The organism is Proteiniphilum sp. (genome assembly GCF_040307845.1).
In the GTDB taxonomy this organism is placed as follows: domain Bacteria; phylum Bacteroidota; class Bacteroidia; order Bacteroidales; family Dysgonomonadaceae; genus Proteiniphilum.
On record NZ_JAWRIS010000015.1, the window covers coordinates 1 to 57,671 of the forward strand.

The 57,671-nt window shown below is 42.4% G+C and carries 41 protein-coding genes, 2 pseudogenes and 1 riboswitch (1 of these 44 running past the window's edge); of the genes and pseudogenes, 26 read left to right on the forward strand and 17 right to left on the reverse strand.

Annotated features, from left to right (window positions below; translation table 11 throughout):
- A pseudogene (locus ABV001_RS02845) lies at positions 1-424 on the forward strand (alpha-galactosidase); the annotation flags it as partial.
- Between the two features lie 10 nt (positions 425-434).
- A complete protein-coding gene (gene gmhA, locus ABV001_RS02850) occupies positions 435-1,022 on the forward strand; it encodes a D-sedoheptulose 7-phosphate isomerase (protein ID WP_323423627.1) in 588 nt (195 codons plus the stop codon).
- 4 nt (positions 1,023-1,026) lie between these two features.
- Here gmhA and ABV001_RS02855 read toward each other — a convergent pair whose 3' ends face one another.
- From ABV001_RS02855 to ABV001_RS02915, 13 genes are all read right to left on the reverse strand, one after another.
- A complete protein-coding gene (locus tag ABV001_RS02855; RefSeq protein WP_352421424.1) occupies positions 1,027-1,833 on the reverse strand; it encodes an ABC transporter ATP-binding protein in 807 nt (268 codons plus the stop codon).
- A 176-nt stretch (positions 1,834-2,009) separates the two neighbouring features.
- On the reverse strand, positions 2,010-3,017 hold the full coding sequence (locus tag ABV001_RS02860; RefSeq protein WP_352421425.1) for a FecCD family ABC transporter permease: 1,008 nt from the start codon (positions 3,015-3,017) through the stop codon (positions 2,010-2,012).
- 41 nt (positions 3,018-3,058) lie between these two features.
- Positions 3,059-3,589, reverse strand: a complete 531-nt coding sequence (locus tag ABV001_RS02865; protein ID WP_352421426.1) for a cob(I)yrinic acid a,c-diamide adenosyltransferase — start codon at positions 3,587-3,589, stop codon at positions 3,059-3,061.
- A 49-nt stretch (positions 3,590-3,638) separates the two neighbouring features.
- Positions 3,639-4,484, reverse strand: coding sequence for an ABC transporter substrate-binding protein (locus ABV001_RS02870; protein WP_352421427.1), 846 nt, complete (start codon positions 4,482-4,484; stop codon positions 3,639-3,641).
- A 123-nt stretch (positions 4,485-4,607) separates the two neighbouring features.
- Positions 4,608-5,369, reverse strand: coding sequence for an ABC transporter ATP-binding protein (locus tag ABV001_RS02875; RefSeq protein WP_352421428.1), 762 nt, complete (start codon positions 5,367-5,369; stop codon positions 4,608-4,610).
- A 1-nt stretch (position 5,370) separates the two neighbouring features.
- Positions 5,371-6,381 (reverse strand): FecCD family ABC transporter permease, encoded by a 1,011-nt coding sequence (locus ABV001_RS02880; protein ID WP_352421429.1) that lies wholly within the window; start codon positions 6,379-6,381, stop codon positions 5,371-5,373.
- 14 nt (positions 6,382-6,395) lie between these two features.
- Complete coding sequence (locus ABV001_RS02885) at positions 6,396-7,535, reverse strand: ABC transporter substrate-binding protein (protein ID WP_352421480.1); 1,140 nt, start codon at positions 7,533-7,535, stop codon at positions 6,396-6,398.
- A 102-nt stretch (positions 7,536-7,637) separates the two neighbouring features.
- Positions 7,638-9,416 (reverse strand): DUF4465 domain-containing protein, encoded by a 1,779-nt coding sequence (locus tag ABV001_RS02890; protein WP_352421430.1) that lies wholly within the window; start codon positions 9,414-9,416, stop codon positions 7,638-7,640.
- A 31-nt stretch (positions 9,417-9,447) separates the two neighbouring features.
- Positions 9,448-9,600, reverse strand: coding sequence for a hypothetical protein (locus ABV001_RS02895; protein WP_323423618.1), 153 nt, complete (start codon positions 9,598-9,600; stop codon positions 9,448-9,450).
- 79 nt (positions 9,601-9,679) lie between these two features.
- A complete protein-coding gene (locus ABV001_RS02900; protein WP_502929829.1) occupies positions 9,680-11,017 on the reverse strand; it encodes a hypothetical protein in 1,338 nt (445 codons plus the stop codon).
- A 28-nt stretch (positions 11,018-11,045) separates the two neighbouring features.
- Positions 11,046-12,209: a YncE family protein gene (locus ABV001_RS02905; RefSeq protein ID WP_323423616.1), complete on the reverse strand. Its 1,164-nt coding sequence runs from the start codon at positions 12,207-12,209 to the stop codon at positions 11,046-11,048.
- Complete coding sequence (locus ABV001_RS02910; protein WP_352421431.1) at positions 12,206-14,257, reverse strand: TonB-dependent receptor; 2,052 nt, start codon at positions 14,255-14,257, stop codon at positions 12,206-12,208. Before ABV001_RS02910 ends, ABV001_RS02905 begins: the two co-directional genes overlap by 4 nt.
- A gap of 137 nt (positions 14,258-14,394) precedes the next feature.
- Positions 14,395-14,604, reverse strand: a riboswitch (cobalamin riboswitch).
- Positions 14,605-14,690: 86 nt separating this feature from the next.
- Positions 14,691-16,007: a cobyrinic acid a,c-diamide synthase CobB gene (locus tag ABV001_RS02915; RefSeq protein WP_352421482.1), complete on the reverse strand. Its 1,317-nt coding sequence runs from the start codon at positions 16,005-16,007 to the stop codon at positions 14,691-14,693.
- Between the two features lie 351 nt (positions 16,008-16,358).
- Here ABV001_RS02915 and ABV001_RS02920 point away from each other — a divergent pair, with 351 nt between their 5' ends.
- The 4 genes from ABV001_RS02920 to ABV001_RS02935 all read left to right on the forward strand — a co-directional run bounded on the left by ABV001_RS02920 (position 16,359) and on the right by ABV001_RS02935 (position 23,464).
- On the forward strand, positions 16,359-16,631 hold the full coding sequence (locus ABV001_RS02920; RefSeq protein ID WP_352421432.1) for a co-chaperone GroES: 273 nt from the start codon (positions 16,359-16,361) through the stop codon (positions 16,629-16,631).
- Between the two features lie 65 nt (positions 16,632-16,696).
- The gene (gene groL, locus ABV001_RS02925) at positions 16,697-18,331 is read left to right on the forward strand and encodes a chaperonin GroEL (protein WP_352421433.1); all 1,635 of its coding nucleotides are present in this window, start codon (positions 16,697-16,699) and stop codon (positions 18,329-18,331) included.
- Positions 18,332-18,643: 312 nt separating this feature from the next.
- On the forward strand, positions 18,644-21,910 hold the full coding sequence (locus tag ABV001_RS02930) for a TonB-dependent receptor (RefSeq protein ID WP_352421434.1): 3,267 nt from the start codon (positions 18,644-18,646) through the stop codon (positions 21,908-21,910).
- A 21-nt stretch (positions 21,911-21,931) separates the two neighbouring features.
- Positions 21,932-23,464, forward strand: a complete 1,533-nt coding sequence (locus tag ABV001_RS02935; protein WP_352421435.1) for a BACON domain-containing protein — start codon at positions 21,932-21,934, stop codon at positions 23,462-23,464.
- Positions 23,465-23,657: 193 nt separating this feature from the next.
- Here ABV001_RS02935 and fldA read toward each other — a convergent pair whose 3' ends face one another.
- Entirely contained in the window at positions 23,658-24,164 is a 507-nt protein-coding gene (gene fldA / locus ABV001_RS02940; protein WP_352421436.1) for a flavodoxin FldA, read from the reverse strand.
- Between the two features lie 567 nt (positions 24,165-24,731).
- Between fldA and ABV001_RS02945 the strand changes: the two genes are divergently transcribed.
- From ABV001_RS02945 to ABV001_RS03015, 15 genes are all read left to right on the forward strand, one after another.
- A complete protein-coding gene (locus ABV001_RS02945; protein ID WP_352421437.1) occupies positions 24,732-25,325 on the forward strand; it encodes an RNA polymerase sigma factor in 594 nt (197 codons plus the stop codon).
- 166 nt (positions 25,326-25,491) lie between these two features.
- The gene (locus ABV001_RS02950; RefSeq protein WP_352421438.1) at positions 25,492-26,658 is read left to right on the forward strand and encodes a FecR family protein; all 1,167 of its coding nucleotides are present in this window, start codon (positions 25,492-25,494) and stop codon (positions 26,656-26,658) included.
- A gap of 279 nt (positions 26,659-26,937) precedes the next feature.
- A complete protein-coding gene (locus ABV001_RS02955; protein WP_352421439.1) occupies positions 26,938-28,098 on the forward strand; it encodes a SusC/RagA family TonB-linked outer membrane protein in 1,161 nt (386 codons plus the stop codon).
- 15 nt (positions 28,099-28,113) lie between these two features.
- Positions 28,114-30,357: a SusC/RagA family TonB-linked outer membrane protein gene (locus tag ABV001_RS02960; protein ID WP_352421440.1), complete on the forward strand. Its 2,244-nt coding sequence runs from the start codon at positions 28,114-28,116 to the stop codon at positions 30,355-30,357.
- A gap of 12 nt (positions 30,358-30,369) precedes the next feature.
- Entirely contained in the window at positions 30,370-32,079 is a 1,710-nt protein-coding gene (locus ABV001_RS02965; protein WP_352421441.1) for a RagB/SusD family nutrient uptake outer membrane protein, read from the forward strand.
- A 118-nt stretch (positions 32,080-32,197) separates the two neighbouring features.
- Positions 32,198-32,944 (forward strand): hypothetical protein, encoded by a 747-nt coding sequence (locus tag ABV001_RS02970; RefSeq protein ID WP_352421442.1) that lies wholly within the window; start codon positions 32,198-32,200, stop codon positions 32,942-32,944.
- Positions 32,945-33,489: 545 nt separating this feature from the next.
- The gene (locus ABV001_RS02975) at positions 33,490-35,250 is read left to right on the forward strand and encodes an SGNH/GDSL hydrolase family protein (RefSeq protein WP_502929830.1); all 1,761 of its coding nucleotides are present in this window, start codon (positions 33,490-33,492) and stop codon (positions 35,248-35,250) included.
- Positions 35,251-35,319: 69 nt separating this feature from the next.
- Positions 35,320-35,967 carry a carbohydrate-binding family 9-like protein gene (locus tag ABV001_RS02980; protein WP_352421443.1) on the forward strand — a complete coding sequence of 216 codons (648 nt, stop codon included), beginning with the start codon at positions 35,320-35,322 and terminating at the stop codon, positions 35,965-35,967.
- 168 nt (positions 35,968-36,135) lie between these two features.
- Complete coding sequence (locus ABV001_RS02985) at positions 36,136-37,236, forward strand: phosphotransferase enzyme family protein (RefSeq protein ID WP_352421484.1); 1,101 nt, start codon at positions 36,136-36,138, stop codon at positions 37,234-37,236.
- Between the two features lie 9 nt (positions 37,237-37,245).
- Entirely contained in the window at positions 37,246-37,824 is a 579-nt protein-coding gene (locus ABV001_RS02990; protein ID WP_352421444.1) for a YceD family protein, read from the forward strand.
- Between the two features lie 31 nt (positions 37,825-37,855).
- Positions 37,856-38,041 (forward strand): 50S ribosomal protein L32, encoded by a 186-nt coding sequence (gene rpmF / locus ABV001_RS02995; RefSeq protein ID WP_294081570.1) that lies wholly within the window; start codon positions 37,856-37,858, stop codon positions 38,039-38,041.
- Between the two features lie 84 nt (positions 38,042-38,125).
- Positions 38,126-39,124, forward strand: coding sequence for a beta-ketoacyl-ACP synthase III (locus ABV001_RS03000; protein WP_352421445.1), 999 nt, complete (start codon positions 38,126-38,128; stop codon positions 39,122-39,124).
- Between the two features lie 79 nt (positions 39,125-39,203).
- The gene (era, locus tag ABV001_RS03005; RefSeq protein WP_352421446.1) at positions 39,204-40,097 is read left to right on the forward strand and encodes a GTPase Era; all 894 of its coding nucleotides are present in this window, start codon (positions 39,204-39,206) and stop codon (positions 40,095-40,097) included.
- 144 nt (positions 40,098-40,241) lie between these two features.
- Positions 40,242-41,555 carry a ribosome biogenesis GTPase Der gene (der, locus tag ABV001_RS03010; RefSeq protein WP_352421447.1) on the forward strand — a complete coding sequence of 438 codons (1,314 nt, stop codon included), beginning with the start codon at positions 40,242-40,244 and terminating at the stop codon, positions 41,553-41,555.
- A 437-nt stretch (positions 41,556-41,992) separates the two neighbouring features.
- Complete coding sequence (locus tag ABV001_RS03015) at positions 41,993-44,164, forward strand: DUF349 domain-containing protein (RefSeq protein ID WP_352421448.1); 2,172 nt, start codon at positions 41,993-41,995, stop codon at positions 44,162-44,164.
- A 233-nt stretch (positions 44,165-44,397) separates the two neighbouring features.
- On the opposite strand, the pseudogene ABV001_RS03020 reads toward ABV001_RS03015, so the two are convergent.
- From ABV001_RS03020 to ABV001_RS03030, 3 genes and pseudogenes are all read right to left on the reverse strand, one after another.
- Positions 44,398-44,535: pseudogene (locus ABV001_RS03020) on the reverse strand (cell filamentation protein Fic); the annotation flags it as partial.
- A gap of 71 nt (positions 44,536-44,606) precedes the next feature.
- The gene (locus ABV001_RS03025; RefSeq protein WP_352421449.1) at positions 44,607-46,292 is read right to left on the reverse strand and encodes an exo-alpha-sialidase; all 1,686 of its coding nucleotides are present in this window, start codon (positions 46,290-46,292) and stop codon (positions 44,607-44,609) included.
- 13 nt (positions 46,293-46,305) lie between these two features.
- Positions 46,306-47,277 (reverse strand): glycoside hydrolase family 43 protein, encoded by a 972-nt coding sequence (locus tag ABV001_RS03030; protein WP_352421450.1) that lies wholly within the window; start codon positions 47,275-47,277, stop codon positions 46,306-46,308.
- A gap of 432 nt (positions 47,278-47,709) precedes the next feature.
- Between ABV001_RS03030 and ABV001_RS03035 the strand changes: the two genes are divergently transcribed.
- The 5 genes from ABV001_RS03035 to ABV001_RS03055 all read left to right on the forward strand — a co-directional run.
- The gene (locus ABV001_RS03035; RefSeq protein WP_352421451.1) at positions 47,710-50,733 is read left to right on the forward strand and encodes a SusC/RagA family TonB-linked outer membrane protein; all 3,024 of its coding nucleotides are present in this window, start codon (positions 47,710-47,712) and stop codon (positions 50,731-50,733) included.
- A 20-nt stretch (positions 50,734-50,753) separates the two neighbouring features.
- Complete coding sequence (locus ABV001_RS03040; RefSeq protein ID WP_352421452.1) at positions 50,754-52,352, forward strand: RagB/SusD family nutrient uptake outer membrane protein; 1,599 nt, start codon at positions 50,754-50,756, stop codon at positions 52,350-52,352.
- Positions 52,353-52,408: 56 nt separating this feature from the next.
- A complete protein-coding gene (locus ABV001_RS03045) occupies positions 52,409-53,362 on the forward strand; it encodes a glycoside hydrolase family 43 protein (protein WP_502929831.1) in 954 nt (317 codons plus the stop codon).
- Positions 53,363-53,442: 80 nt separating this feature from the next.
- Entirely contained in the window at positions 53,443-57,471 is a 4,029-nt protein-coding gene (locus ABV001_RS03050) for a two-component regulator propeller domain-containing protein (RefSeq protein ID WP_352421453.1), read from the forward strand.
- Between the two features lie 115 nt (positions 57,472-57,586).
- A protein-coding gene (locus ABV001_RS03055; RefSeq protein WP_352421454.1) for a glycoside hydrolase family 2 protein crosses the window boundary here: on the forward strand, positions 57,587-57,671 show its 5' portion. 1,727 nt of this gene lie beyond the right edge of the window; the window shows 85 of its 1,812 coding nt (coding positions 1-85); the start codon lies at positions 57,587-57,589; its stop codon lies off the right edge, out of view.

Genomic DNA, 57,671 nt, shown 5'->3' on the forward strand with positions numbered 1-57,671 from the left:
ATTTACTTTCCGTTCGAGTTTAGGTACATCTGTCATTTTCAACTGGAAAATAACGGAAGCCTCCTCCTCTTTTACGGAGATGCAGAGATGTTTCAGGGAATTCATGGATGTACGACCTTATTTTTATGAAGACTATTATCCATTGACCTCTTATGAAGATATGACAACGGATGATATCTGGTTGGCATATCAATTACACAGACCTTCTGATGACACAGGCATAATAGTAGCTTTCAGAAGAGATCAAAGTCCGGATGAAACTATAATGGTCAAACTTTCGGCCGTTGATCCGGAGAAAACTTACACACTTACTGACAGAGATACCGGCGAGGACTTTGTCAAAACGGGGGATGAATTGAGAAAAGGCCTACAATTGACCTTAAGTGAACCCCGTAGTTCACTGATATTTGAATATGGAAAGTAACTATTTCAGAATGGACATGAACGATATGAATAAAATTATACATAGTTTGTCTGAGGCTTTGTCGACCTTGCAAAAGTTTATTGATAAGCCGGTTAATATAAAACTGATAGATCAGGCTGCGACAATTATGGCTGATTGTCTGGCTGGCGGCGGAAAGATAATATCATGTGGTAATGGCGGATCAATGTGCGATGCAGCACATTTTGCAGAAGAACTGACCGGACGATATAGAAATAATCGGAAACCCTATCCTGCAATTGCGATTAATGATCCGGCATATTTGACATGTGTAGGAAATGATTTTTCGTTTGATGAGGTTTTTTCGAGATTTGTCGAAGCGACAGGAAATAAAAATGATGTACTTTTGGCCATTAGCACCAGTGGAAACTCGGAGAACGTTGTCAGAGCGGCACGCAAGGCGAAAGACCTGGATATGAGAATTGTCTCTTTGACAAAGGAAGGAGGGAATAAACTTGAAAAAATCTCCGATGTTACGATTGCAAGCCCCGCCACACCTTTCTCGGACAGAATACAAGAGATACATATTAAGGTGATTCACATCTTGATCCAGCTTATTGAAGCGAAACTGGGATACTGAACCACTATTTCTTACCGTTCTTCAACCGTTGTTCGGATACGGGAAAGACCACCGGTTTGCCCGATACGGGATTGGTTTTTACGATCACCACCGTATCGTACACTTTTTCGATATGCTCATAGGTCATTACCTCTTCGGGTGTCCCCTGGCAAAAGGTTGTACCGTTTTTCATCATCAGCAGGAAATCACAATATTCAGCGGCGAGTGAGAGATCGTGTACGATCATCATCACGCTTAGTTTCATCTCTTCGTTCAGCCGCTGGATCAGATTCATAAACCGTATCTGATGGGTGATGTCGAGATGTGATGTAGGTTCATCGAGTAGTAACAGGCACGGGTGTTGCGACAGGGCACAGGCGATATTGGCCATTTGTCGCTCACCGCCGCTCAACTCTGTCATCGACTTATTACGCAGACGATAAGTGTTGGTCAGATGCATGTAGTGATGAGCTATTTCAATATCTTCTTTCCTGTCGAAGAACTGAAATTGTTGACGATAGGGGAGTCGCCCCATCAATACATATTCTTCTACCGACAGTTCTGCCATTTCTGAGAATTGTGAAACGATGGCGAGCTTTTGAGCTTTTTCCCTCCATGTAAGTTTCGACAGATCAGTTCCTTCAAGCAGGATGTATCCATCTTTTAGGGGTAACGTACCCGAGATTCCCCTGAACAGCGTGGTTTTCCCCGATCCGTTGGGCCCGATGATCCCGGCAAACGATCCTTCATTGAGCGACAAATTAATGTCGTGCACCCGAAAGCCGTTGCTATACCCGCAGGAGAGATTTTGTATGTCGAGGAAAGGAATCATGTTAAATTATAAATTACCAATTACTAATTACCAATTACTAATTACCAATTACCAATTATGAAAAATTAAAGTAAATCATCACTATTTGTCCCGATTTTCCGATAAATCGGGACAAGTGATCGGGATTAATCCCATTATCCCATTAGTCCCATTGACACATTATACACATTGGTACATTATCTAACTTTTTTCCGTCTTGAGTTACTCAATAAAACGATAAAGGCCACGCCTCCTACAATACCGGTGATCACCCCAATAGGAAGTTCATTGGGTGAAATAATGGTGCGTGCCATCACATCACACAGGATCAGGAATATGCTGCCACTCAGAAAGGATGAGATAAGCAGTATGCGGTAATCGGTACCCACCCACAGGCGTACGATGTGTGGGATAACCAGGCCCACGAAACCGATGATTCCCGCCACGGCAATACATGCCCCGGTAAGCAGCGATGTGACAATAAACAGGATACGGATCACACTGTTTGCGTTAAATCCCAGGTGTCTGGCTTTTTCCTCACCCAGTCGCAGTGCATTGAGGGGCATCACGAACAGATACGATACAACCAGACAGAACAGTGAAAGTACGATCATTACCGTGATCATGGTACTGTTCGATTCGTTGAGCGAACCCATGATCCAGAAAACAATGCCGTGAATGTTGTCTGTGGAAGTGACGGACATGAGAAACATCATCAGGGAAGAGGAGATAAAGCTGATCATGACGCCGATAAGCAACATCCGGTTGACACTGAGTCCGCCTCTTCCAAGGCTGAGGGTATATACAAGAAAGATGGTCGCGAAAGCGCCGATAAATCCTGCCAACGGCAGGAACAGGATATTGAGCAGATGTAGTCCTGCCACAATGGCAAAGGTGACTCCCAATGATGCGCCACCGGAAATGCCGAGTGTGTAGGGTTCTACCAACGGGTTCCGGTATATTCCCTGTAATATGGCACCGGCCAGACTAAGGCTTCCGCCGATAGCCAGTCCGAGCAATGTTCGGGGGATGCGGATATAGGCCAATACACCATACTCCATACTCTCTTTATCAGAAAAAAAATGCGGTAAATCCCCGAGCCGGATTGGGATTTCTCCCATCCCCAATGACAACATGGATGCAGCGAGTAATCCCACTAAAAGTAGCAGGACATATATACCCCATATCCATCCTTTTTGTCTCATCCTTTGGTTATTCGATAGCTCTTTCGGGAATTAAGCCGGTCTTAGTACTCAATCCCTTTCCGGCTTCTTACTTTTCGATCGTAGGGGTGTTTCAGTTTTTTGCAGAAGGTAACATAATCTGCCAGTTCCATTACCTTTTCCGTGGCAGCCCTACCGGTCATGACGAGCTCCGTGTCAGTTGGTTTGGATTGTATAAAATCGAGCAAAATCTGTTCGTCCAGGTATTGGTCGCGGACGGAAATAAGGATTTCGTCCAGAATAAGCAGGTCGTAATGTTGCGAAGCCAGCATCTCTTTTATGGTTTGTATGGCTTCCGGAACTTCTCTTTTGATCTGGTTCTCATCAATGCTTTTATCCAGATGCGGATGTCCTTTGGCAAAGTTCAATACCGTCGCGCCCAGTTTTTTGAGGCTTTCCATTTCGGCATAGCCGTATTTTTCCGGACGTTTGTGAAAAGAGCAGTAGCAGACCTTGAATCCACTTCCCAAGGCACGTACGGCCAGTCCCACGGCGGAAGTTGTCTTCCCTTTCCCGTCGCCGGTGTAGATATGTATTAATCCTAATTTCTTCATTTGATTATCAATTGGGCTACAATTTCTTTAATTATCTTGTCTTATTGTCTTATTGTCTTGGTTCTTGGTTCTTGGTTTTTGGTTCTTCCATCAACTGATTCATCAATACTATTGTCTGAACAAAAGTGACAGGTGTGGGTTGGCAGGCGATATCGGAATCAATGATATAAATTTGCTTCTTTCTGGTTGCTTTCAGACTGGAGTACCTGTTCCATGTTTTCAGTTCTTCTTCCCCCACAATCCCCATGGTGGCGATAAAGATGTAATCGGGATTGTTTGCGATGACAAATTCGCGTGTAACGGTACCTTGTGTCAGGTCTCCGGCAATGTTTTCGATCCCCAGCAATGTCATATAGTCGTTCATAAACGTATTGGGGATGACGGTAAACAGCGGATTTGCCCCGATCTGGAAGAACATTTTCCGGTTTGTATTATGTTTGTTCTTTTCTACTATTTCTTGAATTGTACGTTTGCTTTCGCCTACCAACGCATTGGCTTTTTCGGTTTTACCGACCAGTTCTCCTATCCGGATGAACTGATCGCAGATTTCCTGAAAAGATTTCGGGGAATAAATGACCTCTACTTTTATCCCGACCTTTTTCAGTAATTCCGTGTCTTTGGGATTGGTCAATCCGGATGCCAGTACCAGATCGGGTTTCAGGCTGATGATTTTTTCAACATTTGCCTTTACAGCAGAGGATACGATCTCTTTGTTGTCTCCTTTGGCTGCTTCGCAATAGCTTGTACATCCCACCAGATTATCCTGCGCTTCCAGATAATAGAGGCTTTGCGTGAATGAGGGCGCCAGCGACACGATACGTGTATAGGGTTGTCCTTGTACGGTAAATACCGTAAGAACCGTAAGAATAGATAAGAAAAGAAATATTTTTTTCATCAGTTATTGAGTTTACTTCTTGTCGTACATAAAAGACAAAGGTATAATAAATACTTTAAAGGCTATGCATTTGGGAGTGGTCGTCCATCAACCATATCTTATCTGCGATTAATTAAACTCATTTTATTTCTCTGTCATTTTCACACTACAATTGTGCGCATCGAAACCAACAGAAGAACTATTGAATAAACGTTCGATATGCCCACTCTCAACCATTTTCGAAACAGGAAGATAGTGTAGTTGGGGGGAATCGATCAGCGCAATTGCATCACACATTGTTACGGCAATATCCAATTCATGGGTCGAAAAAAAGATGCACATGCTTTCATCATGCGCAAGCCGCTTTAACAAAGAACAGAGTTCATACCTGTTAGGTAAATCAAGGAATGAGGTTGGCTCATCCAGAAGAATTATGGGAGTATCCTGTGCCAATGCACGGGCAATCATTATCCGTTGGCATTCTCCATCAGACATCTGATCCATAGTCCTGTCCATATAATTCTGCATGTTTACCAACTCAAGTGATTTCATTACAATCTTCCTGTCTCGTGATTGCATCCGGCCGATCCAGTTGGTATAGGGGGCACGTCCCAAGGCTACCACATCCTGGCAACGAAGATTTACAATCCGTACTCTCTCCGTGGTGACAAAAGAGACTGTGGTGGCAAGTTGATAGGTGGACATTGCCTCAAGGTTGTGACCATTAAGTAGGATTGTTCCCTGGCGTACTTCGCCTAATCCTGCTATCGCACGGAGAAGAGTGGACTTGCCGCTTCCGTTACGTCCAATCAGAGCGATCAGTTTTCCTGTTGGCATTGTTACAGAAACGTCCCTCAGTAGAATATTATCCTTATAACTTATGGTAATATTTTGCAAATGAATCATGTCAGAATATATTTTTCTTACGGATAATTACCCATATGATAATGGGAATTCCCATCAGGGCGGTAATCGAATTAATAGGGAGTGCCAGCATCTTGGATATAAGATCGCAAAGCAACATGATAATGGCACCCAATAGTGCTGTGGCAGGCATCATAATACGATGATCGGCATTCCTGAAAATAATACGTGCCACATGGGGTACCGCCAGCCCTATAAAACCGATAGGACCGCAGAATGCTGTTATTGTCCCGGCAAACAGTATGGTTGAAAGAAAGATCAATTGCCGCGTACGGCCAATATTTAATCCCATCGTACGGGCATAGTTCTCTCCCAGAAGCAATAAATTAAGCGGTTTGACGGCCGCGACAGATAAAACCAATCCGGCAATGACGGCGGGTAATAATAAAGCCAGTTGGGCAGTGGTGACATCTCCCAAAGATCCCATTGTCCATGTAACAAATGTTTTAAGCGCATTTTCATTACTCATGTATTGCAGTATCTGTACAATAGCGCTTATCCCTGAACCGAACATCATTCCCAGGATCAGGATAACCATGATATCCTTGATACGACGGCTGAGTGTCCAAATAATAAGTAATACGGCGGCTGCTCCGATCCATGCGGCTCCTGCCACACCCAGCGTTGAAAAGATTGAATTTGCGGCAGTGCCAAGCATTGGAGCACCAAGGAGGAATAGGGCAACACCCAGACTGGCACCGGAACTGATACCCAGCACATAGGGACCGGCCAAAGGGTTTTGAAACAGGGTTTGCATCTGAAGTCCGCTGACAGACAACCCGATCCCCGCTACAAGGGCTACTACCGCCTTGACCAGACGGATGTTCAGGATGATTTTCTTTGTGGTTTCCGGCAACTCGCCTCCGGTCAATGCAGCCCATACATCACTCAGTGGAATATTGACAGCACCTGCTGACAGGTCTACCGCGAAGAGCAACACCAGCAAGAGTGTTAAAATGATGAATAAGGTTCGACTGTGTGATGCCGTATACATGGAATTCCTCAAGATTATAGGAGTTTCTGGTAGTAGTAAAAATCTTCTGCAATAAGATCCGGATGAAAGATTTTGATCAAGTCTCTCAATACTATGTCCGGACTAATCACCCCTGATTCCCAGTAATCATTACCCCCCGATGCATTCATACGCTTAGTGGAATTATATACAGCACCATTCTGTACACAACGGGTATCGGCAAATTTAGGATACATCGATTTCAGTTCATGTAATGTGGTGGCTGCCCCCACGTTGATCCATACATCGGCCTGGGAAGTCAGTAAGTAGGCTTCTTCCATATCAATAGGCAAAGACCTGTTGGAACTGTTTTTTTTATACACATAGTCTCCTCCGGCGTCTGAGATGAGTTGGGCTAAATAGCTTTCGGATGAAGCCATAAACCATGAATCGCCATAAGGTGTGTTGATCATGACTTTAGGGTTTGCCGATGCGGTGTTGGCTATCTTTTCTTTTAGTTCATTGTAGCGAATGGGGATAGAAGAGAATAACTCTTCGCCCGTATTACGCCTGTCGATTATTTCAGAGATAGCCACTAACCATTCCGCTTTGCCAAGGGGTGATTCTTCAAGGTACTCTCCAATATAGGCAAATGGGATGTTCAACTCCTTTAGTTTGGGCTCCATGCCGCTGGCTCCGTTTACGCCGAATAACAGGATCAGGTCGGGATCGAGTGAGACCAGCAGCTCATAATTGATATTTCCGTCATAACCCACATCGCCAATTTTCGACTTATTGGTTGATATATGCGAGTTAGAAACAAAATCAATACCTGATACGCCTACAACCCGTTCTACTTCATTGAGCGTTTCCAGCATGGCAATGTGGGTGGAGGACATGCAAATGATTTTACTGGCATCACCATGAAGGATTTCTCCCCTGAATCCATCGGGTGCGGATTCACCATTACGGGCAATGAACAGCATCGTTTCCACATTTTCTGCACCTTGCCATGGATTCCTTACTTTAAGTATTGTACTCTGGCTGTTTTCTGATCCGATAATCTCAAATCCGGAAGCATAAGCGGGCTTGTAAATAACCCGGTTATATTCTTCCAGAGAACTGCTTTTATTTGTACAGCCTGAAAACAGGATGACAATTATGACAAAAAATATAGATTGCGGAAACCTATTCATCATTATTTAGTATGTAAAGTGTAAAAGTAGCCGGAGATCATCTCCGGCTACCTTTACAATTGGTATTTCTACTTTAAATCGTTACTAATCTATAGTTAATAATCACTCTTCCCATTCGATAGTAATGTCATCTACAGCATAATATGCAGGTAGGCTGAAACCGTAGCCATTATCAGTACCTCCAGTCATATTGATTCTTAACATTACAATGTCTCCTAACGATGACAAATCCCAGTATGTCCATTCAGTGACAGCTTTTTCGAAGGTAGCAAAAGTCATCTCCGTACTGCTTACTTCATTGTCATCTGCATCATAACCTGTAGCAATTAATTTTACATCTTCACCTTCACCTAAGGGTGGTGAGAGGGGATTTCCTGCAAGAGCTACAGCAATAAAGTAGTTTGTTGAATTTACATAAAGGCCTTTTATTGTACGTGCCTTATTGTCCTCAAATGATAAGATTGGCCGACCATCTCCATAGTCAAAATCTAAATCCATATATCCATACGTGACTAAAAAATTATCTGAGCCATTATTACCTCCTCCCGTAGTACTATCTTCTTCTCCATCAGGATTGTATACGTATAAGTCATGTGTAAAATAGCCAAATGTTCCGGTATCTAACGAGTTAGAGTTATAGGATGATACGAACCAAGGATATCCTTCCATAGTTCCTCCACCGACCATACTTGGACGTCTTGATACAGAAAGCTGTGTTACAGGATCTACCCAATCTGGATAGCGATTGCCGGACCAACCGGACCATTCAGTGGTTGATGTTACGCCAGAATAATTTTTATGAACTACAAAATCATCATAATATGAATCTTCAAAGGTTATAGTATAGCGAATTCTAACTTTCTCTATACTACTATCTGTCAATTCTGATACAAAATAATAACGCATCCCCGCTTCAAGTCCATTAGAGAGAAAAGCAAAATCACCACTATTAGAAATGGTTAATTTCTTTTTTTGCATATAACTTTTGCCATCTGCTCCTTTAAGGTTTATTTCTGCCACAAAACTATTGCCATTGGTAAAACCTTCTGACGGTAATACAGATAAATAGGCGTCAAATTTACCATTTTCCGCGATGGTTGCTTCGGTTCCGTTTTGCTCTATTTCCAAGGCCATCTCGTTGGATAAAGCGGAGCCTATATTGTCCCATTTGATTTCTGTTCCCGAATTCATCTCTATGGTAGCTTCATTGGCAAAAGCTGCAACGGATGCACCTTCACTATTTTCCACGCTGATAACAATTTTTTCTATGGTCATAGCCTGTGAAGTATTGTTCTCTAACGTAAAGCGTAACAATGAATTCAACTGTTTCAGGTTAAAATCGAGAGACTGGTTGCCGGTCAATGCCCCATTTACAATCTGTACACTCTGGATAGGTGAGGAGAGCATCGGCAATACAATCCCATTGGAGCTCTTCCCTGTCTGTGTCTGATTCTGCGGTAATAATCCTTTGAGTTGGGTTGAGGAAAGACTTGTCTGCTCTAAATCTTTGGCAGCATAGATATGGTACGTACCGTTCAGTCCATTGGGTATTGTTCCTGTGAAATCAGCGGTATTGCCGTTTACGTTTTCAGCCTCAAATAATGCATTGGGTATAACTTCTCCGCTACCTCCATCTTTTACAAAATAGAGACGAATCTCATCCCCCTCGCTCCAGTAGAACTCCTCACCACTCACGTAGTGGGTATTGCCTTCCACAATTCCGGCCCGGGTAGAAATCCCATCATCCACACTTACACTAATCGATATCTTTTGATTTTGTACTTGACCGTTGTCGATATTGCCCAACTCATCAATATCCGTACATGCTCCCAATAAAGCCAGTACGATGACCGTTACTAATAATCGAAATTTATTCATCATTTTATTTTTTTAATTGTTACTTGTTCTATGATTACCAAAGACCTCCGCCTCCATCACCAAAACCATCACCATCGCTACTCGCGCAGAGTATGCCTTCCATCTCCATTTCTATCACTTCAATTGTCGGCTTTTCGTAGATTTCATCTACTTCATTTGTTCTTTTAATCTGTTCTTTTGTCTCCATAATTTTCACATTTAATCATTACACTGAAATTGTTGTAGAATACTCATTGTTTGTAAATTATTTTTTTTCGTAAATACCCCTATTTACGTGTGTCTATATCTACTTGTAAGAGATGAAGATCTTCCACTCCTGAAAATTCGGTGGAATTTTCCCCCAGCCAGCCATTCTCCTGGTTCACGCCGGTATAGATCTTGATGAAATCCACTCCGGGAAGGCTTACTTTCTGCCCCTTTGCATTGATGGCCCAGTCAATATCTATGGCCGCATCATCTTTATTGTTTATTTCATTGTCCGCATAACCGTAATGGAATTTATACAAAACGAAATAATTGCCTTTTCCGCTTTCGTCCACGCCATTTTGCGGCAGGCATGTTCCACGGAACGTCAACTCATCGCCTGTCGCCCATTGGGGATAATAGGATTGTTGATGATAGATATTCTTTACTTTGTATCCTGTATTCCCCTGATTGTCTTTCCATTTAATATATTCTGCATCGGTTGCATACGCTTGGTCTGTGTCCTTCACCGGCTCTTTGTTTTCGTCCGGTTTGTAATAGGTGATCTCATAGTTGCGATACAGATTCACATTATTTCCGTTATTTTTTGCTTTTTCGTACCATAGTTCCTTTGTGGGGTCCTCATGGGCACTCCCCGCAATTTCATACCATTCATCGGCATCGGGTATTCCATTGTTGTTTTTGTCGTAGGCCACCATAATAATACCCGGCTCGCAACTCCCGCCATCCGGGGCTCCCGGATCCGGATTGGCATTCGCATAAAAAGCATTCCCCAATACCCTGAAATCTCGCTTTCCCTTGATATTCTGGATCGTGTGGTCGAAACCGACTACCACATATCCACCATACCCGCCTAAGGTGATCATACCCTTTTTGTTGTTCCCAATAGCAGCCAGCACCTTTTCATTCATTATTTCTTGCGTATCCCCTTCTTCATATTTGGGTAACTTATTCGTAAATTGTCCCACAGCAGGCATGTAATCAATTACCTTCGTAATATACGGAGAGGCCCCCTCTATCGGAGGGGGAGGAGTTCCTGAAAACACCGCTTTAACGGTGAAAGGATACTCGTACTGAAGCTCTCCTTGCCTGACAACCAGATTCAGGTCATATACGCCATTGGTGTCGAACATATACTCAAAAGTCTTGATCTTAGACACACTTTCTCCATCCATGAACCATTCATAGGTAAGGCCTTCGTCGGATACAGTCATCACTTCTATCTTGAAGAGCTGATCGATTTCAGCAATAAAACCTTCTGCAGGAACATTCACAGTAATATCTCCTTTCTGTAACAGATAAGGTTCAGGTGCATCATCACCACAGGAAGTGACTATACTCCCCATCACCAGAAAAATGATGAGGATAAACGTGGTTGATTTACTAAAATAGGATTTCATCGTTTATTATTTTTATTTATACATTCATCTATTGTTGCTTTGGCAAGAGGGCAAAATGCCCGGGAATATCTCCAGTACGTATGGCCCATTTTTTCTTTCCCTCATTGGTAAAGCAGTATAAGAGTCCCGGCGTGACATAATCTCCCGCATCTGTGATATATATATCCTTTGTTTCCGGATGTACCATAATCCCATAGGGCTTCTCAATCTTTTCATCGGTCCCATCGGTAATAATATTCTGCCTTACAATCTGGCGTGTACGCGTATCAACCACATAATAAGACATGGTCCATCCGTTCGTGATATAGCTGAACTCCGATCCATACACATAGAGTAGCTCATCATCGAGCCAGTAGTTGGATGCTGCCAGAGGAATGGTGTCTGTTACTATTTGCTTCCCTTTATCGATAAAAAACAGACGCGAGGGGAGGGTGTAGTAATCACCCCGGGAACTTACCCAGAGATTACCTCTTTTATCGGCTTTAATTCTTTCAAGATTATAGGCCACATCTATTCGCTTTTCCTCCTTAAAACTTCCTATATCGATGACCGAAACGGTTCGCTCATATCCGGATGTTTCTCCTGCTCCCATATATCCCCCGGAATTGGCCACATAAATCATGTTATCCACGATGGCCAGTTCATCCGGCTGGAAACCGACAAGGCATCTGTCTATCTCTTTGAGTGTAGCGGTATCCACCTTTGCTACAAAACCCAATTGTTCATAGTTGGGGTCAATCACTACAGGCCCGGCATAAGAGGTTATATAGGCATATTTCCCGTGGAATTGAATGAAACGACAATTTGGAATATCTATTTGCGTAATTCGCCTGGCCGTATTGGCCTCCATTACTTCTACCTTGTTCGAGGTGTTGATCACGGCATATAGCTTACTGCCGTATATGCCAATATCATTGCCTACGTCTCCCAATTCCTTGGGGACCGACGGATTAACTTCCGCGTAAATATTGCGTGTGTATTTTCCTGTCTCAAAATCGAAGAAGTCTAATGTGGATTTATTAGATCCCATATTGCCTTCATTAAGCAGATAAAATCCTTTATAATCTACTGACCCATGTGAATCTCCTGAGTCTTCTTCTTCCGACAGGAGCATTTCCACATCACCCCGGCAACCGTAGAGTCCGGATAACATGGATAGTAAACAGCCTATTATAAATATATACTTCTTCATAATTCTACTGTTAAAGAAATCTTATAGTTACGTTTTGGCATAGGATAATTAAGCACCACTTCGTAATCCTGGCTCAACAGGTTATTTACTTCTGCAGCCAGGCGCATATCTATATTCTGTACCTTGAAATTCCTGATTAGTGACATGTCATGGGTGTACCATGGCTGTTCATAATTTGCTTTGATGTTGGCGGAGTTATGATAACGCTCGCCCACATAGATAAAACTATAATTGAGATGCCACAATTTATATGATAAATTGGCTATAACAGAACCACTATGCCACGGTATGTAAGGAATTTGCCCTCCATAGGTTATCTTTTGCAATTCCTCACTACTGCGTTTTGTGAAATCCTGAGCTTTCTGATAAGTGTAGGAAAGCCTTATGTTAAGTAACAGGTCAAAAGGCAACTGATGGGCTGTCGTGGTGGACACATCCACTCCCCGTATTTCCACTTCTCCCAGGTTCATCATCATCCAACGATATTGTCCACTTCCTTTGGGTACCGCTACAATTTTGTTTGTTACTTTATTATAATAAGCATCTGCCTGTACCTGCAACTGATCGATAAACAAGTTCTGTAACTGTCTCCCATATTGGATCCCAAGATTGTATTGATGGGTGAATTCCGGTTTTAAAGCGATATTACCGATGTCGGTGTAATAAAGGTCATTGAATGTGGGCATCCTGAAGATATTCTTATAAAATGCCCTTATGTTCAGATCTTGGACACTAAATGGCTTATAAGAAATGAAAAAGGCAGGTGTAAACTCCTTTTTGCCAGGCGCCGATTTTACAGAACCAGTTTGGGCTGCGTTACCGGAATTGATTCTTTCCCGAACCAAAGTTGTCAAAAGGCTTCCCTGCATTTTTATTTTCCCTATTTCCAATGCCGATGCAAGAGCGATAAGCGTGGTAAGTCGTTTTGGAAAAACAAATCCATCCAAATCAGAACGCAAGGTATTATATTGCATATCGGCAGATAGGGCGATATCCCAATTGTTGGTAATAGCATATTTATTGGCGATGGAGATATATAACTCCTGTTGTTTAAAAGTATTGTCGATCAGCATGAGGGTTGTGTCGGGATTGACATAATTCATGTAATCATAGGCATATTTTACGTTGCCTCGTACCTCGTACTTGGGAGAAATACTTTGTTGAAATGAACCTTGTGCGAAGAAATTTCTATCCCTCTGACGTTGGGAATTTTTCCATACATTGTTCACAATTGCACCTGGAATTCCCTTGTTTGAATCGTAAAAGTATGTTTTAAATCTCCAATATCCATCAGAAGTAATACCATAGAGCCCGCCTTCCAATCTTGAGGAGTATACGTCCCCATTTTGTCTGACAGCTGTTGTATCATACATCACCTGATCAGAATTTGGATAGACTCTTTTGTAACGGTATTTGTATTTCCCCGAAGAATTAATAAGTTCTACGTTGAAAGATGTACTGATTTTATCGTTTAGCTTATGTTCGTACAATAGGGAAGGATTGATCAAATCGAAAGAACCGGTTTTGATGGTTGTTTTTAGATTAAAATCTTTCCCATCATTAAATGCGGGTGTCCGAGAGCGTAAGTAAACCGATCCGGAAGAGCCGAAATCCTTAGCAGGTTGAAAGATATCACTTTTTTGACCATTATATACAGAAATCTCTTCCATATTGTCCAGGGAGAATTTACCCAGGTCGATTTGTCCATTCTGTGCATTCCCCAATTGGATGCCGTCATAGAATACTCCTACATGGTGAGTTCCTAAACTCCGTATGTTTACCGTCTTAAGACCTCCAATACCGCCATAATCCTTGATCTGTATGCCGGAGAAATAGCGAATTGCATCTGCAACGGAAAAACTATTTAATTGTCTTAATTCTTCACCGGTAAGCTTTTGAGCAGGAATCACTTCTTTGTATGATTTGGCTGTAATAATGACTTCATCCAGATATTGTATACTATCCAGTTGGTGCTGAGATCTAACTGACAAAGACAATGTCAATAGAAAAAAGAAAAAGAAAATCCTCCGGCTCCGAATACAGTACATTTTAGCCAATTGAATATTACCAATTAGCTTGCAGGAATTTAAAACATTTGAAGAATAAAGAAGAACCCAATAACTTCAAATAAATGTGACAGAGATCAATTTTTTGTTGATGTCTTCAGCTTTATTTTCCCGAAAGCTTTGAACGAATTTCTTTGGCAGGTCTTCTGACTTTACTCCTCCTTGGTACGTCCTTCCCATTCCAGAAATCGGAACAGTGGAAATGAGTATTGTACAAGGATGATCAATGGAGCTTACAGCAGCGGGTCTGTTCAGGACTTTCACCTGATTCCCTTTTCATTCCGATTGCGAGACTTCACAAGCGGAACACCAAAAATCGGGTGCAAAGATAGTTCTTTTTTGTACAATAAGAATAATGAGATGATAAGGTATAGGTATTATCTATATGATAGGATTCTTAATTACAAATGTTTGATCAATGATGTTTTTCCTGATTGAACAGCCCCATCAAATCATCCATTTCTGCCCAGTAGATATGCGTATATCCGGCAATGGTGTTTTTGTAGCGCAATAGTTTCGTGTCGACCGGAATTTCCCTGGCGTTGTATTGGGTGAGAATACTTGCCTCGTCTCCGGAGACGGATGAGTAATGAAATTCATGTCCCTTTACACAGATTCCGTTTGATGTGAATTGACGGTATCCCAGGGTGAGTTTCATCCCCTCCATACTGGCTTTTTGTTTAAAGATACCTGCCATGGGATACTCTTTTCCGGTTTTATCGGCAATGCATGAAGAGAGGTACATCATGCCACCGCACTCGGCCAGCAACCGTCCGCCTTGCTCCACATAACGGCGGATGCTTTCCTGCATGGATTTGTTCTCGCTCAGCTTGTCGAGGTACAACTCCGGGTATCCCCCCGGAAGATATACAAAATCGGCGTCGGGCAGTTCTTTGTCGTGCATCGGACTGAAAAAAGTAACCGTTCCTCTATTTTTCAGGTACTCGATATTTTCATGGTAATAAAAAGTAAAAGCCTCGTCCGATGCGACTGCTGATATCAATGGCTTGCCGTGGAAAGGTTTGTGCCGGAAAACAGGATCTTGTGTAATAGTGCTCTTGATTGTTCTTTCCAATATTTCATCAATGGGGAGATGTTGCTCCATGAAACCGGCCGCTTTCTCTGCAAACTCATCCAAAAGCAGGTTGCGGTCGATATTCAAGCCAAGATGGCGTGACGGGATTTCCAGGTCGTTGTTTTTGGGAAGGCGTCCCAATGCGGGTATCCCTACATCATTGCAGGCATCCTGCAAAAAACGGTAATGGCTGTCGGAGTTGACCATGTTAAAGATAACTCCTGCAATGGATATGTCTTTATGAAAGTTTTTAAAACCGTACAGGATGGGTGCCACGGAGTAAGCCATTGATTGGGGAGTTAACACCAATATAACAGGGATATCGAGCAATCCGGCAATGTGCGCGCCGCTGCCCTGCCATTTGTGATATCCGTCGAAAAGTCCCATTACTCCTTCGGTCAAAGCAACATCACAACTCGATGTGTAAGTAGAGTATAATTGCTTTACATGCTCCTGTGAGGAAAGAAACAGGTCGAGGTTGATTGAGGGTTTACCTGCCGCCAGTTCATGGAATTTCGTATCGATATAGTCCGGGCCGCACTTAAACGGCTGTACCTGTACCCCCCGGTTTTTGAGTGCCCGTAATAATCCGATCGTCAAGGTGGTTTTGCCGCTTCCGGACGATGAAGCCCCTATTAAGAATTGAGATTTCGTCATAACGTCAAAAGTACATAAAAGTTCAGACATATCCACAGCCCAATAAAATTGACAACCAAATTTACAGAAGAGAGATACGTTTTTTGCATAAAAAATCACCTTTTCCCCTTCCCACCTTTCCACTTTCCCCCCTTTTCTCCCTTTCCACCTTTCCACCTTCCACCTTTCCATTTTCCAAGGTACAGTATTACCAATAAACTGAAATTTTGGCAGAAAATTTGTCAGTTTGTATTCGGGCCAATTGTTTTTTTGGCAGAAAAGGGATTTGAATAAATTTGGCACAGAATTCGCAGTTGAGGTATTGTCATTAAAAGAAACAACATTAATTATATTAACATCAATTTTAGTAGTATGAACATTAAACCATTGGCAGACAGAGTGCTGGTAAAACCGGCTACTGCAGAAGAAAAAACAGTGAGTGGAATTATTATCCCCGATACGGCAAAGGAAAAACCACTGAAAGGTGAAGTAGTAGCCGTCGGAAAAGGTACAAAAGATGAAGAGATGGTCGTGAAACAAGGCGACAAAGTGCTTTATGGAAAATATGCAGGCACTGAAATTGAAATCGATGGGGAGCAACACCTGATCATGCGTCAGTCTGATATCTTGGGAATCATCGAATAAGAGATTGATGGGAGATTTAATCTGTTTTAATAAAACAAAAAAACAATACAAAAATCGAAATAAACATGGCTAAAGAAATTAAATTCAACATGGATGCCCGCGACCTTCTGAAAAAGGGTGTGGACGAATTGGCAGATGCCGTTAAAGTAACATTGGGTCCTAAAGGCCGTAATGTGATTATTGATAAAAAATACGGTGCTCCCCAGATCACTAAAGACGGTGTGACCGTAGCAAAGGAGATCGAATTGGAGGATGCTTTCCAGAATATGGGTGCTCAACTGGTGAGAGAGGTAGCCTCTAAAACCAATGATGATGCCGGGGACGGAACGACTACCGCTACCGTTTTGGCTCAGTCTATTATTGGTGTGGGACTCAAGAACGTGACTGCCGGTGCCAATCCGATGGATTTGAAACGCGGTATCGACAAAGCTGTGACCACAGTGGTTGAGAATCTGAAGAGCCAGGCTGTGGAAGTAGGCAATGACCTGAAGAAGATCGAAAATGTGGCCAAAATCTCATCCAACGGAGATGAAACCATCGGTAAACTGATCGCCGAAGCGATGCAGAAAGTAAGCAAAGAAGGGGTGATCACCGTGGAAGAAGCGAAAGGTACCGAGACTTATGTGGACGTGGTGGAAGGTATGCAGTTCGACCGCGGATATATCTCTCCCTATTTCGTGACTGATACCGAAGCGATGGAAGTGGATTTCGAAAACCCGCTGATCCTTATCCATGACAAGAAAATTTCGGCAATCAAAGAACTGCTCCCCATCCTCGAAAAAGGAATCCAAACCGGAAAGCCACTATTGCTCATCGCTGAAGATATCGACTCCGAAGCACTCACTACCCTGGTGGTAAACCGTCTGCGCGGATCGTTGAAAGTGGCCGCAGTAAAAGCGCCCGGATTTGGAGACCGCAGAAAAGAGATGTTGGAAGATATTGCCATCCTCACCGGTGGCGTGGTGATCTCCGAAGAAAAAGGCCTCACCTTGGAAAACGCTTCCCTCGATATGCTGGGGAGTGCTGAAAAAGTGACGATCGACAAAGATACTACTACCATTGTAAATGGAAATGGCGAGAAGGAAGCCATCAGCAACCGCATCGGGCAGATTCGTGCACAGATTGATAAAACCACTTCCGACTACGATCGTGAAAAGCTGCAGGAACGTTTGGCCAAACTGGCAGGCGGTGTAGCAGTGCTTTATGTGGGTGCACCTTCCGAAGTGGAAATGAAAGAGAAGAAAGACCGTGTGGAAGATGCCCTTTCGGCTACCCGTGCAGCGGTGGAAGAAGGAACTGTTCCCGGTGGCGGTGTGGCTTATGTACGTGCTATTGAAGCACTCGAAAACCTGAAGGGTGAGAACGAGGACGAAACCACCGGTATCGAGATCGTGAAACGTGCTATCGAAGAACCGCTTCGTCAAATTGTATCGAACGCCGGAAAAGAAGGCGCCGTGGTAGTACAGAAAGTACGTGAAGGCAAAGCCGATTTCGGGTATAATGCCCGTACAGATCAATACGAAAATCTCTACGAGACAGGTGTGATCGATCCCGCGAAGGTGACCCGCGTGGCTTTGGAAAATGCGGCTTCCATCGCCGGCATGTTCCTCACGACTGAGTGTGTGATCACCGATAAAAAAGAAGACAACCCGGCACCAATGCCTCCTATGGGCGGCGGCGGAATGGGCGGCATGATGTAATCTTAAAATAGATTAGATTGATACGCTATCAGGGCGGATGACGAAACGAGAGTTTGAAAGTCATCCGCCTTATTTTTTTGTTAGAAAGAAAGAGGGGTTAGCTTATCTGTGTCAATTTGTTGCTTCCGGGCAGCGGTTTGTTGGAGATTGTTTTAACCGGTAATCATCGCCAAAAACAAATGTATGAAGGGGTGAAATATTGTAGCAAAAATGTAACAGATTTTAGATAAATTTATCGTACTTTTGTGGGAAATATTGTGTGCGAAATTTAACTTTATTAAAAATAGGATTGATAATTTAAACATTGAATTTATGGTAAAGAAATTGAAGTTTTTAGCTCTGGCTCTTACTTTGATGATGGCAACGGTGGTGCAGTCCCAGGTGACTACTTCCACGATGAGCGGACGCGTTACGGATGCTGACGGGGCTGTGATCGGTGCGACGGTGATTGCCACGCACCAACCTTCAGGAACGACTTTCGGAACGGTGACCAACATGGAAGGCCGTTTCAACCTGAACGGTATGCGTGTGGGTGGACCTTATTCCGTGGAAATTTCATACATCGGGTATGGTACAAGCACTACCCACAACATTACGTTGAGCTTGGGTGAAAACTATGTGTTGAATGCGGTACTTTCTGAAGAATCCACCTCGTTGGATGAAATTGTTGTGACGGCAACCCGTACCAAATTCTCTAATGAGAAAACCGGGGCGGTGACCAATATCAACAATAGCCAGATCACCAATTTGCCCACCGTAAGCCGCAGCATTATGGATGTTACCCGCCTCTCACCTTATGGCGGCGATGGTATGAGTTTTGCCGGCACAGACGGTCGTACCGCTAACTTTACGGTGGATGGTGCCAATTTCAACAACAACTTCGGTTTGAGTGACGCGCTTCCCGGTGGAGGCAATCCCATCTCTTTGGAATCTATCGAAGAGTTGCAGGTGGTTATCGCGCCTTATGATGTGCGCCAGACAAATTTTATCGGTGGTGGCGTGAACGCCATTACAAAATCGGGAACCAATACCTTCAAGGGAAGTGCTTATGCTTACCACAGAAATGAGAATATGCGTGGTGATGCTGTCAGGAATCAACAAATCGCGGGAGCGCGGGATAAAGACCGTAATACAAGTTACGGGTTCACATTGGGTGGTCCCATTATCAAAAACAAATTGTTCTTCTTTGTAAACGGTGAATGGGCCAAAACTCCCACCGTCGTCAATCGTTGGAGAGCATCCACCAATGGTGTGGCTGTGCCCGACAATTATATCTCCCGTACCACGGAAAGTGACCTTCAGAAGGTATCTGATTTCGTAAAAGAGAAGTATGGTTATGAAACCGGTTCCTATACCAATTTCCCGGCAGATGAAAGCAACCGCAAGCTGCTTGCCCGTCTGGACTGGAATATCACCGACCAGCATCGGCTGGCGTTGCGTTATAACTATACGAAGAATGTAGCATGGAGATCGCCCAATGCCACTTCCATGGATGGAGGTACCCGTATGACCGAGGCTAGAATGTCACAAGCCTCCATGGCATTTGCCAACTCTATGTATTCGCAGGACAACCTTGTGCATTCATTCTCTTTCGATTTGAACAGCCGGTTGTCTGACAATCTCTCCAACCAATTCCTGGCTACCTTCTCCAAATTGGATGATATGCGCGGGTCGCCTTCCGCGGAATTCCCTTTCATTGATATCTTGAAAGATGGGCAATCCTATATGTCATTGGGGTATGAGCTTTTTACCTGGAACAACGGCGTACACAACAATGTGTGGAACATCAAGGATGAGTTGATCTATTATTTGGGCAATCACAAAGTGGTAGGGGGTGTCGCTTATGAATACAAGATGGCGGACAACGCCTATATGCGTAACGGTACCGGATACTATCGCTACACAAGCCTTGACGACTTCTTAAACGGGAGAGCACCCGAAATTGTGAACCTGACGTATGGGTATGACGGCGAGAAAAATCCTGCCGCCCGTGTAAAAACCAACAAAATTGGCGCGTATGTGCAAGACGATTGGAGTGTGAACGAAAAGTTCAAACTTTCGTATGGTCTTCGTATCGATGGGATTTTCTTCAATAATAGTGACTTGATGACAAACAATGCGATCAAGGAGATCGATTATTCAGGTCGTCATATCGATACCGGTAAATGGCCTTCGGCAAGTCTTATCTTCTCTCCCCGTGTAGGTTTTGTGTGGGATGCTTATGGAGATAAAAGCCTGAAAGTACGTGGGGGTACCGGTCTTTTCTCCGGTAATTTGCCGCTGGTATTCTTCACCAATATGCCCACCAACGGTGGTATGGTGCAATACCAGGCTTGGGTGAATGCCGCAAATGCCGCAAAAAATGGTTTTACGATGAATGAATTTGCCGGCGGATTGGTAACGGATAGCAACGGAAAAGCCTCCATGGCTGCCCTTTATGACAAATTGGCTGCGTTGGGTTATCCCACTACCATATCCCCCGAAGACGGATCAACTCCTTCCGCTATATCGGGCGTTGACCCAAAATTCAAAATGCCGCAGGTATGGAAAATTTCGCTGGCTACGGATTATGCATTCCCCACACCTTTCCCCTCCTCGGTAACGGTAGAAGGGATCTTCAACAAAACCATCAACGGTGTTTGTATGTCCGACTGGAGTATCCCTTCGGTAGGCGGTTTTTCCCGTTTCAACGGTGTGGACAACCGTCCGGTTTATCCTGCCGGGTATCGTACTGCCACTCCGGCATTTGTGCTGGAAAACACAAGCCGCGGTTACGGCTGGTCGGCCAACATCACCCTCAATGCCCAACCGACAGAACGAATCAGTGTGATGGCTGCCTATACCCATACGGTGGCCAAAGATGTGACCGGTATGCCGGGATCGAATGCTGAATCGGCATTTACTTATGTACCCACCGTGGAAGGCCCCAACCACATCAAGTTGCACAACTCCCAGTACAACACACCCGATCGTATTGTGGCTTCGCTTACTGCCCACGACAAGAGCGGTAATCACTATAGCTTTATCTATGAAGGATGGCGCGGCGGTGCCAACTACTCCTACATGACGACCAATGATATCAATAGCGACGGATACAACTACGATGTCGTGTATGTGCCCACTGACAAAGAAGTGGCAGATAATCAGTTCCGTTTTGTGACGGAAGACGACAAAACCCGTTTTATGGACTATGTGCATGCCAACAGTTATTTGAAGAACCGTCAAGGGAAATATGCGGAGGCCTATAGCCTTTACTCTCCCTGGGTACATCGCATCGACTTCAGCTGGAAACACGATTTTGTGGTGAATGCAGGCAAAGACATGCATAAACTGCAATTGAGCTTTGATATCAGAAATGTGATGAACCTGTTCAACTCCAAGTGGGGCGTGGCCAAATACCTGAATCCGGCCATCGGTTCGGAAGCCCGTATCCTCAAGTATGAAGGTGTGGATGCCGACGGTGTGGCGACCTTCTCCACACCTGCCGCCATCAACGGCGATACCAAAACATTCACCCCAAGTATCTCATTGGGACAGTGCTGGTATGCATCCATCGGTATCAAATATATTTTCAACTAATTCATTAAAAGTACAGGCAATATGAACTTAAAATATTTATTTCCGTTATTCATCGCAATGCTGACCTTGATGGTGAGTTGTGACGATGACGAATCTATAACGTTGCTCGATGAAATCCGGGTATCGTCGTCGTATGTCGCTATTCCTGAAGCAGGTGGTTCAACAACCATTACCGTAACGTCCAAAGAAAGCTGGACAGCAGAGAAGGTAACTACCGAGAAGGATTCCGTTGAATGGTTGACGATATCTACGGCCTCCGGAAGTGCCGGTGAATCAACACTTACCTTTACTGCCCCCTCGGCCATCGATGGACGTACCGCGGAGGTTTTATTGAAGAGTGCCGACAAAACTCAGCGAATCAATATCATCCAGGGTTTGGCGAAAATAACCGAAGCCACGGTGGCCGATGCGAATGCCGGTCCCGATGGAAAAACTTTCCGGGTTACCGGTGTTTGTACTTCAATAGCAAATACAGTGTATGGTAACTGGTATCTGGCGGATGAAACAGGCACCTTGTATATATACGGTACCCTTGACGCGAAGGGAGGGAAGCAAAACTTCCTGAGTCTTGGCATTGAAGTGGGAGATGAAGTGACCATTGAAGGACCGAAATCGACCTACAACAGTTCTCCCCAATTTGTGGATGTGACGGTTATCAAAATCAATAAATCACTCGTAAAGGTCGATTCTGTGGAGAACGAGGTGCTTCCCATCGAAGGGGGTGAGTTCACGGCATTCCTTACCTGCAAAGGGCAAGGCGTATCGGTAGATATTCCGGAAGATGCCAAGTCCTGGTTGTCAATCTCTTCTATCGAATCGGCAGGAACGAATGCTGTGGTGAAGTTCAAAGCCGCCGCCAATACCGGCGGAGACCGTAACACTACCATCATATTCCGTACTACGGATGGTTCTAAAGAGTATACTACAGAAACAACGCTTACCCAAAAAGGAGCGATTGTGGCAGCTACCGTGGCTGAATTCCTCGCCGCGGAAGTGGGTGACACCCAATATCGTTTGACAGGTGTGATCACCAGTATTGCCGATGATAGGTATGGTAATTTATACTTGAGGGACTTCTCCGGGCAAACCTATGTGTATGGTATCCAGGATTTCACTACGAAAGGCTTGAAAGCGGGTGACATCATCACCGTTGTCGGCAAACGTGGCGATTATAAGGGTACTCCACAAGTAATCGGTGCCGTTTTGGAAGAGGTTGTTCCCGTAACTGCCGCTACTATTACCGAGGTGTTGGCCAAACCCGATTCTAATACAGATTACTTTATGATAACGGGTGAAATTACATCGATTGCGAATGATGTGTACGGTAACCTTTATTTGAAAGACGGCGGCAGTGAGATTTACGTGTACGGCTGCTATCCGGGTTATGGTGCTACCGGTGACTTTAGAAAAGGCCTGATAGCTGACAAAGGCATTAAAGTGGGAGATGAACTGACGGTTATTGGAACGAAGACCACTTACACCAATAGTACAACAGGAATATCAACAATTCAACTTGCCAATGGCATTTATTTCAGCCACGAAAGCGCGAAGTAGGTAAACCATCTACCGCAATGTAACATGCGGCATAAAGTTGCATAACAGATAATAAAAAACCCCACCAACGGTGGGGTTCTTTTTTGATAGTGTACTAATTGTACATGATTAATAATTTAAAAGAGAGAAGAGTCCTTTATGAGGACTTTTTTTGTCGGTCTTAGGTCAATGCCTTTCAATCGTTATGGGAAGATTAATCGAGGTGCGGTTTCAGCGAATTCACCCAAGCGCTAACCCTGCTATCAGTTTTGTCGCTCTCATTGTCTTCATCCAGCGGTAATCCCACGAAGACGCCGTTCCGGAGAGCCTGGGAATCATCAAAAGTATATCCGTCGGTAGATACTTCCCCTATGAAATTACATCCGGTTTTGGCGAATTCATCATAAAGGATGCCCAGCGCATCGGCAAAGGTGTCGGGATACCCCTCACAATCTCCCTGGCCGAAAAAGGCCACAGTCTTGCCCTTCAGGTCAAGTTTGCTGATCTGTGGGAAAAATGTGTCCCAATCATCTTGTAATTCACCAATACTCCAGGTAGGGCATCCCAGAATAAGCACATCGGGCTCCAAAAAATCTTCCGACGAGATATCGGCAAGGTCTTTTAAAACCGGAGAATATCCGGCCAGTTTTTCAGCGACTAATTGCGCCGCATATTTTGTGTTACCGGTACTTGAGCCATAAATAATAGCAATTGATTTCATATGTTTGTTTTTTTAAGTGTATCGATTCTCAAGAACCAAGACTTTTAGAGTCAAGAACCAAGATTAAAGTGTTCTTTGCTCCTTACTCTTTATATTTTTCTGCAAAGTAACATCTTTCCATTCAATAACGCAATGACCAAAAATGATTATTTTTTAGTGGAAAATTATAACTATTGGGGATTGATACTACCTATGATTAATAGTAATTTTGCGTCCTTTTTCATGTAACATGCACCATCTATTCAACCTTTAGGTCTCTATAAATATCAATTATGGACATACTTCAGTCTTACCAAAGTCTTATCAAAGTCTTACCAAAGTCTTATCAAAGTCTTATCAAAGTCTTACCAAAGTCTTGTCGATTAGAATTAGATAAGAGTTAGGTAAGAATTAATAAAGATTTAGCAATAATGGATATGATATCATAATACAACCGGAATACTAATCTGTAAAGAGTGCTCAGAAATAGATCCGCATTGGCTTTTCTATTTAAAAATTTGCTCACAAAGAAAAAATGACGTTAATTTGTTAGTAAGTATCAAATACAGAAAATCCGGAATTTATCAGATGAGCCCGATTGATTTAAGTTGGAGGAGTTTCGTGGAGAAAGGCGATGAGTCTTCTTTTTCAATTATCTACAATAAGCATGTGGATGACCTGTATTCGTATGGGATTAGTCTGGGTTTTCAAAAGGAAATGTGTAAGGACGCCATACAGGACACATTCTATAAACTCTATATATCTAAAGACAAATTAAGCCGAATCCGGAATATCACTGCTTATATTTTTAAATCTTTTAAACACCGGTTGATAGATCTAACCCGAAAAAACATAAAGGAAGAAACCCTCGATGCCATTACCGAATCTTTTACTGTCCAGGTGACTGTATTAGATAATATAATAGATAACGAGAAAACGGAAATTTTAAAGAAAAAGGTAACATCACTCCTGAACGGGCTGACTGACAACCAACGTGAGGTTGTCTACCTGAAATATATGATCGGATTGGAACATAAGGAGATAGCCGATATAATGAATATCCGCGAAGAGTCAGCCCGTAAATTACTATACAGGACCATGGAGAAATTACGTGAACAAGTTTCTGAAGAGGATTTTCCGGAAGTTTTAATTATGCTGATTTTGTTTGTCTTGTTTCAGTGATCCTGAAAAATTAGTACAGATATTTTATTTAATCCCGTCATGATGCCCTCGGAAATCAGATGTTGTTATAATTGTCTCTTCTTATAGTGTTAAATTTTTGATTTTTTTTGTTTATTTATGTCCACAGGAAAACGATAGTTTCGTCATTACTATAAAAAGGGCTACTGTGGATAAAAGAGATGACTTTGATTTTCTCCTCGATGAAAACTTCATCAGTTGGAGGCTTGTTCAGACAAAGGAATTGGATGAATATTGGGAGAATTTCCTGATAGAAAATCCGGATCTGGAAAAAGCATTTCGCGAGGCGATTTACCGGTTCGAGGCGGTTCGGATTAACCATTATCCTCTTTCTGTAGCGGATAAGAGAGACATTTACCGTATTGTATTAAATGATATTTCCCGCCGGGAAAGGCGCCGGAAGTTATCACGTGTCTATTCTGTGGCTGCAGTCTTTCTGGCAGGAATGCTATTTCTTCTCTATTTTGCATTATTTAAGGGAAATGATCGGCCGCTTTTTATGGAAAATACTGATATTATTATAGGACAAACGCTGCCCCAGGAGGAGGTATATCTGATATCGGCAGGAGAAAAAATCAATCTCTCGAACCATTCCCGGATTGATCTGGTGGAGGAAGGGACAATATTGGTGACTGATAGCACGCAGAAAAAAGAATTATTGCTTACAGAGAGTAGCTTGAATAAGTTAGTCGTACCTTATGGTAAAAGATCCAACCTCACCCTTTCCGATGGTACTGAGATATGGCTGAACTCAGGTACACAGCTTGATTTTCCGTCCCGATTCAGTGGGAGAACGCGAGATATTTATCTGGACGGGGAGATTTTTATTCATGTCACTCATAATCGGGATATGCCTTTTATTGTGCATATGCAGGGTGTGGACGTGCATGTACAGGGTACCTCTTTTAATATTTCGGCATATAGGGATGAAGTGAAGAAAACGGTAGTACTGGTAGACGGGAAAGTACTGGTTGAAACAGATGACAACAGAACAGTTGAAATGATACCCAACGATAAGATCGATATTACCGATAGAGAGATATCCAAAGAAGTTGTAAATGTTTCGGAATATATCAGTTGGAAAAGCGGCGTATTGGAGTTTAACAAAACACCGATGTCGGAAATATTGAGAAAAGTAGGAAGATACTATAATGTGCAGTTTGAAGAAGCACCGGAGGTAGAGTTGAATGCCCGTACCTGTTCAGGCAAATTGTTCCTGTCGACTAATCTGGATAGCGTGATGACATCTGTCTCGATCCTCTCTTCCACGACCTATTCCAGAAATGATGACTTGATACAAATTAGTAAGAAATAAGAGTTTATAATCCTGTTGCAGCTGTATCGAAATCGAAGATGAATATATTGATGCAAGTAAAAAAATGATGCCTATGAAATAAACCCAAATGAAAATGAATGAAAATTCAAAAAAAGCAAAAAATCGGACAATGCTGCCACATTGCCCGATCGTGCGAAAATTAATTTACTATTAATCCAATCAAGGTAAACTAAAAATCATTACAAATGTATGGAAGAAATTATTAAATCTAAACAAATTGCATCTAAAAAATGCAATCGAAGTGTAAGGATCATGAAGATGTCTATATTATTTTTCTTTCTCTGCATCTTTGGAGTTGTCGCAGAGAACGTGTATCCTCAGCAAAAAGAGATTTCTCTCAACCTGAGAAATGTAACTATTAAAAATGCGATCTCAGAAATAGAAAAATCAAGTGATTATCTATTCCTCATCACAGATGAAGCCCAGGTTGAATTGAACAAAAGAATCAGCATCCAGGTGAGTAACGAGTCTATTCAGTTCATTCTGGGAACCATCCTCAAAGATGCCAATCTGGGATACAGGGTGGTAGAAAGGCAGGTTTCACTCTATAAAGTTGATTCACCAACCGCTAAAATCAGTACAGACACACCGGTTGATGAGGTCAGGCAACAGAAAAAACGAATCACCGGAACTATAAAAGATAACGAAGGATATGCTATAATAGGGGCAAATATCGTTGAGGTGGGTACTACCAATGGCACTGTGACCGATGTGGATGGACATTTTGTATTGAATGTGGATCAGGATGCTACGATACAAGTCTCTTATATTGGTTATTTATCCCAGGAAATCCCGACAGTTGGAAAGACAATTTTCGATATCATCTTGCAGGAAGATATGCAGTCTCTTGAGGAACTGGTCGTCGTTGGATATGGTGTGCAGAAAAAACGGCTTATCACAGGTGCTACTGTTCAGGTGGATGGCGACAATTTGACCAGATTGAGTACTACAAGTGCGTTGAGTGCGTTGCAAAGCCAGGCGCCAGGGGTAAATATAACCCAATCTTCCGGTATGCCGGGAGAAGGATTTAAAGTCAATATCCGCGGTATTGGTACGGTGGGAAACTCTGCACCACTCTATGTGATTGACGGTGTGGCAGGTGGTGATATCAACCTGTTGAATCCTTCGGATATAGAATCTATCGATATATTGAAAGATGCGGCTTCTGCAGCTATCTATGGTGCGCGTGCCGCCAATGGTGTTATCTTGGTGACCACCAAAAGGGCCAAGGCAGGAAAAACGGAACTCACTTACGATGGCTGGGTGGGATGGCAGAATGTATACAAGATGCCTTCGCTGCTCAACGCCAAAGAATATATGGCTATTGTCAACGAATCCCGTTTTAACGAGGGCTCCCCGTTGATTGATTTTGCCACGGAAATCCCCAATCAATATCAAGCCATTATGGATGGATCCTGAAATGGAACCAATTGGATGGAATGGGCAAGAAATAAAAATGCCATTACACAAAACCATGCGTTCGGACTGCTGGGAGGATCGGAAATGTCTAAATTCTCTATGGGCTTTTCCTATTCCGAACAGGATGGTATCCTCGGTGTACCAGTTGACCCTCACTTTCAGAGATATACAGGGAGAATCAATTCAGAACATGTAATTCTGAAAGTGAGAGATTTTGATGTAATTACCATTGGAGAGAACCTTACATATACTTATAGCACAAAATCGGGGATCGGTATCGGAAATATCTATTGGAACGATGTGCATAACCTGCTCGTCGGTAATCCTCTGATGCCCGTATATAATAGTGATGGTGATTATTATGATCAACAAAGTAAAAAGGACGATAAATGGGAGCTGCAAGATGCAGCCAGTAACCCTCTGGCCGAAATGGTGTACCGCAGAGGACAGAACCTTTCGAAAAATCATTCGCTCTTTGCAAATGTATTTGCTGAAATTCAGCCTGTCAAGAACTTGAAATACCGCAGTAGTTTTGGTTATAGGATGAGTGCCTTTACTTACAGGCAATATACACCCGCCTATGAACTGTCGACTACCATCACCAATGCAACGGATGACATAAGTCAGAGTGCAGGATCGGGTTATGACTATACTTTCGAAAATACACTTTCTTACCTTTGGAATATCAATGAGGTGCATAACTTTGATACAGTGATCGGCCAATCTATTGAAAAATGGGGCCTGGGAGAAGGTGTTGAAGGAGGAAACTCCAACGCGTTGTTCCCCGGTTCCTGGAAACATGCATGGCTTTCTAATACACAGGGTATTACTTCGAATGAAACATCGGTGGGAGGAGAGCCTTGGGATAGAGGCGCGCTTGCTTCATTTTTCGGGCGTATCAACTATAATTATCAGGAAAAGTATCTTGCTACGGTGATAATGAGAGCCGATGGCTCTTCCAATTTTGCCAGAGGCAATAGGTGGGGATATTTCCCCTCTTTCTCGGCAGGATGGGTTATTTCCAACGAATCATTTATGGAAGGAACCCATTCATGGATGGATTTCCTGAAACTACGTGCCAGTTGGGGACAAAACGGGAATAGCAGTATTGATCCTTTCCAATACCTGGCAACTATTTCGTTTGATAAGCACAACGGTTATTATTTCGGTAATAATAAATCTGATTTGGTTACAGGAGGGTATGCCGATATATTACCCAACCCTGATGTTACCTGGGAAACCTCGGAACAATTGAATCTTGGTGTGGATGCCCGTTTCGCCAAAAATCGACTGGGAGTGGCCTTTGACTGGTATAATAAAACAACCAAAGATTGGTTGGTAGTGGCACCTATCCTCGCATCCTATGGAACAAATCCGCCTTATATCAACGGTGGTGATATCCGAAATAGGGGTATGGAGCTGGGGTTGGATTGGAATGACAGAAGAGGTGATTTCACTTATGGAGCTAATTTAAATATTGCTTATAATAAGAACAAGGTAATCCGTATTGCCAATGCCGAGGGCATTATTCATGGTGAAGAAAACGTACTTAGCCAGGGAACCAAAGAGATGTACCGTGCAGAGGTTGGATACCCGATAGGTTATTTCTGGGGGTTCAAGACTGCAGGTGTATTCCAGAATGCAGAACAGGTGGACGCTGCCAAGGCAAAGTTGGAAAATGCGCAGCCGGGTGACCTTATTTTCGTGGATACAAATGGTGATGGTGCAATCACGGATGCGGACAAGGTGAAGATTGGGGATCCCAATCCTGATTTCCAGTCAAGCTTCTCTATCAATTTTGGATATAAAGGCTTTGATTTGTCTCTGACGGCCACTGGTAAATTTGGCCATCAAATTGCAAAATCATATCGTTCTTTTGCTGATAGCCCATTGCAGAATTATACGACTGATATTTTTGAGAGATGGCATGGGGAAGGTACTTCCAACAAATTACCGCGGTTGACCAGCGGTAGTCATCCGAACTGGCAAAATATTTCGGATATCTACATCGAAAACGGAGATTATGTGAAACTGCAAAATCTGACCGTAGGATACGACCTGAAGAAGATTCTTCCCAAACTGCCATTCTCGCAGGCCCGGTTCTATTTTACAGCCCAAAATCTTCATACCTTCACCAACTATTCCGGGATGGATCCTGAGATAGGGTATGGATATGACCAGGGATGGGTATCCGGTATCGATCTGGGGTTCTATCCCAGCCCAAGAACTTATTTGATTGGTGTTAATTTAAAATTCTAATGAAGTATAATTATGAAGAAAAAGACAATATATATAGCACTGACTGTTTGTTTTGCATTGATGTTTGCCGGTTGTGAGAACTTTCTTGACACCGAGAGCTATACAAAGCAAAATACAAGTAATTTTCCCATCACGTTGGATGATGCTAAAAAATCGCTGACAGGTATATATAGTACCTTGAGTATGGCTATTTCCAATCCTGCAGATACTCATTTTTATATGGCTGAACTGGCTTCAGACGACCGTTTTGGAGGTGGAGGTGAGAACGACAAGGATATGCAGGGATTCGATAAATTGATGAATACGAAGCCCAACCGGTTTGGGACTTACTGGGAAGCCAGATATAGAGGAATATTCAGGGCTAATATGGCATTAGAGACATTGGATAATTGTGAGGACTGGGAAAGTGAAGCACAGAAGAATCACTTTAAAGGGGAAGTGCACTTCCTTCGCGCATTATTTTATTTTGAGTTGTCACAAACATTTGGAGAGGTTCCTTTGGTGCTGAAGACAGAAGCCGAGAATATTCCAAAAACACCAGCTGATCAGACCTATGCACAGATTGCATCTGACCTGAAAAATGCAATCGAGATGATGTACTCAACACCTTACTCTTCGGTGGAAGCAGGTCATGCCACCAAATGGGCGGCAGAAGCTTTAATGGCAAGGGTGTTCCTTTTTTATACCGGCTATTATGGGAAGGACGCATTGCCTTTGCCCGAGGAAGAAGGGAATATAAGCAAGAATCAAGTGATAGAGTGGTTGACAGACTGCATCGCTAATAGTGCACATGATCTGGTAAGTGATTATAGGAACCTATGGCCTTATACCAATGAATATACCGTGGAGGACTACAGTTTTACGAAAGACAAAGGACTTCAATGGGCGGATGACGGAAACAAAGAGACTGTGTTTGCGGTTAAATTCGGAACGTCAGTAGACTGGGGAGATCAATTCACTTTGGGATATTCCAACCAGTATAACCTGCACTTCGGCCTTAGAAGCGGTAACGGAAGTGAATCCACTTTCCCATTCGGACAAGGATGGGGGGCCGGTCCGGTCAATTCTGAATTATGGAACGAGTGGAGACAAGCTGAACCTACCGATATCCGACGTACAGCCTCTATCCTGAATGTTGAAACTGAACTCAACGATTATGAATGGGGCGCGGATAAACAAATGGAAGAGACCGGTTATTGGCAGAAAAAATATATACCCATAACCGCTTATGATGCGGAAAATAATTTCGTTGTTTCGTATGCCGTTTTGAAAGATGGAGCCACGGTTGACTACCAGTTGGCACACACACAAGATCTGGTGCTGATCCGTTTTGCTGATATATTACTAATGCATTCGGAATTGGCACAGGATGCAGCTGGTCTAAACAGAGTGAGGGCACGTGCAGGGCTTACCCCTGTTGCTTACTCATTAGACGCACTTAAAAAGGAACGTCGATGGGAATTGGCTTTCGAAGGTTTGCGGTATTTTGATCTGATGAGATGGGGGGATGCTGCCACGCAACTGGGCAAGCAAGAAGGAGTAGCTATTAAGAACCGGGGAGTTGATGCGGTGATGCGTGCCTTTGGAGGAGGCTATGAAGCCCGTTATGAAGCTACGGGTGGTTTTTGGCCTATCCCCGAATCACAGGTTCAGCTCTCTGACGGAGTACTCGTGCAGAATGATGGGTGGGGTACTACTGCTGCAGAGTTCACGGGTTGGTAGTCTATCAATTGAATGGGAAACATTAAAATAAAACATCATGAGAAAATCTATATTATATATTCTGGCGTTACTTTTATTATTTAACGTGGCGTGTGAACCCGTTGAAAAAAGATTGTCAATGGGAAATCCTATTTCAGCGGAACAACTGGATATTTCTGTAACTCCTCTCCTGGTTGATGGAAAGAGATCGAATAAAATAGTGATGGAGAATCACAGTCCTGTCATGTCGAATTGGAATTACGGAGTGGGAGTCTCACAGAAAATGACAGATACGGTGTTACTTGTCATTACAGGCGATAATGATATTATTTTTACCGGATTAAATCCTGATGGCTCTACTATAACTAAAACATTGACGGTAAATATAGAAGAACTCTCCTTCCCCGTTCCGGCAGAGTGGGCTTTGCTTTGTGGAGACGGGGAAAAAGAATGGGAATGGGCTGCTACTAACTGCTGGGGAAATGGAGGTTATCTGGCTAGTTTTGAGCCGGCTTGGTGGGTGCTCGATCAAAATGGAGTGGAAGAGCAAGCAGCCGGAGAAGGCCCCAATGCAAGTATGGTATTCTCTATTAGTGGAGCATCATTGACAAAGAAACGAAATGATGGTACTTCTGTTACCGGTTCCTTCTCTTTTAATATGGGAAAAAAGAAAGTTACTTCAGGTGGTGTTTCATGGGCGACAGGAGAATTCAAAACAGTCGGTGTAACTATCTTGTGTGGCGTTTCTCCGGACGAAGGGAAAATTCCGGTAAATACCTACGACATTCTTGAACTTACTGAAGAGCGGTTAGTAATGGCATATGCACCGGCAGGTACTGGAGAATGGGGTACGGCTTATTTTTGGGTATTTGTTCCCAAGAAGTAAGCGTATATTTTCATTGAATAAACGGGGGTTGTTTCTTGCGGATATAGGAGGAAATAACCTCCGGTTATATTTTTATTAATCCTCCGGAGTTTGTTGATTCTGAAAGTGACAATTTTCGAATCGTTGTATATGGGCAATTGGTATCCGGTGTGGATAGCGGTGGTGAATGCAGTAATTATCTATCTGATTCTATGGGGTATGTATAAAAGGGATACCTTTCTCGGGGTTTGAATATGTGTATGTATTAATAACGGTGATATAAGAATCAGGCTTGTCAAGGCTAAGGAAGAAGGACTTCACGAGTTGCACACTTTTAAAAATAATATTTTATATGTTTTGTCTAAAAAGAATATCTTTGTCTAACTTGAGTTATAAATCAGAAAAAGAGAACGTAGCCGATAATTTTTTAAAATTACTTCAGGATAATTTGGATGAAATTTAATCTTGCCTTGATACAAAGTTTTTTCCGGTTTTCGTCAAGAAGAATTGTCTTTATAATTGCTTCTTTTCATTACATTTGTGGTTTTATTCGTAATACTGTATCTATGGAAACTCGGAAATCATGTAATCGGTTCGCTTCTAAAGCAATGGTTATTTTCATCTTTATTTTTTCTCTCGCGGGTTCCTTATCCGCCCAAACCAGGTGGTACGATCCGTTGAAAGAAAATTATAATGTGATCCAAAACCAGGGATGGACGGACGAAATAGGGAAGACCTACCAACGGTTGCCCGCCAGGGCGGAAGAAAAGGTGAGGAAGCCGGTCTGGAATTTATCACAAAATTCAGCCGGGTTGGGCATCCATTTTTATACGAATGCTGAAAAAATAGAAATCAGGTATGGAGTAACAGGCGACTTTGCCATGATGCACATGCCGGCTACCGGAAAATCGGGTGTGGATCTATATGCCATTGACCCTCATGGAGAATGGCACTTGGCTACAGCCAAATACAGTTTCAAAGATACTATTGGCTATACGTATGAAATCCAGCCTCAAAATCAATTTCACAAAAGAGGATTTGAATACCGGCTCTATCTTCCCCTGTATAATTCGGTGAAATGGATGGAGATCGGCGTTCCCGATTCTGCGGAATTTAAATTTATTCCTACAGTCCTGGAAAAACCGATTGTGGTGTATGGGACATCCATCGCACAAGGTGGTTGTGCTTCCCGACCGGGGATGGGGTGGACTAACATCTTATCAAGGAAATTGGATTATCCGGTAATGAATCTTGCGTTTTCTGGTAATGGACCATTGGAAAAGGAATTGGTCGATCTGATGGATGAAATTGACGCATCGTTGTATATATACGATTGTCTTCCCAATATGGGTTCCTTGTCAACGGAAGAAGTGGTGAAAAGGACAATATATGGCGTAACCAGAATAAGGGAAAAACATGAGACGCCTATTCTGCTGGTCGATCATATAGGTTACAGGAATCAGGAGATGAATCTTTCTTCCAAAGAGTCGGGAGATAGGATGAACAGCGCCTTGAAGCTGGCTTACGACTCTCTTTCTTCCCTGGGGGTTACAACTATTTATCATTTGTCAGCAGATATGATTGATTTTCCCGAGGATGGGTGTGTAGATAATATTCATCCTACTGATTGGGGAATGCAGGTATATGCCGACGCTTATGAGAAAATTATCAGGGAAATCCTAAGTATGCCTGTGGGAAATCTAAAGACGATGCAGCCCGTAAGTCAACGAAGGGAGCCTCATATGTACGAATGGAAAGCGAGACATGAAAATATATTGCAGTCTATTCAATCAAAACATCCGAGGAGGGTGATTATCGGTAATTCCATTACCCATTATTGGGGCGGCACCACTGAGCGTGAAAGCGGAGGGCAGAGTTGGAAACAGCAAATGGAACCTGCCGGATACCTTAATTTAGGTTTTGGTTGGGACAGGATTGAGAATGTATTGTGGCGTGTTTACCACGGGGAACTCACCGGTTACAAAGCCGATGAAGTGGTGCTCATGATTGGGACGAATAATCTGGGATTGAATCCCGATGAAGAAATTGTAGAAGGCTTGCGGTTTCTTCTACAACAGGTTAGCATCAGGCAGCCTAATGCCACAATAAAAGTGATGGGGATACTTCCGAGACGGGGAGGTGAGAGCCATGTGAAAGCCATGAATGAACGTATCTCTGAAATGGTTTTAGGTGAGGGCTATAATTATTTGGATGTAGGTAATCACTTGCTATTGGGAGATGGGAAAATTGATGAAACACTCTTTTCTGATGGTTTACACCCGAATGAAAAGGGTTATTCAAAAATAGTGGATGATATAGTAAGATAATTGGATATTATTATTTTGTCTGTTTTGTTTAAAAAGAATATCTTTGATAAAAATTTAAGAAAGTATTGTATGAGAACACTACAGGTGCCAAAGCAGAATGTTTCACAACTTGAGACCGTATTTGATAAGATAAAGATGCTTCATGAAGCCGGTGCTGAAGCGCCAGTCAACCAGGTGAACTGGAAAAATGACTTCCCCAAGTCGTTGCCCGTAACTGTGCGGGTGGCACATGACGGAGAAACGCTCTACCTTTATTATATGATAATCGGGGAAGCTGTCCGTGCGGCAAATACCGAAGATTTCGGGTCGGTATGGGAGGATAGTTGTGTGGAATTCTTTATGCAACGTGAAGGGGAAACCATATACCGCAACTTCGAATGCAATGTATTGGGGGTATTACTTTCCCGGCAGAACCAAGCAAAGGGGAAGGGGGAAGATCAGACCCGCGAAATGTCTTCTATTTTCAGGTATGGCACTGTTTGTCATAGATATGAAGGAGACCGACAGGTGAGCGATTGGAGCATGTATCTGGAAATCCCTAAAAGTGCGATGGGGTTTGGTCCTCAGGAGTCGCTTTCCGGACAAAAGATAAGGGCTAACTTTTATAAATGTGGTGATGAAACGCCTGAGCCACATTTCCTGAGCTGGAATCCAATCGACCTGCCCAAACCGAATTTCCATGTCCCTCAATTCTTTGGACAGTTGGAATTGGAATAAATTGAATTAAGAGTGAAGAGTGAAGAGTGAAGAGTGAAGAGTTAAGAATTAAGAGTTAAGAATTAAGAGTTAAGAGTGAAGAATTAAGTGTTAAGAGTGAAGAGTTAAGAATTAAGAGTTAAGAGTTAAGAGTTAAGAGTGAAGAATTAAACATATATAATGAACGAAATGGACAAACTACAACAAATCGTCTCCCAATTTATTGGTGACGATGCCAATATGGAGATAAAACCGCTTGGTAAAGGACATATTAATGATTCTTATAAAGTGATAGCGGGCGATAAAGAGTATGTGTTACAACGGATTAACCATCATATATTTAAGAATGTACACCAACTGCAGGACAATATACAAAGGGTGACAGAACATATCCGTAAAAAACTTACAGGGCAAGGTATCATCGATGTGGATCGCCGTGTACTAACTTTGGTCCCTACATTTGATGGGGCTCTTTATTATCAGGATACTACAGGTGATTACTGGCGGGTCATGGATTTTATCAAAGAGAGCAAAAGCTATGATGAAATCAATCCCGAACTGGCATACCGTGCGGGAATGGCTTTCGGCGATTTCCAGAAAATGTTGGCAGATCTGCCGGGAGAACCGTTGTTTGAGACTATTCCGAATTTTCATAATATGGAAGCTCGCCTGGAAACATTCCGTGAAGCTGTGAAGGCGAACAAGGCAGGGCGATTGGATAAGGTAGCGGAATTGGTGAAGGAAATTGAAGACCGTGCAGAAGAGATGTGCAAGGCCGAGAAACTACACCGTGAAGGCAAGCTGCCCAAGCGCATTAACCATTGCGATACCAAAGTGAATAATATTTTATTTGATAAAAATGATCAGGTACTTTGTGTGGTGGATTTGGATACCGTAATGCCGGGTTATGTGCTTTCCGACTTCGGTGATTTTATCCGTACGGGAGCCAACACCGGTGCAGAAGACGATAAGAACCTCGATAATGTATCTGTCGATCTGGATATTTTTGAAGCTTATGCGAAGGGCTATTTGAAGAATGCCGCCCCATTCCTCTCTGAGGTGGAGGTGGAAAATCTTGCTTTCGGCGCCAAACTGCTTACTTACATGCAGACAGTGCGTTTCTTTACAGATTATATCGATGGGGATACCTATTATAAGATTGCCTATCCCGAACACAATCTGGTGAGAACCGAAGCGCAATTTAAACTGTTACAGAGCCTCGAGGAAAACTTTGAGAAGATGCAGCAGATTGTAAGAAAAAATTACTATCTTTGCACCGCTTTATTTTGAGGAAAAAACGTGGCAAAATTTAGTTTGTACAATATTTCCCTGAAAAATCTTTCCGAGGGAGTCCATACTTTTGAGTATGAATTGGATAGGAAATTCTTCGAAGCCATTGATGGTGACGAAGTGCGGAAAGGTAATGTAAAGGTGACGGTGAATTTGCGGAAAACGTCATCCACTTTCGAATTCAATTTCGATCTTAAAGGAGTGGTTCAGGTACCTTGTACCCGGTGCCTGGATGATATGAATTTAGATGTGGATACGCAGAGCCGGTTGATCGTGAAGTTCGGTAAGGAATATTCTGAGGAAAGCGACGAAATTGTGATTATCCCCGAGGAGGAAGGAGAGATCAATATTGCCTGGTTCCTGTATGAATTTATAGCCTTGACCATTCCTATCAAACATGTACACCCGGCAGGAGAGTGCAATAGGGTGGTATCCTCGAAGTTGCGTAAGCATCGGGCTGTCAGTACGGACGATGCCGATGATGACGACGGAGATATCCAGGATGATGATTTCTCAGATGAAGAAGAATCTCAGGACAACGATCCCCGTTGGGATGCACTCAAAGGATTGAATCTGGAAGAAAATTGAGCATATAAACAATTAAAAACCAAATATAGAAATGGCACATCCAAAAAGAAGACAGTCTTCTGCAAGACAAGGAAAAAGAAGATCACACGATCATGCCAAACTGCCTACTATGGCAATCTGTCCCAACTGTGGAGCATGGCACATTTATCACACCGTATGCGGTGAATGTGGTTACTACAGAGGTAAATTGGCTATTGAAAAAGACGTGACGGCATAATTATCCTTTAGTTTACAGAAATAGTAGGCCCTGAAACGTCAAAATATTGCATTTCAGGGTCTTTTTAATAATTATTTTACGACGATGAGACGATTAAACGCCGTAATTACCGGGATCACAGCCAAAGTGCCGGATTATATCCTCACCAACGAGGAGCTGTCTACCATGGTAGATACCTCCGATGAGTGGATCATGACCCGGGTAGGGATAAAAGAACGGCGGATCCTAAAAGGTGAACAGCAGGGTATTTCAGTATTGGGTACGGCTGCAGTACAAGAGTTATTGAAGAAGACAAATACCGCTCCTGAGGAGATCGATGCTGTAATCTTCGCTACTTCTACTCCCGACCATATCTTTCCTTCGGCGGCTTCAATCGTCGCTGAGGATAATGGGATTAAAAACGCTTTCTGTTTCGACATGGAGGTGGCTTGTTCTGGATTTGTGTATGGCCTGGAGATTTGTAACGGGCTTATCCAGACGGGCAAGTATAAAAAGATTATTCTGTTGGCGGGTGATAAAATGTCGTCCATCACCAATTATAAAGACCGTACCACTTGTCCCCTTTTCGGCGATGCGGTAGGAGCGGCGATGATAGAACCTACCGAAGAGAATATCGGCATCATCGATGCGGAACTCCATTCAGATGGAGTAGGGTACCGGCCGTTGCATCTGAAAGCCGGAGGGAGCAAATTCCCTGCGACACACGAGACGGTGGATAATGCGGAGCATACCGTGCACCAGGATGGGAAGGTCGTATTTAAGCACGCTGTTTCACGGATGGCTGAAGTCTCGTTGAATATTATGCAACGCAACAACCTTACTGCTGACGATGTGCATTGGCTGGTTCCACATCAGGCCAATATGCGTATCATCGACGCAACAATAGACCGTACCGGATTACCCCGTGAAAAAGTGATGATCAATATTGAACGTTACGGAAATACCAGTGCGGGTACCATCCCACTTTGCTTATGGGAGTGGGAGCCTATACTGAAAAAAGGGGATAACATTATCCTTGTGGCTTTCGGGGCAGGTTTCTCCTGGGGAAGCGTTTACCTGAAGTGGGGATACGATGGGAAGTGAATAGGTGCTTAAGTGCCTAAGTGCCTAAGTGTCTAAGTGCTTAAGTGCCTAAGTGGTTGAGTGGTTAAAAGATATATATATGTCGAAAAATACGCATCGTTCCGGTTTTGTCAATATCGTGGGTAATCCCAATGTCGGAAAATCCACATTGATGAATCGGCTGGTAGGAGAGAAAATCTCCATTATCACTGCAAAGTCGCAGACCACGCGTCATCGTATTATCGGTATTGTGAATACGCCCGAATATCAGGTAGTCTATTCTGATACTCCGGGAGTATTACGTCCCAATTATAAGCTGCAGGAATCGATGTTGAACTTCTCTTTGTCGGCGTTGGATGATGCCGATGTCTTGCTCTATGTGACTGATGTGGTGGAGAAAATAGATAAGAATGACGAATTCCTGAGCAAGGTGCAACGATTGAATCTTCCAATTCTACTATTGATCAATAAAATAGACCAGACCAATCAGGATGAATTGGAGAAAATGGTAGCACAATGGCAGGAGCTGTTACCCAAGGCAGAAATATATCCCATCTCGGCATTGAATAATTTCAATGTAGATGTGGTACAGAAGCGTGTCCTGGAACTTTTGCCGGATTCACCCCCTTATTTTGAGAAAGATGCACTTACCGACAAGCCCGCCCGTTTTTTTGTCACTGAAATTATCCGGGAAAAGGCGTTACTCATTTATCAGAAAGAGGTGCCCTATTCTATTGAGGTCGTCGTGGAGGAATTCAAGGAAGAAAATGATATAATCCGGATCAGGGCAATTGTATTGGTAGAACGTGATTCTCAAAAAGGCATTGTGATCGGACACAAGGGCGAATCGTTGAAAAAACTGGGTACGATGGCCCGAAAGGATATCGAACGGTTCTTTGAAAAAAAGGTTTTTCTGCAGCTTTATGTGAAGGTGGAAAAAGATTGGCGGAACCGCGATAATATGTTGAAAACATTCGGGTACCGGCTTGATTAATTACTAATTACAAATTACTAATTACAAATTACTAATTACAAATTACTAATTACTAATTACTAATTACAAATTACTAATTACTAATTACTAATTAGTCTTGGTTCTAACAGTCTTGGTTCTTGGCTCTTTATTCTCAAAAAAAATATGCAAAATTTAGTAGCGATTGTAGGACGACCCAATGTGGGAAAGTCCACCCTCTTTAACAGGTTGACACAAAGTCGGCAAGCCATAGTAACGGAAACTGCAGGTACCACGCGTGACCGTCAGTACGGAAAAGTAATCTGGGGCGGACAGGAATTTTCATTGGTCGATACCGGTGGCTGGGTCGTGAATTCCGATGATGTCATGGAAGATGAGATCAATAAGCAGGTTCGTATAGCCATGGAAGAAGCAGATGTGATTCTTTTTGTGGTGGATGTGATGCATGGGCTGACCGACCTTGATGAAGGTGTGGCGCAGATATTGCGTAGATCAGGAAAACCTGTGGTGGTGGTATCCAATAAGTCAGATAATTTCGATCTGGGACACCAGTCGGCAGAATTTTATTCCCTTGGATTGGGCGATCCATTCAGTATTTCGGCTATTAATGGTTCGGGAACCGGTGACCTATTGGATCATATCCTCACGTTGTTTTCCAAAGACAACACTGAGGAAGAATTGGATGATATTCCCAAATTTGCCGTGGTCGGTCGTCCCAATGCCGGAAAATCATCTATGGTCAATGCTCTGATTGGTGAAGACCGAAGCATTGTAACCGATATGGCCGGTACTACACGTGATGCCATCAATATGCGTTACAATAAATTCGGTATGGATTTCTATCTGATCGATACTGCCGGTATCCGCAAAAAAGGGAAGGTGACGGAAGATCTGGAGTATTTCTCTGTAATCCGTTCCATTAGGATGATAGAAAATGCCGATGTATGTATTCTTATGCTCGATGCAACCCGTGGCATTGAAAGCCAGGATCTGAATATTTTCTCATTGATACAGAAAAACCGCAAGGGATTAGTTGTTTTCGTCAATAAATGGGATACGGTGGAAGAGAAGGATAACATTGTGATCAAGACTTTTGAGAATGCAATCCGTGAACGTCTGGCACCGTTTACCGACTTTCCGATAATCTTTGGATCGGCACTCACTAAACAAAGAATTCTCAAGGTGATGGATACGGCAAAAGAAGTATATCAGAATAAAAAGCGCAAAGTGCCTACCAGCAAGTTAAATGAGGTGATGCTGCCAATTATGGAGAGGACACCACCTCCATCTAATAAGGGTAAGTTTATAAAGGTCAAGTATATCACTCAATTGGCCCATACACAAGTGCCCTCATTTGTTTTCTTCTGCAATCTGCCGCAATGGGTCAAAGAGCCATACAAGCGGTTTGTCGAAAACAGAATGCGGGAAAACTGGAATTTCTCCGGCACGCCCATTAATATCTTTTTCAGGGAAAAATAGAGACGGTGGAAAGGTGGAAAGGTGCCTGAGTGGTAGAGTGCTGGGAACAGGGAACTTGGAAATCAATCTTCTTCAATCTCTATCAATCCCATGTCTTGGTTCTTGACTCTTGGTTCTGAAAAAAAATAAACTAATCGTATGAAACGAGCAGAAAAAAACTTCTAAAAAAGGAACATAATTATTGCGAGTTCACTAAAGTTAGATATTTGCTCGCTATGGCATAATTCAAGTAAACTTGTCTTCTGCTCTTAAGCTTATCGCAAATATTCCATACACAATAATGAAAAAAATAAACTAATCGTATGAAATCCCAAAAATATTGCGTTAATTTGTATTACCTTTGCAAAGGGTAGTCGAATGATAAAAACTGCTATCTTGTTTTAAAAAGAATAAAATTGAAATAGGCTTAAAGCCTGAATAAACTAAGGGGACTACTGATGGATACGAAAAACAATCTTGACAACGAGAAATTACCTGTTAATGAAGAACAAAATAATATAGACCTGCAGTCTGAACTCCCGGCAAAGGATTCAGCGGTAGAGATCCCTCAAACTGAGACTCCTGCTGTAGAAGAACCCGAAAACAACGATCTGTCGGAGACGGGGGAAATTACGTCTGAAGAGGTAACTACACAAACCACGGCTGTTGCGGAAGAAGTTATTGCGAAAGCACAAGGCAATGAAGATCCATCTGTCGAGGAACCGGAGGAGAAAGATCCATCTGTAGAGGAACCGGAGGAGAAAGATCAATCTGCAGAGGAGCCGGAGGAGAAAGATCTTACAGAAGAAGAACATTCCACTATTGATTATGACCTGGATGACGGCAATGGCATCGCAGATTCAGAAGAAGATGACGAAGAAGATACCGATGATGAGTCTCTTTCAGAGGACACTTCAGTTATTTTGCTTCCCGTTGAAGAGATTGTACGTCACCTGCGTGATCTATTGAACTCCGAAAATCCCAAACGCAAAGATGTGGATGAGTATAAAAATCAATTCTATCGATCTTTGCGAAACGAGACGGAATCACAAAAACAGGAATTCCTTTCAAATGGGGGAGAAGAGATTGATTTCATAGGAAAAGAATCGGAAATTTATACCGAAGGAAAAGAATTAATTCAGAAAATAAAGGAAAAACGGGCGGATATCCTCGCAAAAGAAGATGCCGAGAAAGAGAAAAATGTAGCCAGGAAACTGGCTATTATTGAGCAAATCAAAGTCCTGACCGAACCACAAGGGCAAGAGGATTTCAATAAGATCTACCAGGAGTTTAAATCACTTCAGCAGGAGTGGAATGACATTAAACTGGTGCCTCAGGACAAGGTGAACGAGTTATGGAAGTCATATCAGCGCTATGTGGAAAAATTCTATGATCTGGTACGTATCAATAATGAGTTTAGGGAATATGATTTCAAGAAAAATCTTGAGATAAAGACAGAGTTGTGTGAAGCTGCGGAGAGACTCAATGATGAGTTGGATGTGGTTTCAGCTTTCCATCAATTGCAAAACCTGCATCAGGAGTGGAGAGAAGTTGGCCCTGTTTCCAGGAAAGACCGGGAAGAGATATGGAACCGCTTTAAAGAAGCATCCACCCAGATCAATAAAAAGTATCAGGCTCATTTTGAACAGCTGAGAGAGAAAGAGAATGAAAACCTGGAATTAAAGACGGCACTTTGTGAGAAGCTTGAAGCAATTGATTACAACCAGCTTAAATCGGTAAAAGACTGGAATAACAAAGTAAAAGAAGTTCTTGATATACAGTTGCAATGGCGTCAGATAGGATTTGTTCCCAGAAAATGGAATACAAAGATCTATAAACGTTACCGGGCTGCTTGTGATTTCTTTTTCAGAAGTAAAAACGAGTTCTACAAATCTCTTCGGGGAGAGATGGAAGAGAATCTCAAAAAGAAGACTGTCCTTTGTGAACGTGCTGAAACCCTTAAGGATAGTCATGACTGGAAAAATACGACACGGGAAATGATCGAAATCCAGAAAGAATGGAAAACCATTGGTATTATTCCGCACAAATATGTCGATAGTATCTGGAAACGGTTTATCTCAGCTTGTGATTACTTCTTTGAACAGAAGAAATTACATACTTCATCGCAATATGAACAGGAGCAAAAGAATCTCGATGAAAAAAGAGCAGTTATTAAGAAGATAAATCAACTGGATACTACCCCGGAGGCGGATGAGGCTCTGACTAAGTTGCACGAGTTAATGGATGAATGGTATGAGGTAGGTCATGTGCCTTATAAGATGAAGGACCGTATTTATAAAGAGTTTTATGATGCGACGGAAGCCCAGTTCGACAGACTGAATATCGGTAAGGCCGACCGGAAACTGGAAGCATACAAGAGTACGATTTCCGATATGGCAAGGTCGGATAATTCACAAGGCCAGCTCCTCAGGGAACGTGAAAAGCTGGTACGTCAGTATGAGCGTATAAAGAATGAATTGCAGACCTACGAAAACAATATCGGATTCCTCTCCGTTTCTTCCAAAAAAGGGAATTATCTGCTGGATGATATGAATCAGAAAGTGGAAAAGATTAAAGGAGAACTACTCTTACTGGAAAAAAAGATCAGGGCAATTGAAGACGAATTGTAGCGATATGCTGCAGCGATATATAATAGTTAGACGACCGGGGGGCACTCTCCGGTCGCTTTTTGTCTATGGTTGTCCATTATCGGCAATCGGCGATAAATATGGAATTTATATCAGTATTATAATTTATACGAAGAAAGATTATGGTCTCGGCTTTATTCTTTGGGTATGATTAACTTGGCATTGATATCCAGTTTAAAAAAAAGCAAAAAGCCTTTTACCCATTTCTTTTGCGGTTTGTAAATTTTTCCATCAGCGGCAGTATATTCCAAAATGGAATAAACTGAACTTTCTTGTAGTTCTCCGCTACTAAATATATTCTTTAAATGTTTAGATATAGCCGGTTGCTTTACTCCAAATAGTTCTGCTATTTGTTCAATTGAAGTAAAATCAAATCAAATAAAACGAGGGGTTGTGACGCAAAACTATAAGCCCTCGTAATAGGCTAATTCAATTCTATCTTTATCCAGCTTCTTGACTCCAAGTCTGTTCCATGTGCTATTTGCTCGACTATTCCGTTATATTGAGTTGAATAGTTTGACAGAGCTAATCCTAATCGTATAGTAGGACTCATTGAAGTTGAAATGTTTTTTCGTGGAATGATGAAATCAAGAGTATATCCCTCATTTGTTTTTTGATTGTTTATCTTTATTCCCTGGATAGACGATTTCTCCCATTTTCCACATTTTCCTTCCCATAATTCCTGTTCACCCTGGGCAGAACACCATATTTTATAAATCCCCTTGTCAGGAGCCTTTAATGAAGAATTATCAGAATCAACGTAAAGATAAATTCCATCTCCTTTTTGACTACCTGGACTGGCCGAGACAGGGGTCGAGTCACTGACTATACATTGGATATAGATATTATCATTATCTACCCCTATTCCGGCTTTCACATTCGCTTCACTTTGTGAACCGACAAAAAGGGGATATGCTGTAATCATTTTTTCTGTTACTTTTATGTCTGAGAGAATATATCCCTTTATCAACCATGGAGATATTGCTCCGTTTTTTATATCAGTGGAAGCTAAAGCGACAATTGTGTTGTTATCCCACAATGCGATGGAATTCCATTTAGCCTGCTCGTTGAGGGTTGCGGGGAATGGTTGGGAGCGCTTTATGAATTTACGTGCCGTTTTATCCCCAATGGCAACTTCCATGGTAGAAAGTTCCCAATCAGTATTTCTGTTTTCATTTGTTTGATATGATATAAGGGTCTCCCCGGAAGGTAACACTAAAAGATAAGATGCTCCCAGATAAATATTGTCCGGGATTTTATCTGCCAAAGCATATTCACGGTTTGGAGAATCACCCGGGACAGGAGAAGACCAGTTATCGCCAATTTTGCATCTTACAGTATAAGGTTTAAAACGGTCGTCCTTATTGTCTTCGATAACCACCACAATTTCATCATTTATTACCCTGGCAACCGGCATTCCGTCGCGTCTGTTTGCACGGAATGATACTGTTTTTAATGTTGTCCAACTTTCCCCGTTATCATGGGAACTGATCACTGAGATTTCTTGTTCATCAGAACTTGTATATTTAGCTTCATTCGCAAAGTATATTTGTACTTCTCCATCAGGGAGTTGAAGGAAAGAGGGCTCCCAACACCCATCTCTAAATCTTGGTTGAGCCTCGTAAACCACTTTTTCGTCATCCCAGGTCTCTCCGTTATCCCTGCTTTTCCTTATAGCAATGGCAAAAGGAGTTCTCTCCTCTATGACTGGGCGGTAGTTGCAAGCGACCAATATATCTCCGTTTTTTAGTTGGATTATTTCCGGATTCGCTTTATTGACGATTGTATTGGAAACCGTGGATCTTGGAAAAATGGAAAAAGGCATACTCCAGGATTTTCCTTCATCATAACTTCTGATAAGAAAAGAGTTCCCCTCGTAATCTTCCGATACCACCACAATGGAGTTATCTGCCAGGCGGAGTAAACGCGGGTATCCACCCTTTGGGGCGAGTTGTTGTAACGAACTGTAATCCCAGGCTATACGAATTCCATTCACGGGATCCCCTTTTTCACTATCGCCGCAGTTACCGTTATTTTCGGGTGAGGACTCACAGCTATTGAGTGCCGTGGCGACAAGTAAAAAGCAACTGAGAAATGTGTTTTTTATCATAGTATTGGTAATTTTATTTTATTTCTTTTGGTTTGATTATTTTATTCTTATCCATTGTAATTTTCTGATTGGAGATAGACATATCAGTTATATACATGAGGCGTGGATGTATGTTATACGTGTTATTATGTGCGTGAAAAACATATTTGTATTCTCCTTCCTTGTCCTTGAACATCGCTCCATGACCACTGCCTACAATCGTATTTTGTGGTTTTTGCAATATGGGATTTTCATCTGCTTTTTCCCATGTGCCATTGGGTGAATCGGCGGTAGCATATCCAACGCCATAGTTCTGGCTTTCATAGTGGTTTGCCGAATATAGCATGTAATATTTATCTTCATGTTTAAATACGGATGGCCCTTCCACAACTCTCGCCATGGCGGTTTCCCAAACCTGTGACACTTCGAAACATTTTTGAAGTGTCTCTTCCTTCAATGTAAGCCAGTCATCATTCAACTCGGCCATCCAAATCACATTGCCATTTGTAAAACGAACAAAGTAAATGTATGCTTTCCCGTCATCATCAATGAAGACAGACGAATCGATTGATTTTTCACTTCTCATAGGAACCTTATCTTTTTGAGTAAAAGGTCCTAATGGTGAATCAGAGGTGGCAACACATATATGTTCTTCTGCCGAATAAAATAGATAAAAAGTATTATTTTTATCATTATAATAGACTTCAGGAGCCCAGAACCATTTATTGCCATATGAATTCTCTTTTGATAGCGCAAACCGGGAATGTTTTTGCCATGTGTCAAGTCCGGTGGAAGAATAAACTTCGAAACCACTGTCAGAGCTTGTTCCATAGGCATAATAGGTACCTTCATGCAGTAATATAAAAGGATCGGCAAAGGGTATATCCAATTGTATTTCCACTGGTTTATCCCCGTTTGAATTATTATCACCTTTGGTTTCGCTTTTGTTACACGACAAAATTAAAATAGAGATAATTAATAATTTTAATAAATGTGTTGTATTCATTTCAAATCAATTTCATGTTATAAGTACAAAAATAAGATGATCGTGGCTAATTGTATGTAATTATAGTCTCAATTAATATAAAATTCATTCCATAAATAGCAGTGAATTAGCAATGAGAGTAAAAGGATTTTAAAGTTTTTTACGGTCATCATTCATTGATTCGGCAATTTTCTATAATCCATAAACGGTTATCAATCATTTATATGTGAATTTATGATAAATTTCTATTACATTTTGAGACGATTCTGATATAGCAAGTGTAAAAAAGAGAGTTATTTTGCCACAATAATGTGGAAAAATGAGAGGCGATGCATTAATCTATTCCAACCGAGGGAAATACATTTATTCCTTTTAACAATAGAGAAAAAAGCGTCTGATTGGCATTTTTTTTACAAATATTTTCTTAATTTATAACCTAAGCAAAATGTGAGAATGAAAAAGCAAGTTTTTAATTTATCGAAAGGAGTTGTGTTCATACTGATGTGGACATTATCCTTATGTTTGTATGCACAGGGAATTACCGTGAGAGGTGTGGTTACGGATACCAAAGGAGAACCACTGATAGGTGTAACGGTGCAGGTGGAAGGTACTTCTACCGGAACTATTACCGATATGGATGGTAATTTTACTTTACAGAATGTATCTTCAACTGCTACACTCGAAGTGTCGTATGTGGGAATGAAAACTCAGGTTATTTCTCTTAACGGAAGAACAACCGTGAATATTACCTTAGAAGAAGATACGGAGTTATTGGAAGAAGTGGTTGTGATCGGGTACCAGACAATCCGGAAAGCTGACTTGACGGGCTCTGTTTCAGTATTTAACCCTGACGAAATGAAAAATACCATCGTCACCGGTACGGTGGGTGATGCGTTGGGCACTCTTCCCGGGGTAAACGTCCGTACTGCCGGTTCACCGGGCAGGGAAGGAAAAGTGGAAATTCGTGGTACAGGAACATTTGGATCCAGTACTCCATTGTATGTGGTCGATGGGATAGTCTCCGGAGCCAACAGGGATTTCAATTTTAACGACATTGAAAGTATCCAGGTATTGAAAGACGCTTCTGCCGCTGCCATTTACGGATCGAGAGCCGGTAACGGGGTAATTATTATTACTACCAAACAAGGGAAAGAGGGAAAGATGAAGATCGATGTCTCTTCGCGTGCCACTGTGCAATGGTTGCCCAAATACGACCTTACAAACCGGGATCAGTGGATTAAACTGAACGATATGGCCTTTGCCAATGCCGGCCGTCAGCCGGCCAACCATTTCGAAGGAAATACCGATTGGCAGAAAGAGGTGTTTAAGACCGGTATCGTACAGGACCACAATATATCTTTCTCCGGCGGTAATAACGGAAGCCGCTATTTTATTTCAGGCAACTACCAGAACAATTCGGGAACGACTATCGGAACGGAGAGTGAGCGTTTCACTTTGCGGTCGAACACATCGGCCACTCGTGATTTTGGGGACAATGTCACCTTCCGTATCGGAGAGAATATTACGTTAAGCCATTTCGCGGTAGATGAACTGGATACGAATCCTATCGTTGATGTATATAGGATGCTCCCTACGATTTCAATATACGACGAGAACAATGCTGCCAGGGGTGGTTACGGTTACGGTGATGGAAGCCGGGATGTTACTTTCGGCACAAATCCTTTTGCCAAGGAAGATTTTACAGAAACCAAGAATAGCAACCTGCGTATCAGGGGGAATGCTTTTACTGAATTGGAAGTGCTGAAGGCGTTGAAATACAGGTTTAATTTCGGTTTCGATTTTAGTAATGACCAGCACTCTTATTTGCGGAAATTGGGGTATTGGACGTATAATCAACCGTATGACCCTTCTTCCCTGAATAAAAACCAGGCTCAATACCGGGGATTGGTATTTGATAATACATTGGAGTATAATAAGAAATTGGGTAAACACGATATCTCTGCCGTATTGGGTACAAGCTTTTTTACCTCTACTTATGAGCAAATCTGGGGTACCAAGAACGATGTGTTGATGACAAGCGACGGTCACTATTTTGATACGCTCGATGCCGCACTCTCGAATCCAAAGACCGGGAATTACAGGGATTTACAGAAACTGTTTTCGGTATTCGGCCGTGTAAACTACAATTACGACGAAAGATACCTGTTGAGTTTCACCATGCGTCGTGACGAATCATCTAAATTTTCTCCTGATAATAGGGTAGGATATTTTCCTTCCATATCTGCGGGATGGAGGATCAGTAATGAGGATTTCTTTGAGTCATCATGGATAAACGATCTCAAAATAAGGGCCAACTACGGAATGTTGGGTAATTCAAATATCGGCGTATGGGATTGGGTCTCGTTTATTACTACATTCCCCCAGGCGGTTTTTGGTGTAGACCAGAATGTGCATACCGGTATGACACAGATCAAATTGGCAAATAATGACCTGAAATGGGAAAAATTGACCCAGGTAAATGCCGGATTCGATGCCGCTATATTGAATAACCGTTTGAACCTGTCGGTAGATTACTTCCTCAAGGAAACAAGAGACGTACTCGCTCCTATGCAGATTCTGATGGTGACCGGCAATAATGGTGGTGATCCCTATGTCAATGCTGTCACCCTACAGAATACAGGTCTGGAACTTTCTGCCACATGGCGTGACAGGATCAATAAAGATTTTGGATACAGCGTGAATTTAAACGGTTCTTTCCTGAAGAATAAGATCAAGGATATTGCCTACGATCTGGAAGAAGGATTCTCTCAATGGGATACGAAATCCATTCCCGGAAAGCCGATAGGTGAATGGTATCTGATCAAAACCGACGGCTTATTCCGTACCCAGGAAGAAGTGTATGCCCACACCAATAGTGAAGGTAAAATTATTCAACCCGATGCAAAACCGGGTGATGTAAGGTACGTTGACGCTAATGATGACGGAATAATAACGGATGCGGACAGGCAACATCTCGGATCAACCATTCCTAAATTTGAATTGGGAATGAATCTTGGATTTGAATACAAGGATTTCGACCTTCAGATCCAGATGGGAGGCGCATTTGGACATAAGTCGTTCAATGGTCCGCGAAGCGCGTTTGACCGTTTTGACGACAACTCCAATTATCGCGCAAGTTATGACCCATGGACTCCGGAAAACCCGAATGCGAAAGATCCACGTCCCATCTACGCTGATTCCCGTAACGTGCGGGGAGATCAGGATCGTTGGTTAGAGAACGGAAGTTATCTGAAAGTAAAACAAATAGCACTTGGATACAGCCTGCCGAAAGCAATACTTGGCAAAACTTTCGAGAGTGTCCGGGTATATGTGAACGCACAAAATCTGATCACGTTTACTTCCTATAAGGGGCTGGATCCCGAGTTCCTCAATACCAATATCTGGGATCGCAGCTATGACGGGGGATATTTTCCTAATCCCTATGGCGTAACTTTTGGAGCACAAATATCATTCTAATCCTCAGAAAACTTATTACAATGAAAAAAATCATATATATATTATTCGCTGTTTTCTTGTTGAATGCATGTGAGGTGACTGTGGACAATCCAAATACCATCACACAGGCTACATTCTGGAAAACGGAGACCGATGCACAATATGGCATCAATGCTGTGTACAATATGTTCTATAAACCCGGTACATATAGCCGGTGGTTATGGTTCCGTTTAGACCTTACCTCGGACGAGGGCTTTAGCCAGAGCCCCTGGGCGGAATTAAAAGAATGGACTGATTTCAGGTATAATAACTACAATTTCTGGGAAGGGAATAGATGGACATACAGAGATTGCTATGAAGCTATATTCAGGGCTAATCAGGTATTGCAATTTGTTCCTGATATACCGTTTGCCAATGAAGGCGACAAAGAGAGAATACTCGGGCAGGCCTATTTTTTGAGAGGACTCTATTACTATAACCTGGCATTGTTGTGGGGAGGAGAGAATAAGAGTCTGGCCATCGTGTTGGAACCATCCACACCGGGAATGCAACCCGAAGGTCATACCGGCACCGAAGTATATCAACAGGCAATCAGTGATTTTACCGAAGCCCAAAAGTTGTTGCCCGAAGAATGGGATGCTGCCAATAAGGGACGTGCTACAAAAGGAGCGGCGCTGGCTTCAAGGGCAAAATGTTATATGCAATTGCACCAATGGAACGAAGCCAAAAGCGATTTGCAATGGTTAGTGGAAGGTGAAGGAAAGAAATATTACGATCTTACCGCCAATTATGCCGATAATTTCAGGAGGGATACTGAAAATAATAAAGAGTCAGTATTTGAAATTCAATATTCAGATGTGAATAAGGCACCTGCGGGAGATGGTGATTTTGATGTAGATCCAAATCTGGGACTTAATCGTGGGCAGTTTTTTGCGCCTCCCGGAATAGGTTGGACCGATGGTGAAATCCGTCCGTGGCTTGTGACCGAATTCAAGAAAGAGAAAGACCTGAATGACGCTTATGACATCCGTTTGAGATACACCGCATTTTATAGCGAACAGCATTTGGATTTTCCGAATAACGAACGGATATATGGAGAGGTCAGCAATGAAGCCACATGGAACAGGGATAACTGGAGAGGGCGCGTATTTTACCGGAAATACAGTTCGGAACATTTTCGCGATTTTGATGATTACCACAATCCCACCAATGTACGGCTTATCCGGTTTGCCGATGTATTGTTGATGTATGCCGAATGTATCGTTGAGTCCGGAGGAAGTGTCTCGGATGCCGTGGCTCATGTCAACCGTGTAAGGGCAAGGGTAAATATGCCTGTGTTGGCAGTGAATCACTCTGCTGCCACTTCCAGTAAGGATGCTTTCCTAAAACGTTTGCAGATGGAGAGAGCACTTGAGTTGGCTACCGAAGGGCAACGCTGGGCTGATATCAAACGGTGGGGATTGCTCGATAATCAGGCCGGAATAGATGAATTGAAATTGCGTGATCCGGATTTTGCTTATTGGGATCCAGTAGGTCAAAAATGGGTACAAAATTTTGTAATAGGGAAACATAATATTCTACCCATTCCCTCTGATGAGGTAAATAATAATCCCAATATTGAACAAAATCCTAATTATTAACAGAATGATAAACCTTTCTGGCCTTCGGGTCAGGAAGGTTTTTAATTACTCTTGAGATGAAAAAAGACTGGTATCTGCTGTGTATATGTATGTTCTTTATAATATTGTCGTGTAATGGGACCGATAAACCGGAAGAAACTATTCCCGGAGTAGTCCCTGTAAGATTGGCCGATCCGTTCATTATGTTACATGAAGATGTATATTATGCCTATGGTACCAATGCCGAAGACGGTATAGAAGTATATACCTCCGATGATTTGAAGGAGTGGGGAAAAGCGCCGGAACTGGCATTACATAAAGATAATTCATATGGTGATAAATGGTTTTGGGCACCCGAAGTGTATTATGTAAACGGAAAGTTTTACATGTATTACTCAGCTGATGAACATATGTGTGTGGCAGTGGCCGATTCGCCATTTGGACCGTTTAAACAATCGATACAAAAACCTATGCTCGAAGGTGAAAAAACGATAGATAATTCGCTGTTTATTGACGATGATGGAACCCCTTATCTGTTTTTTGACCGGTTCAATGACGGGTTAAATATATGGGTTGCAGAATTGGAGGATGACTTGATGACCATTAAAACGGAAACATTGCACCCCTGCATTCACGTCTCTCAGGAGTGGGAACAAGTCTGGCCCAGAGTCAATGAGGGTGCCTTTGTTGTGAAACATAATGGCGTATATTATATGACCTACTCTGCAAACAGTTATGAAAGCCAATTTTATGGAATCGGTTGTGCCACCGCAACAGAGATTTTTGGGGAATGGACAAAATATCCTGATAATCCCCTTTTGCAAAAACCGGGAAAGCTCGTAGGGGTAGGCCATAGCGCTATGTTTTGGGACAAAGATGGAGAGCTGCGAATCGTCTTCCATGCACATCATGATGTTCAGAATATTCATCCCAGGGCAATGTATATTGCCAAAGTCGGATTTAAAAAAGTTGAGGGTGTAGATAAATTATATATTGAAGAACAATACGAGACACCGGTGCTGAGGAAATAAAAAATTTTACTTATCTTGTTGTCCGAAAATTTTTGAATTATTTTCGCAATATATCAAATATATTTTGTGTATTTAGTGCAATGAAGAAGACAAAACAGAACTTACACTATATCATTTTGTTGTTCATTATGTTAATGATGAGCAATGGAGAGATGTTTTGTCTGCCGGTGAATAGTCAAACACCAGTGAGCTATTCCTTCAAGCATTATAACATCAATACCGGGTTATCCCAGAATACCGTTTACGCTATTTTTCAGGACAATCAGGGTTTTATGTGGTTCGGCACCAAAGACGGCTTGAATCGTTTTGACGGAACTTCGTTCAAGATATTTAAATTTTCCCCCGGCGGAAACCTGCGTGATAATGTGTTTCACCGTATTCTTCAGGATAAATATGATAATCTTTGGGTAGGGACCGATGACGGAATTTATATTTATAATCCCCGTAGAGAGGAGTTTAACCGTTTTGAACGGACCACTGCTGATCATATAGCGATGGATGGAGTTGTCAGCGATATCCTGCTGGATAACGACGGCGATATATGGTTCTCCGTGGAAGAAAAAGGAGTTTTCTATTATAATTTCAGCGGAGATAGCCTTATCCGTTATCCCATTCCACAGAGTCCGAGCGGAATGCGGATGATAAGCCTATGCCTCGCAAGGGACGGGTACGTCTGGGCTTTTCCCTATAATTTACCTTTTATCCGGATCAATAAAAAAACGGGAGAGATGTCTGAGTTCCAACTGAACGATGACCCTGATTTGGTATATGATACGGGTGAGATATGGAAAGTGGTGGCTGATGAGTATAACCAGTTGCTGATTGCTTCTTCAACGAAAGGTGTCATAAGTGTAAATACCGTCAACATGACCCATCGTATATTGTTGGATGAAGATGCGTATGGCAAACCAATATTTGCACGTTGCGTGGCCAGAATTGATCCGCAGACGATCTGGGTCGGTAGTGAATCGGGACTCTATACCTATAATACGGAAACCAGGGAAGTGGGAAATCTTCGCCATAACAGGTATATACCCAATTCTTTGTCAGATAATGCAATTTATTCCATTTATAAAGATAGGGAAGGAGGGATTTGGATCGGTTCGTTTTTTGGTGGAGTCGATTATTATTCAAATCAATATAATCAATTCGAGTTATTCTATCCTGTGGCACAGGGTAACAGGATGAAAGGTAGTCGTATACGCGAATTTTGCAGCGCTCCGGATGGAAAAATATGGATAGGAACAGAAGATAGCGGCTTGAATTTGTTCGATCCGGATAAGAATGAGTTTTTGCCGTTACCGCCGGCGTTGCAATCGCTTTATACGAATATCCATGCGCTATATGCCGATGGGGATTATTTCTGGATCGGTACTTTCTCGAAAGGATTGAACCGGTATAACCTGAAAACAGGGGAACTGGTTACTTATACGCAGTCGGATGATCCCAACTCGATCAGTAATAACAGCACCTTTGCCATCCATAAAGATCGCCAGAATACATTGTGGATAGGTAACCTTTCGGGTCTGAATATTTACAACTATGACCAAAACAACTTTACCCGGATTGAAGAATTTCAAGGAATTTACGTCCAGGATATTTTTGAAGATACAGAAGGAAAGATATGGGTGTCTACCTTTACTAAAGGTCTTTACCGTTATGATCCAGCAGCCGGAAAGTGGGATGTTTTCCTGCATGATCCTTCCGGTACAAGAAATATATTGTACAATAAGTTGACAAGTGTTTTTGAGGATAGCCGGAAGAACTTGTGGGTTACGACGGAAGGCGGAGGGTTTTATCTTTTCGACAAACAGGCTGAAGAATTTATTACATTCAACAGTGCCCGGGGATTGCCAAACGACGTGGTGTATCAAATAGTCGAAGACGATAATGCCAACTTATGGCTCTCTACTAATTCAGGACTTGTCTGCTATAATCCTGTGTCGGGAACTTTCAGGAATTACACAGTGGATAATGGCTTAAAGACCAATCAATTCAATTATAAATCGAGTTACAGGGCTTCAAATGGAATGATCTATTTTGGTGCTATCGATGGCTTTGTGCGTTTTAATCCTTCTGCGTTTAGAGAACTGAAACGCGATGTACCCATAGTCTTTACGGAATTATTTGTGAAGAATGAGCGGGTAAGTCCTACAGACGAGAAATCTTTATTAAAGGAAAGTATTCTCTATACCGATGAATTGATCTTGCCGTATAGTAAAAATTCTTTCCGGTTGGAATATGCCGTACTCAATTATTCTAACTTGAATACCAACAATATCTTATATAAACTGGAAGGATTCGATAAAGAATGGATCCATATAAAAGATAAGCAGGATATAGTATATGCAAACCTGATGCCGGGGAAATATAAGCTTACCGTCAAATTGAATGGCGATGAAGCAAATGCTGACGAGGCGAATATGAAAACGCTTGCCATTCAAATACGTCCGCCGTTTTGGTTAAGCGGATGGGCTTATATTATTTATTTACTGTTGCTTTTGCTGTCTGTCTTGATGCTGTTTCGTTTCCTGAATATACGGGAGCGACGTTCCCGGCGACGTAAAATGAGAATTTTTGAGCAGGAAAAGGAGCGGGAATTATACCGTTCGAAGATCGATTTCTTTACCAATGTGGCGCATGAGATACGAACGCCGCTTTCATTGATCAAGGCTCCGCTCGATCATGTGATCATGACTGAACAGGTATCCGATAATGTGAAGGAAAACCTGCAAATTATGAGCAAGAATACCGATAGGTTGCTCAACCTGACCAATCAGTTGCTGGATTTTCGCAAGACAGAATCGGATGCTTATTCCCTGAACCTCCACCGGCAGAATGCCTCGGAATTGATTCGGGAAACTTTCCTGCGTTTCACCCCCTTGGCAAAACAGCGTGAATTGACTTTTGAACTCGATTTGCCGGAAAGTGATATCTTTTTCCAATTAGATAAGGAAGGCTTCCTGAAAATAGTCAGTAATTTATTGAACAATGCGATCAAGTATTGCCATACTACTGTAAGGGTGAAGGCTTATGTTGAAACCGTTGAAGAACAGGGAGTATTTCACCTGCTCACCGAAAACGATGGGGAGCAGATACCCCCTGAATACAGGAAAGAGATATTTAAACCGTTTGTGCATCTTGATAAGGAGAGGGAAGGGAAAACCGCCGGTACGGGGATCGGCTTGGCGCTCTCCAAATCGTTGGCCGAATTGCATAAGGGAACGCTGATTTTGGAAGATGGAGATGAATGGATCCGTTTTCATCTTGCACTGCCAATAGGTGATGTCGATAATGAGCGAACTGAAACAGAAAAAGAATCAGAAAGAAGAGAACCAGGGGTAAATCCGGAGAAAACGACAGCAACTTATACGATCCTTTTGGTGGACGATGATGTGGAGTTGTTGCAGTTTGAAGAAAAATTCCTCTCTTCACACTATCATATCAAAACGGCAGAAAATGGAATCAAGGCGCTTGAAATACTACGTGAGGAAAATGTGAACCTTATCGTGAGCGATATTATGATGCCCGGGATGGATGGGTTGGAATTAACCAAACGGGTGAAACTCGATATTGAATTCAGCCATATACCGGTGATCCTGCTCACTGCAAAGGTGAATGTGGAATCTAAAGTTCAGGGATTTGAGACAGGTGCCGATGCATATATTGATAAACCCTTTTCTCTGGAGGTGCTGATGGCACAGATCGCTAATCTGCTGCAAAACAGGGAAAAACTGCGGGAAACATTTCTGAAAAATCCGTTTATCGGTGCTAACAGCATAGTACGTACCAAGTCGGATGAAGAATTTATTAAAAAACTGCATGGTATCGTGCAGGAAAATCTCGATAATTCCGAATTTATCGTGGAAGATATGGCAGGGCAGTTTAATATGAGCCGTGCCAGTTTTTATCGGAAAATAAAAGGAGTATTAGACCTGACTCCGAACGAATATATCAGGGTAGAGCGCTTGAAAAAAGCTGCTCAGTTACTCAAGGAAAAAGTTTACAAAGTGAATGAGATCTGTTATATGGTCGGCTTTAATTCTCCTTCTTATTTTACCAAGTGTTTTCAACAACAATTCGGGGTATTACCCAAAGATTTTGAATAATAGACGTTAGAATGAGATTGTATTTGTACTTTTTGACCAATTTGTACTTCTTTATTTCTTTGTGAATGTCTATTTTCGTACACTCGACATTGTAATTTTATTTAAAAATATCAACATGAAATCTAAACTAATCTTAGTTGTTTTATTCGTAACAACTTTTGCTGTTTCGGCCCAGTGGCAACCGGCCGGAGATAAAATTA

Coding starts and splice junctions, on each gene's coding strand:
- gmhA (WP_323423627.1), top strand. CDS start 435: ATGGACATGAACGATATGAATAAAATTATACATAGTTTGTCTGAGGCT.
- ABV001_RS02855 (WP_352421424.1), bottom strand. CDS start 1,833: ATGATTCCTTTCCTCGACATACAAAATCTCTCCTGCGGGTATAGCAAC.
- ABV001_RS02860 (WP_352421425.1), bottom strand. CDS start 3,017: ATGAGACAAAAAGGATGGATATGGGGTATATATGTCCTGCTACTTTTA.
- ABV001_RS02865 (WP_352421426.1), bottom strand. CDS start 3,589: ATGAAGAAATTAGGATTAATACATATCTACACCGGCGACGGGAAAGGG.
- ABV001_RS02870 (WP_352421427.1), bottom strand. CDS start 4,484: ATGAAAAAAATATTTCTTTTCTTATCTATTCTTACGGTTCTTACGGTA.
- ABV001_RS02875 (WP_352421428.1), bottom strand. CDS start 5,369: ATGATTCATTTGCAAAATATTACCATAAGTTATAAGGATAATATTCTA.
- ABV001_RS02880 (WP_352421429.1), bottom strand. CDS start 6,381: ATGTATACGGCATCACACAGTCGAACCTTATTCATCATTTTAACACTC.
- ABV001_RS02885 (WP_352421480.1), bottom strand. CDS start 7,535: ATGAATAGGTTTCCGCAATCTATATTTTTTGTCATAATTGTCATCCTG.
- ABV001_RS02890 (WP_352421430.1), bottom strand. CDS start 9,416: ATGATGAATAAATTTCGATTATTAGTAACGGTCATCGTACTGGCTTTA.
- ABV001_RS02895 (WP_323423618.1), bottom strand. CDS start 9,600: ATGGAGACAAAAGAACAGATTAAAAGAACAAATGAAGTAGATGAAATC.
- ABV001_RS02900 (WP_502929829.1), bottom strand. CDS start 11,017: ATGAAATCCTATTTTAGTAAATCAACCACGTTTATCCTCATCATTTTT.
- ABV001_RS02905 (WP_323423616.1), bottom strand. CDS start 12,209: ATGAAGAAGTATATATTTATAATAGGCTGTTTACTATCCATGTTATCC.
- ABV001_RS02910 (WP_352421431.1), bottom strand. CDS start 14,257: ATGTACTGTATTCGGAGCCGGAGGATTTTCTTTTTCTTTTTTCTATTG.
- ABV001_RS02915 (WP_352421482.1), bottom strand. CDS start 16,007: ATGACGAAATCTCAATTCTTAATAGGGGCTTCATCGTCCGGAAGCGGC.
- ABV001_RS02920 (WP_352421432.1), top strand. CDS start 16,359: ATGAACATTAAACCATTGGCAGACAGAGTGCTGGTAAAACCGGCTACT.
- groL (WP_352421433.1), top strand. CDS start 16,697: ATGGCTAAAGAAATTAAATTCAACATGGATGCCCGCGACCTTCTGAAA.
- ABV001_RS02930 (WP_352421434.1), top strand. CDS start 18,644: ATGGTAAAGAAATTGAAGTTTTTAGCTCTGGCTCTTACTTTGATGATG.
- ABV001_RS02935 (WP_352421435.1), top strand. CDS start 21,932: ATGAACTTAAAATATTTATTTCCGTTATTCATCGCAATGCTGACCTTG.
- fldA (WP_352421436.1), bottom strand. CDS start 24,164: ATGAAATCAATTGCTATTATTTATGGCTCAAGTACCGGTAACACAAAA.
- ABV001_RS02945 (WP_352421437.1), top strand. CDS start 24,732: ATGAGCCCGATTGATTTAAGTTGGAGGAGTTTCGTGGAGAAAGGCGAT.
- ABV001_RS02955 (WP_352421439.1), top strand. CDS start 26,938: ATGTCTATATTATTTTTCTTTCTCTGCATCTTTGGAGTTGTCGCAGAG.
- ABV001_RS02960 (WP_352421440.1), top strand. CDS start 28,114: ATGGAATGGGCAAGAAATAAAAATGCCATTACACAAAACCATGCGTTC.
- ABV001_RS02965 (WP_352421441.1), top strand. CDS start 30,370: ATGAAGAAAAAGACAATATATATAGCACTGACTGTTTGTTTTGCATTG.
- ABV001_RS02970 (WP_352421442.1), top strand. CDS start 32,198: ATGGGAAATCCTATTTCAGCGGAACAACTGGATATTTCTGTAACTCCT.
- ABV001_RS02975 (WP_502929830.1), top strand. CDS start 33,490: ATGGAAACTCGGAAATCATGTAATCGGTTCGCTTCTAAAGCAATGGTT.
- ABV001_RS02980 (WP_352421443.1), top strand. CDS start 35,320: ATGAGAACACTACAGGTGCCAAAGCAGAATGTTTCACAACTTGAGACC.
- ABV001_RS02985 (WP_352421484.1), top strand. CDS start 36,136: ATGGACAAACTACAACAAATCGTCTCCCAATTTATTGGTGACGATGCC.
- rpmF (WP_294081570.1), top strand. CDS start 37,856: ATGGCACATCCAAAAAGAAGACAGTCTTCTGCAAGACAAGGAAAAAGA.
- ABV001_RS03000 (WP_352421445.1), top strand. CDS start 38,126: ATGAGACGATTAAACGCCGTAATTACCGGGATCACAGCCAAAGTGCCG.
- era (WP_352421446.1), top strand. CDS start 39,204: ATGTCGAAAAATACGCATCGTTCCGGTTTTGTCAATATCGTGGGTAAT.
- der (WP_352421447.1), top strand. CDS start 40,242: ATGCAAAATTTAGTAGCGATTGTAGGACGACCCAATGTGGGAAAGTCC.
- ABV001_RS03015 (WP_352421448.1), top strand. CDS start 41,993: ATGGATACGAAAAACAATCTTGACAACGAGAAATTACCTGTTAATGAA.
- ABV001_RS03025 (WP_352421449.1), bottom strand. CDS start 46,292: ATGATAAAAAACACATTTCTCAGTTGCTTTTTACTTGTCGCCACGGCA.
- ABV001_RS03030 (WP_352421450.1), bottom strand. CDS start 47,277: ATGAATACAACACATTTATTAAAATTATTAATTATCTCTATTTTAATT.
- ABV001_RS03035 (WP_352421451.1), top strand. CDS start 47,710: ATGAAAAAGCAAGTTTTTAATTTATCGAAAGGAGTTGTGTTCATACTG.
- ABV001_RS03040 (WP_352421452.1), top strand. CDS start 50,754: ATGAAAAAAATCATATATATATTATTCGCTGTTTTCTTGTTGAATGCA.
- ABV001_RS03045 (WP_502929831.1), top strand. CDS start 52,409: ATGAAAAAAGACTGGTATCTGCTGTGTATATGTATGTTCTTTATAATA.
- ABV001_RS03050 (WP_352421453.1), top strand. CDS start 53,443: ATGAAGAAGACAAAACAGAACTTACACTATATCATTTTGTTGTTCATT.